General features: G+C 42.3%; 46 protein-coding genes and 1 riboswitch (2 of these 47 running past the window's edge). Of the genes, 19 read left to right on the top strand and 27 right to left on the bottom strand.

Going from position 1 to position 57,671, the window contains the following annotated elements; all coding sequences use genetic code 11:
* The 5 genes from H3302_RS15620 to H3302_RS15600 all read left to right on the top strand — a co-directional run.
* On the top strand, positions 1–119 hold the end of the coding sequence (locus tag H3302_RS15620) for an efflux RND transporter periplasmic adaptor subunit (protein ID WP_074989509.1). It extends 1,057 nt beyond the left edge of the window; the window shows 119 of its 1,176 coding nt (coding positions 1,058–1,176); its start codon lies off the left edge, out of view; its stop codon occupies positions 117–119.
* Positions 120–128: 9 nt separating this feature from the next.
* The gene (locus tag H3302_RS15615) at positions 129–3,266 is read left to right on the top strand and encodes an efflux RND transporter permease subunit (RefSeq protein WP_036973587.1); all 3,138 of its coding nucleotides are present in this window, start codon (positions 129–131) and stop codon (positions 3,264–3,266) included.
* Between the two features lie 133 nt (positions 3,267–3,399).
* Positions 3,400–3,490, top strand: a riboswitch (cyclic di-GMP riboswitch).
* Positions 3,491–3,604: 114 nt separating this feature from the next.
* Positions 3,605–4,174, top strand: a complete 570-nt coding sequence (locus H3302_RS15610) for a chitin-binding protein (protein ID WP_182395840.1) — start codon at positions 3,605–3,607, stop codon at positions 4,172–4,174.
* Positions 4,175–4,314: 140 nt separating this feature from the next.
* Entirely contained in the window at positions 4,315–6,393 is a 2,079-nt protein-coding gene (locus H3302_RS15605; protein WP_182395838.1) for a S9 family peptidase, read from the top strand.
* Between the two features lie 54 nt (positions 6,394–6,447).
* Entirely contained in the window at positions 6,448–6,849 is a 402-nt protein-coding gene (locus tag H3302_RS15600) for a hypothetical protein (protein ID WP_036973584.1), read from the top strand.
* A gap of 44 nt (positions 6,850–6,893) precedes the next feature.
* Here H3302_RS15600 and H3302_RS15595 read toward each other — a convergent pair whose 3' ends face one another.
* Positions 6,894–7,367, bottom strand: a complete 474-nt coding sequence (locus H3302_RS15595; RefSeq protein ID WP_065979471.1) for a Dps family protein — start codon at positions 7,365–7,367, stop codon at positions 6,894–6,896.
* Positions 7,368–7,736: 369 nt separating this feature from the next.
* Between H3302_RS15595 and H3302_RS15590 the strand changes: the two genes are divergently transcribed.
* Positions 7,737–7,946, top strand: coding sequence for a hypothetical protein (locus H3302_RS15590; RefSeq protein ID WP_036973582.1), 210 nt, complete (start codon positions 7,737–7,739; stop codon positions 7,944–7,946).
* 7 nt (positions 7,947–7,953) lie between these two features.
* On the opposite strand, the gene H3302_RS15585 is transcribed toward H3302_RS15590, so the two are convergent.
* Together H3302_RS15585 and H3302_RS15580 are read right to left on the bottom strand one after the other, a co-directional pair.
* Positions 7,954–8,556, bottom strand: a complete 603-nt coding sequence (locus tag H3302_RS15585; RefSeq protein ID WP_065979470.1) for an alpha/beta hydrolase — start codon at positions 8,554–8,556, stop codon at positions 7,954–7,956.
* A gap of 8 nt (positions 8,557–8,564) precedes the next feature.
* Positions 8,565–9,101 (bottom strand): YaeQ family protein, encoded by a 537-nt coding sequence (locus tag H3302_RS15580; protein ID WP_036973580.1) that lies wholly within the window; start codon positions 9,099–9,101, stop codon positions 8,565–8,567.
* Between the two features lie 91 nt (positions 9,102–9,192).
* Between H3302_RS15580 and ylqF the strand changes: the two genes are divergently transcribed.
* Entirely contained in the window at positions 9,193–10,137 is a 945-nt protein-coding gene (gene ylqF, locus H3302_RS15575; RefSeq protein WP_036973579.1) for a ribosome biogenesis GTPase YlqF, read from the top strand.
* Positions 10,138–10,594: 457 nt separating this feature from the next.
* Complete coding sequence (locus H3302_RS15570) at positions 10,595–14,044, top strand: PAS-domain containing protein (RefSeq protein WP_075594219.1); 3,450 nt, start codon at positions 10,595–10,597, stop codon at positions 14,042–14,044.
* Here H3302_RS15570 and H3302_RS15565 read toward each other — a convergent pair.
* Positions 14,041–17,010, bottom strand: a complete 2,970-nt coding sequence (locus H3302_RS15565; protein WP_182395836.1) for a DUF3857 domain-containing transglutaminase family protein — start codon at positions 17,008–17,010, stop codon at positions 14,041–14,043. The two genes, H3302_RS15570 and H3302_RS15565, sit on opposite strands and share 4 nt — an antisense overlap.
* 207 nt (positions 17,011–17,217) lie before the next feature.
* Here H3302_RS15565 and H3302_RS15560 point away from each other — a divergent pair, with 207 nt between their 5' ends.
* On the top strand, positions 17,218–17,736 hold the full coding sequence (locus H3302_RS15560; RefSeq protein WP_118844747.1) for a DUF2569 domain-containing protein: 519 nt from the start codon (positions 17,218–17,220) through the stop codon (positions 17,734–17,736).
* On the opposite strand, the gene H3302_RS15555 is transcribed toward H3302_RS15560, so the two are convergent.
* The 9 genes from H3302_RS15555 to H3302_RS15515 form a co-directional block, all read right to left on the bottom strand.
* A complete protein-coding gene (locus H3302_RS15555; RefSeq protein ID WP_180311235.1) occupies positions 17,729–19,018 on the bottom strand; it encodes a PAS domain-containing sensor histidine kinase in 1,290 nt (429 codons plus the stop codon). The two genes, H3302_RS15560 and H3302_RS15555, sit on opposite strands and share 8 nt — an antisense overlap.
* The gene (locus tag H3302_RS15550; protein WP_118844745.1) at positions 19,019–20,395 is read right to left on the bottom strand and encodes a sigma-54 dependent transcriptional regulator; all 1,377 of its coding nucleotides are present in this window, start codon (positions 20,393–20,395) and stop codon (positions 19,019–19,021) included. It lies immediately after the preceding gene.
* Between the two features lie 64 nt (positions 20,396–20,459).
* Entirely contained in the window at positions 20,460–22,910 is a 2,451-nt protein-coding gene (locus H3302_RS15545) for an ABC transporter permease (RefSeq protein ID WP_036973575.1), read from the bottom strand.
* 1 nt (position 22,911) lies between these two features.
* Positions 22,912–23,667, bottom strand: coding sequence for an ABC transporter ATP-binding protein (locus H3302_RS15540; RefSeq protein WP_036973573.1), 756 nt, complete (start codon positions 23,665–23,667; stop codon positions 22,912–22,914).
* Positions 23,664–24,941: an HlyD family secretion protein gene (locus H3302_RS15535; RefSeq protein WP_036973572.1), complete on the bottom strand. Its 1,278-nt coding sequence runs from the start codon at positions 24,939–24,941 to the stop codon at positions 23,664–23,666. The genes H3302_RS15540 and H3302_RS15535 overlap by 4 nt, the downstream gene beginning before the upstream one ends.
* A 161-nt stretch (positions 24,942–25,102) precedes the next feature.
* Positions 25,103–25,816: a serine hydrolase gene (locus tag H3302_RS15530; RefSeq protein ID WP_182395834.1), complete on the bottom strand. Its 714-nt coding sequence runs from the start codon at positions 25,814–25,816 to the stop codon at positions 25,103–25,105.
* A 47-nt stretch (positions 25,817–25,863) separates the two neighbouring features.
* Positions 25,864–26,586 carry a serine hydrolase gene (locus H3302_RS15525; RefSeq protein ID WP_182395832.1) on the bottom strand — a complete coding sequence of 241 codons (723 nt, stop codon included), beginning with the start codon at positions 26,584–26,586 and terminating at the stop codon, positions 25,864–25,866.
* A gap of 216 nt (positions 26,587–26,802) precedes the next feature.
* Complete coding sequence (locus tag H3302_RS15520; protein ID WP_036973567.1) at positions 26,803–27,465, bottom strand: response regulator transcription factor; 663 nt, start codon at positions 27,463–27,465, stop codon at positions 26,803–26,805.
* Positions 27,466–27,565: 100 nt separating this feature from the next.
* Positions 27,566–29,857, bottom strand: a complete 2,292-nt coding sequence (locus H3302_RS15515) for a TonB-dependent receptor (protein WP_036973565.1) — start codon at positions 29,855–29,857, stop codon at positions 27,566–27,568.
* A 294-nt stretch (positions 29,858–30,151) separates the two neighbouring features.
* Here H3302_RS15515 and H3302_RS15510 point away from each other — a divergent pair, with 294 nt between their 5' ends.
* From H3302_RS15510 to H3302_RS15480, 7 genes are all read left to right on the top strand, one after another.
* The gene (locus H3302_RS15510) at positions 30,152–31,453 is read left to right on the top strand and encodes a GntP family permease (RefSeq protein ID WP_182395830.1); all 1,302 of its coding nucleotides are present in this window, start codon (positions 30,152–30,154) and stop codon (positions 31,451–31,453) included.
* A gap of 9 nt (positions 31,454–31,462) precedes the next feature.
* Entirely contained in the window at positions 31,463–32,653 is a 1,191-nt protein-coding gene (locus H3302_RS15505; RefSeq protein ID WP_036973560.1) for a homoserine O-acetyltransferase, read from the top strand.
* 4 nt (positions 32,654–32,657) lie between these two features.
* Entirely contained in the window at positions 32,658–33,419 is a 762-nt protein-coding gene (locus H3302_RS15500) for a 3-hydroxybutyrate dehydrogenase (RefSeq protein WP_036973558.1), read from the top strand.
* 9 nt (positions 33,420–33,428) lie between these two features.
* Entirely contained in the window at positions 33,429–34,136 is a 708-nt protein-coding gene (locus H3302_RS15495) for a CoA transferase subunit A (protein ID WP_075594213.1), read from the top strand.
* An 11-nt stretch (positions 34,137–34,147) separates the two neighbouring features.
* Positions 34,148–34,807 carry a 3-oxoacid CoA-transferase subunit B gene (locus H3302_RS15490; protein WP_074989499.1) on the top strand — a complete coding sequence of 220 codons (660 nt, stop codon included), beginning with the start codon at positions 34,148–34,150 and terminating at the stop codon, positions 34,805–34,807.
* A 226-nt stretch (positions 34,808–35,033) separates the two neighbouring features.
* A complete protein-coding gene (gene fusA, locus H3302_RS15485; RefSeq protein ID WP_182395827.1) occupies positions 35,034–37,121 on the top strand; it encodes an elongation factor G in 2,088 nt (695 codons plus the stop codon).
* Between the two features lie 401 nt (positions 37,122–37,522).
* The gene (locus H3302_RS15480; RefSeq protein ID WP_036973553.1) at positions 37,523–37,942 is read left to right on the top strand and encodes a hypothetical protein; all 420 of its coding nucleotides are present in this window, start codon (positions 37,523–37,525) and stop codon (positions 37,940–37,942) included.
* Between the two features lie 43 nt (positions 37,943–37,985).
* On the opposite strand, the gene H3302_RS15475 is transcribed toward H3302_RS15480, so the two are convergent.
* The 12 genes from H3302_RS15475 to H3302_RS15420 all read right to left on the bottom strand — a co-directional run bounded on the left by H3302_RS15475 (position 37,986) and on the right by H3302_RS15420 (position 50,626).
* The gene (locus H3302_RS15475; RefSeq protein WP_182395825.1) at positions 37,986–40,754 is read right to left on the bottom strand and encodes an ExeM/NucH family extracellular endonuclease; all 2,769 of its coding nucleotides are present in this window, start codon (positions 40,752–40,754) and stop codon (positions 37,986–37,988) included.
* 133 nt (positions 40,755–40,887) lie between these two features.
* The gene (gene hemB, locus H3302_RS15470; RefSeq protein WP_182395823.1) at positions 40,888–41,898 is read right to left on the bottom strand and encodes a porphobilinogen synthase; all 1,011 of its coding nucleotides are present in this window, start codon (positions 41,896–41,898) and stop codon (positions 40,888–40,890) included.
* 12 nt (positions 41,899–41,910) lie between these two features.
* On the bottom strand, positions 41,911–43,767 hold the full coding sequence (locus H3302_RS15465; RefSeq protein WP_182395821.1) for a diguanylate cyclase: 1,857 nt from the start codon (positions 43,765–43,767) through the stop codon (positions 41,911–41,913).
* Position 43,768: 1 nt separating this feature from the next.
* Entirely contained in the window at positions 43,769–44,551 is a 783-nt protein-coding gene (locus H3302_RS15460; RefSeq protein ID WP_065979458.1) for a TatD family hydrolase, read from the bottom strand.
* Positions 44,551–45,078, bottom strand: a complete 528-nt coding sequence (locus tag H3302_RS15455) for a hypothetical protein (protein ID WP_182395809.1) — start codon at positions 45,076–45,078, stop codon at positions 44,551–44,553. The genes H3302_RS15460 and H3302_RS15455 overlap by 1 nt, the downstream gene beginning before the upstream one ends.
* Entirely contained in the window at positions 45,079–45,819 is a 741-nt protein-coding gene (gene tatC, locus H3302_RS15450; RefSeq protein ID WP_036973540.1) for a twin-arginine translocase subunit TatC, read from the bottom strand.
* Between the two features lie 48 nt (positions 45,820–45,867).
* Positions 45,868–46,197 carry a Sec-independent protein translocase protein TatB gene (tatB, locus tag H3302_RS15445; RefSeq protein WP_036973537.1) on the bottom strand — a complete coding sequence of 110 codons (330 nt, stop codon included), beginning with the start codon at positions 46,195–46,197 and terminating at the stop codon, positions 45,868–45,870.
* Positions 46,198–46,202: 5 nt separating this feature from the next.
* Positions 46,203–46,439 (bottom strand): twin-arginine translocase TatA/TatE family subunit, encoded by a 237-nt coding sequence (tatA, locus tag H3302_RS15440; RefSeq protein ID WP_036973536.1) that lies wholly within the window; start codon positions 46,437–46,439, stop codon positions 46,203–46,205.
* A 78-nt stretch (positions 46,440–46,517) separates the two neighbouring features.
* Complete coding sequence (gene ubiB / locus H3302_RS15435) at positions 46,518–48,119, bottom strand: ubiquinone biosynthesis regulatory protein kinase UbiB (RefSeq protein ID WP_065979457.1); 1,602 nt, start codon at positions 48,117–48,119, stop codon at positions 46,518–46,520.
* A 17-nt stretch (positions 48,120–48,136) separates the two neighbouring features.
* A complete protein-coding gene (locus tag H3302_RS15430; protein ID WP_182395807.1) occupies positions 48,137–48,742 on the bottom strand; it encodes an SCP2 domain-containing protein in 606 nt (201 codons plus the stop codon).
* 27 nt (positions 48,743–48,769) lie between these two features.
* On the bottom strand, positions 48,770–49,525 hold the full coding sequence (gene ubiE / locus H3302_RS15425) for a bifunctional demethylmenaquinone methyltransferase/2-methoxy-6-polyprenyl-1,4-benzoquinol methylase UbiE (RefSeq protein WP_036973531.1): 756 nt from the start codon (positions 49,523–49,525) through the stop codon (positions 48,770–48,772).
* A 114-nt stretch (positions 49,526–49,639) separates the two neighbouring features.
* Positions 49,640–50,626 carry a GGDEF domain-containing protein gene (locus H3302_RS15420; protein WP_182396423.1) on the bottom strand — a complete coding sequence of 329 codons (987 nt, stop codon included), beginning with the start codon at positions 50,624–50,626 and terminating at the stop codon, positions 49,640–49,642.
* A 518-nt stretch (positions 50,627–51,144) separates the two neighbouring features.
* Between H3302_RS15420 and H3302_RS15415 the strand changes: the two genes are divergently transcribed.
* Positions 51,145–52,920, top strand: a complete 1,776-nt coding sequence (locus H3302_RS15415; protein ID WP_036973529.1) for a DUF885 family protein — start codon at positions 51,145–51,147, stop codon at positions 52,918–52,920.
* A gap of 113 nt (positions 52,921–53,033) precedes the next feature.
* Positions 53,034–54,518, top strand: coding sequence for an FMN-binding glutamate synthase family protein (locus H3302_RS15410; protein WP_182395805.1), 1,485 nt, complete (start codon positions 53,034–53,036; stop codon positions 54,516–54,518).
* Positions 54,519–54,572: 54 nt separating this feature from the next.
* On the opposite strand, the gene mtnK is transcribed toward H3302_RS15410, so the two are convergent.
* Entirely contained in the window at positions 54,573–55,790 is a 1,218-nt protein-coding gene (mtnK, locus tag H3302_RS15405; RefSeq protein ID WP_182395802.1) for an S-methyl-5-thioribose kinase, read from the bottom strand.
* 133 nt (positions 55,791–55,923) lie between these two features.
* Between mtnK and mtnA the strand changes: the two genes are divergently transcribed.
* Positions 55,924–56,949, top strand: a complete 1,026-nt coding sequence (mtnA, locus tag H3302_RS15400) for an S-methyl-5-thioribose-1-phosphate isomerase (protein WP_065979452.1) — start codon at positions 55,924–55,926, stop codon at positions 56,947–56,949.
* On the opposite strand, the gene H3302_RS15395 is transcribed toward mtnA, so the two are convergent.
* Positions 56,950–57,671 carry the end of a winged helix-turn-helix domain-containing protein gene (locus H3302_RS15395; RefSeq protein ID WP_182395800.1) on the bottom strand. The gene runs 1,444 nt beyond the window's last position, so only the last 722 of its 2,166 coding nucleotides appear in the window; the start codon falls outside the window, past its right edge — the gene reads right to left on this strand; its stop codon occupies positions 56,950–56,952. It abuts the gene before it with no gap.

Raw genomic sequence — 57,671 nt, 5'->3', positions numbered from 1 at the left:
ATGATCAATTGGTGCTTACATTACCGGAATACCCGCAAGCGGGTATGGAAGTGAAAATTGCAGGCATGAAAGAAATGACGAGCGATGCAGAGAATACTGCAGCGGTTGAAAAGCTTTAAGGTGGCGCTATGACAGACGAAAACACAGAAAAACAGTCTGGCATTATTGCCTACTTTGCCAATAACTCGGTTGCTGCGAACCTCATGATGGTCTTTATCGTTATCATGGGGATTATTAGTTATTTTACGATTCAGCGTCAGATGTTCCCGAATGTGGAAATTAACTACATTGAGATACAAGCCAATTATCCGGGTGCATCACCGCAAGAAATTGAAGAAAGTATTCTGATCAAGATAGAAGAATCGTTAAAAGACATCACCGAAATCAAACGAGGTGTGTATCGTGCGTTTCGCAACAATGGACGAGCAAGTTTAGAGATTAATACCGATGCAGAACTCACAGATGTACTTGATAAAGTAAAGCTGCGTGTTGACGGTATTGCAACATTTCCTGCAGGTATGGAACCCGTTACTATTAGTCAGGTCGAGTTTCGTCAAGACGTCATTGGTATGACCTTGGTCGGTGATATTCCGCTGACTGAGTTAAAACCGGTTGCTAATCAAATTGAAGATGAGCTACTGCAATTATCGAATGTGTCCTTGGTACAAAACGATGTGCCACTTGATGAGATTGCGATTGAAATAGACCCTGATTCGTTGCGTCAATACAACCTGACATTAAGCGATGTTGCTAATGCGGTGCGTCGTTACTCGGCTAACATTTCGGCGGGTCAATTACGCACAGATGCAGGTATTATTTCTGTGCGTGTTGAAAATCAATATTACAGCGGTGACGAATTCCGCCAAATTCCCGTTAAAATTGGTGAAAATGGTGCGAAAGTCCTGTTGCAAGATATTGCTGTAATTAAAGATCAATTTATCGAAGGTGAACGCTACTTTAAATTTAATGGCGAGAATGCGGTTTATTTATCGGTAAAAGCAACGAAAGAGCAGAACATGATCCCCGTTGCAGACTCTGTTAAAGCCTTTATAGAAAAGAAAAATAAAGAGCTGCCAGTTGGTTTGCGCCTAGAACCGCTCATGGATATGACCTACTATCTTAATGCGCGTTTAGACATGATGAAAACCAACCTGATCCAAGGGGCAATTTTGGTTGCCATTATGTTGTCGATTTTCTTACGCTTTAAGTTAGCATTGTGGGTAATGATTGGTTTACCCGTGTGTTTCTTAGGGGCGATGATGATGATGCCGCTCTTTGGGATCAGTATTAATATTGTGTCGTTATTTGCCTTCATTATGGTACTGGGGATCGTGGTCGACGATGCCATCGTCATAGGGGAAAGCGCCTACACCGAAATTGAGAAAAAAGGGGGAGGCGTTGTTAATGTGGTGAATGGTGCTAAGCGAGTTGCAACACCAGCAACCTTTGGCGTATTAACGACCATCGCGGTGTTTGCACCGTTTACATTATCAAGTGGCCCCGAAAGTGCGTTTTTCTTTGGTATCGCAGTGGTGGTTATACTGTGTTTAATATTCAGCTTAATTGAATCTAAACTGATTCTACCGGCTCACATTGCGCACACGAAGTTTCCACCTATTAACCCAAATAGCTGGCGTGCCCGTTTTAATAAGCGTTTTTTCAAATTTGTAAACGGCCCATATAAAGCATTTATCGTACGTTGTGTAGAGTGGCGCTGGTTTGTGTTGTTTTCATTCATTGGCCTATTAATTTTAACCTTTGGCCTGATTTCTTCTAATCAAGTGCGCGTGGTGCCAACACCAAAGGTACCTCATGATTTCCCGCAAATTCGTTTAGAGATGAACGAAAATGCGTCGGACATTCAAACAATTGATGCGGTTCGTGAAATTGAAGCCATGGTGTTAAGAGTTGATCAGGAAACTGAGCGTGAGTTTGGCCAAAAACTGATCCGCGATATTTTGGTATTTAATCAAGGCCGAACGGAAGCACAAATTTTAGCGCCGTTGGTTGATGAAGACCTTCGTCCATATAATGCCTTTGAGCTATCACGCCGCTGGCGTGAACAAATGCCAAGCATTGCGGGGGTTAAGTCTTTGCAAATTTACGATGACGTGAATGGCGGTGGCAGTGATGGCGAGTTTGGTTATCTACTTTATGGCCCAGACATTGATACCTTAAATGATGCAGGGCGTCGCTTTATTCAGTTATTACAACAGCAAAAAGGGCTGTTTGATATTAGCTCGACTATCGACCCGGCCAGTAAAGAAGTACAGCTCAGCTTAAAACCTGTGGCGTATGACTTAGGGTTAGACTTAGCAAATATTGCTAATCAAGTCGGCGCAAGCTTCTATGGTGGTGAAGCACAACGTGTTATTCGTCGTGGTGAAGAGGTGCGTGTAATGGTGCGTTACCCTAAACTCACACGTGAAGCGTTTGCCTCTTTAAAGCATGCTGTAATCACAACCCCTGCGGGTAAAGAAGTTATGCTAGGTGACGTGGTTGAACTAACCGAAAAACCGGGCATCAGCTATATTCGCCGCGAAGGCGGTTATCGTACGGTTTATATTTACGGCAGTATTGATGAAGAAGCCATTGAGCCGGGTGCCGTTGTTAAACAAGTTGAAGACACTTTATTACCACAATTAAAAGAAGAGTACCCATCAGTGAAAACTGAGTTAGGAGGCTCAATTGAAGAGCAACAAGCGCAAGCAAACGAGCAATTAATGTTCTTCATTGGCGGTATGATACTTGTGTATATTTTGCTTGCAGTCCCACTTAAGAGCTATTCACAGCCGTTGATTGTGATGTCAGTTATTCCATTTAGCTTAACAGGCGCTATATGGGGTCATTTTTGGTTTGGCCTAGACATTAGTTTAATGTCGGGCTTTGGTTTAATTGCAGCTGCTGGGGTGGTTATTAATGACTCCTTAGTAATGACAGATTTTGTAAACCAAGCAAGACGAGAAGGCATTTCAACTCGTCAAGCCGTTATCGAGGCGGGGTGTGCACGTTTTAGGGCTATAACCCTAACCTCTATTACAACGTTTGCCGGTGTGTTGCCGATCATGTTCGAAACAAGCCTACAAGCGAAGTTTGTTATTCCGATGGCGGTCGCACTGGGTTTTGCTGTGATGTTTGCAACGTTGATTACCTTAGTGCTTGTCCCTTGCTTATACATTGTGATGAGTGACGTTGGGCACGTATTCTTACGTTTCTTTCGCTCGGTGCGTGAGTTATTTCCAAGCGCTAAGCCAGTAAGAGATTAAGTTAAGATAATGTTTAAAAGCCAACCTCCGGGTTGGCTTTTTTGTATCTGCATTTGCTAGTACTTAATAGTTATATGTATGTTTTGGTTACATTCTTTTGTTTGATTTGTTTTCCGGTCGCGATTATACTCAACTCAGTTTTTGGCAAACTAACTGAAAAGTTAGGACGCAAAGTTTCCGGTCTAAGGTTTTGTTAACAAAACTATGATAGCGGGGCCGCCGATAAGCGCATATTCTTCGGGCTTTGGATCTTTTGCCTCAAACTAAAAAATGTATTTATTTTGTTCGGTTATTGTTGGATAGTACCTATTAGTTGTTCTTAGGGTGTTACTTTGTTTATGCATTCGTCATTGGCCTCTGGAAAGTGGTTACCGATTGGTTGCTTGAACCATCATACTCAGCTTTTTGTTGGGGATACGGTGGTCGTAACCTTTTATGACATGCAAGGAGAGCTAGTCGATTTATCATTCAATTACCGGATCACCAGTACGGATGAAGGTGAGCCTCATAATTGGCCACGTTTAGTTGCCGAGCATATAAACGTGCACATTCCACTGGTTGAGGCCGGAAAAATGACCGAACAAGGTTTGGTGGTTGCATACCGTTCAAACCAAATTTATGCCCTTGAAGGTTCGGGCATAACACATGCAAAAGTGGCGTTTAACTGCATCGCGAAATGTAAAGAACGCGCGGTCGATAATCCACAGGATTATGATTATGTTTACCCACAGGCATGCAGTGATTACAGTGCTGGTGTAAAAGTGCTACAGCCTAAAACAGGCCACATTTATATGTGTAAGCCTTGGCCATTTAGTGAATTTTGTCGTGTTAAAGATTCACATAACCCGTTGTTTGAACCGGGAGTTGGCAAAAGTTGGGCCATGGCATGGCAGCAGATATCGCATTAACCGTTTTCCCCCTAAATGCTATTTTAGCATTGCTTAGCCCACTCAATTTGAGTGGGCTTTTTTATACCCATTTGTTAAGCGAATTGGCCAAGCTTCTATGGTAAACTCGGTTTAATTCGTTTTTTAATTGTGGTTTCTTTGTGTCATCAAGTTCGTATTCATTGTCATTATTAGCGCATCCGCCGGTTGCTAAAAAACAGCCTCATTCCTTAAGCACTCATCAGTTTACTCGCATCGATAATTACTATTGGATGCGCGATGATGAACGACAAAATACCGAAGTATTAACTCATTTGCATGCCGAGAATGATTATTGTGAAAAGCAGCTTGCAGGTATAAAGCCACTTCGTGAGCAGCTATTTGATGAGCTAAAAGGGCGTATTGTAAAAGACGATAATACCGTACCCGTAAAAGATGGAACGTATTGGTATCATTCAGAAGTGCGTGGCGATGATGAATATGCCCGCCACTACCGCAGTAGCTCAATTGACGCCCATGATAAGCAGTTACTATTAGACGTAAACCAATTAGCCGGTGAGTTTGAGTTTTACGAGCTGGGCGAAGTGGCCATTAGTCCAAATGAGCAGTTGCTTGCTTACTCAGAGGATACTGAAGGCCGACGTGTTTATACGGTACGATTTAAACACCTTGCCACAGGTGACATGTTTACTGATGTACTCGAAAACACCGAAGGGCAAGTCGTGTGGGCAAACGACAGTAACACCGTATTTTACGTGAAAAAAGATCTGCAAACCTTGCTTGGTTTTCAGGTTTTTCGCCATGTGTTAGGCACGCCTCAGGCCGACGATGTATTGGTGTATGAAGAGCAAGATAAAAGCTTTTTTATGGGACTTGGCAAAAGCCGTGATGAAAGCCTTATTATCATTGATCTTGCGACCACAGAAACCAGTGATACATGGGTGCTTGATGCCAACAATCCATGTGGTGCATTTAGTGCGTTAACATCACGTGAAGAAGGTCATGAGTTTGATGTAGATAAGCTAGGTGATACGTTTTATATCGTGACTAACTGGCAGGCAAAAAACTTTCGTTTAATGACGGCTACGTTAAGTACAATCGCAGATAAATCACTTTGGCAAGAACACACTCCACACCGCGACAATGTGTTACTAGAAGGTGTAGAGATATTTGATGATTATTTAATTTTAACTGAGCGAGAGCTAGGACAAACACGATTTGTTGTGGTGAATAAGCACGGTGAGCGACTCACCTTAGAGTTTGATGATCCCTGTTATTACGCTGCAATTGCAATGAACCCAGAACCCAACGTACGCTCTGCGCGTATTTATTATTCGAGTCTGACGACACCGGGATCACTGTATGATGTTGATTTAAATACAGGGCAAAAAACCTTATTAAAACAACAACAAGTGTTGGGTGAGTTTAAACCAGAAAAGTACCGTTCAGAACGTATCATGGTGACGGCAAGAGATGGCGAACAGGTACCTGTATCACTGGTTTACCGCATCGATAAGTTTAAAAAAGACGGCACAAATCCATTGCTGCAATATGGGTATGGTGCGTATGGCATTACTATCGATCCGAGCTTTTCTAGTAGTTCATTGAGCTTACTCGACCGTGGCTTCGTGTATGCGATTGCTCATATTCGCGGTGGTGAAATGCTGGGGCGTAGTTGGTACGAACAAGGCAAAAAACAGCACAAGCAAAATAGCTTTAATGACTTTATCGATATTACGCGAGCGTTAACCAAGCAAGGGTACGCTCACCCTGCAAAAGTCTGTGCGTCGGGTGGCAGTGCTGGAGGTCTATTAATGGGCGCCGTCGTTAACCAAGCACCCGAGCTTTATTTAGGCATTGGCTGTCATGTGCCATTTTTAGATGTTTTGACGACCATGTTAGATGAAAGCATTCCGCTTACGACTAACGAGTATGATGAGTGGGGAAACCCGAACGACCCCGCGTATTATGATGTGATTCAGGCCTATTCTCCGTATGACAATATTAAGGCGCAAGCGTACCCTAATATTTTAGTGACGACGGGCTTTCATGATTCACAAGTACAGTATTGGGAGCCCATGAAATGGGTGGCTAAACTTCGCGAGATGAAAACAGATGACAACATTCTTGTCTTTAAAACAGATATGGATGCAGGTCATGGTGGTGCGTCGGGTCGTTTTAAAAGCCTTGAAGAAAAGGCTCTTGAAATCGCATTTTTTATTGCTTTATTATCGAATTAAAGCTTAGATAACACCTATAAGTGCAAAACTTAAGTTGTATTTTAAGGGGTGAGCATGTTTAAAGCCCACGGTGATTGGTGTTACTTTATTGAACCGCCAGTGATTTATGTGGAAATAAGTGGCAGTTTTAATAAAGAAGCTGTTGCTTCGTTTAGTGTTGAAGTTGCTCAAGAAATAATGAAATACCCTGAGCACTCAATTCAGTATGCTGTTGTTAATTTAGCGCAATTTGAATTAGCAACGGCAGATAGTATTGAAACCGCGAAGGCGTATTTTCAAGCTATAAAAGCACGTGGTTACAAACGCGTTGACTATATCAAAGCAAATATAATTGCGCGCAATTTACTCGAGACAATATGGTCGGGTGTCGATATGGATATTAACTTCCATCACAATGCTGATAGCTTTTTTGAAGACAGGCCAGAATACAGTCACCTGAGAAAGTGGTTAAAATAAAAAAGCCCTCATAGAGGGCTTTTCAAGTGATGTAAAGTAAGGGCCTAGCCTAAGTAAGCTTTTAACATCCAAACAAGTTTTTCTTGTTCTTTAATGTAATCACTCATTAGTGATGCAGTCCCTTCGTCATCAGCATCGCCAGCTTCTGTTAAAATTTCGCGCTGCATTTGAATAAGTGTGCTGTAACCTGCTAATAGGTTTTCAACGGCTGCGGTGCCTTCAGTAATGTTCTTCGCTTCATTAATCTTACTTGCTTCGAGGTATTCTGAAAACGCATGAACAGGTGCGCCACCAAGTGTCAAAATACGCTCTGCAATTTCATCTACTTTTTCAAGAAGTAGGTTATAAATTTCTTCAAATTTAAGGTGTAATTCAAAAAAGTTACGACCTTTAATATTCCAATGAAAGCCACGTGCATTCATATATTGAATTTGGTAGCAGCTTAATAAAGTATTGAGAGATTTTACGATATCTTCACTTTTTGCGCTGTTTAAACCAATTGCATTTACCTGTGACATAGATTAGCTCCTTAAAAAAATAATCGTGAATAGGTTACTTGCTAGTGCGTGATATCAAGTATTGGCCATTTTTATTAATCTGTAAAATGGTTTAATTCGAACGGGGTGATAGGTTTTAGCTATCAATACGCATTTTGAATCAGTCGTCCACTATCAGCATAACCTCGAAGTACTCTTCTATAAACTTGGGGCAAATGACGTAAAAAACCACCATAAAAAGTGATTATTTTTTAATGAAGGTGAAAATATGATCTAAAACAAGTTTTGCTTTAGCTAATATACACGCCGATTTAGAACTTGATTTAGGTCAAAAAATCAACGTAGCAGAAGCGCATAATACCTTTACCGCATTTAGCTAGGAGAACAAAAATGGACGGTAAAACAGTAAAAGAAAACAAAGCAGAAATAGTGGTTGTTGTTATTGCATTACTTGCGTTTGTAATCGGTTTAGTTGGTCATCTTGCAGGGGCAAGCTTTGCTAATTTTGACACCTTTGGTTATATCGCTGCGCCGGTGCCGCTGATTCTGGGGATTATTGTATTAATTTCTTACAAAGTTGCCGCAAGTGCTGAGAAATAAAATACAGCTAACGTTGATTGATAAGCTTAATAATGTAATCCATGACTTGGCGTGAGTAGATCATACTGGTGTGACTTAAATGAAACACCTTGTGCTCTGCCATGCCATTGAGTTTGGTTTCATCTATAAGCACTGTGCCATCGGAGGCACTGCCTTTAGCAATGAGCGGCATTAATCCAATGGGTAAGTCGCCTGCAATACTATAAAGCTTGGCATTAAACGGCCAGTCGCCATTTTCAGACAACAAAAACTCGACACTATTTTTAAGTAACATATCGAAGCCTTTTTGCTGCATTTGCTTAGCAATATGGCTGCCTTTATGAGGCGTGCCTAAGGTAATGACTTTTTCAACATGTTTGCTTTGTAGAGAGTTTGCTTCAAGGTAGGCCCGGGCAACTAAACCGCCCATTGAATGACACACCATTGCTGTGGGTTTGCCATTAATAAAGCGGTCAATCTTGTCAAAAATAGCCGTTCTATTTGGCGACAGCGTATTGTAGGTCAAATTGAGTATATTAAGCCCTGATTTTTCAAGACGTGCGCACAGAGGGCGCATTACAAAGCCCGACATATAAAGTCCGTGTAATACTACAACCTGCCTAATTGCCATCGCATTCCTTACATGAGTTGCTGAGGTTTAATTTCGATATTTGCTGTGTCTGAGCTAACCCATACCTCACCGTCTTGAATCGTAATCGTAAGCTTAATATTACGGTCAGCCAGTGCGGCTAATGCTTGAGTCGCAGCATAATCGAGGCTAAAAATACTTAAGTTTTTAAAATCATACAACTTAGGTTGATGCTTTTGCCACCAAATAGTTTGGTTATTTTCGCCGTAAGTATACAAAATAACCTGTTTAGCTTTGTTACAGGCTTTTTTCAAACGCTTTTCATCAGGTAGACCAAGCTCAATCCATAACTCAATTTCTTCGCTGTAGTTTATGTGCCAAAGCTCAGGTTCATCATCAGCACACAAGCCTTTGGTAAACTCCAACCCTTCTCGGGCATTGAGTGCAAATGCCAGCAAGCGGATCATCAGGCGCTGCTCGGTCTCTGATGGGTGCTGTGCAAGGGTTAGATTGAAATCTTGATACAGGTGTCGGTCCATATCGCTCAGCGATATGTGTGCTTTTATAATGGTTGATTTAAGAGCCATAACTGCTTACTTGAAAAAATTTGCGTCATTATAGCGCAATTAACTGCTGAGCCAGTTAAAATACCGTGAAATTATCTTGTAGGAGTAAAACATGGCAATCCAGTGGTTCCCGGGTCACATGAACAAAGCCCGTAACGAAATTAAAGAAATCATGCCACAAATGGATGTGATCATTGAGGTGCTTGATGCCCGTATTCCTTATAGTAGTGAAAACCCGATGGTTACAGCGCTTCGCGGTGATAAACCCGTTATAAAAATCATGAATAAAGCTGACCTTGCTGATCCTAAACTCACGCAAGCGTGGAAAGACTACTTTGAACAACAAATCGGTGTTAAAGCAATTGATTTTGGGAATGATAAAGCGGGTGAAGTGCATCGTATTAATGAGCTTTGTAAAAAGTTAGTGCCGCATAAAGTGGGTGCAGATAAGCAAATAAAAGCTATGATAATGGGTATTCCAAACGTAGGTAAATCAACGTTAATCAATACCTTAGCTGGCCGAATTGTTGCAAAAACGGGTAATGAACCTGCTGTAACCAAAGCCCAGCAACGCATTAAACTTGATGATGGCATTATGTTGTACGACACGCCAGGCATGTTGTGGCCAAAAGTAGAAAACGAAAACTCAGGTTATCGTTTAGGTGCAACAGGTGCGATTCGTGATACTGCGATTGATTATGAGGAAGTGGCAAGCTACACGGCGGAGTATTTATTGCACGCATACCCTGAGCTTTTAAAAAGCCGTTATAAGATTGACGAATTACCTGAGTCTGACTGGGAATTTGTTGAAATGGCCGGTAAAAAGCGTGGCTGTATCCGTGGTGGTAATCAAATTGATACCTATAAAATGTCAGAAATTCTGATAAATGAATTACGTGATGGCATTATTGGTCGAATTACCATGGAAACCCCCGCAATGCGTGAAGAAGAAGAGCGCATGGTGGCAGAGCTTCGCGCTGCGGCAGAAGCTAAAAAAGCAGCAAAAGAAGAAGAGAAAAAACAGCGCCGAGCGCGTGCTCGTAAAAACCGCCGTTAATCACACTTTATTTGCAGACATAAAAAAAGCCCGTAAGGGCTTTTTTAGTTTCATATCTACCGTCACCGATATGAGCAATGTAGCAAGTAAAATAAGTAGGGCGATCGCCTGTTGCCAACATCAAGGGGCGCTGCGGTTAGCAACAAGCGATCTTAGCTTTATCGTGGGCCACACGTGTTTCAGGGTCGAGAAACAAATCAGTTTATTCCGATAACAATTCGCCAAAATACGTAATTAAGCGAACAGCTATTACAATCCGTAATGCTTTTTCCGTCTTGTTGATATTGATTATCAATTAGATTTAGATATCTGTCAATACTCTATTGCAAATAATTCTCATTTAATTTTTATTTTCTTCAAAGTATGGCTATTACACGCATTAGCACTAAAGTTAGGCTGTAAATTAGCGCCAATAAAAACTATGCTGGTGCCATAATAATTAAAAAAATCACATGCGATGTTTTCAATTTGGTCAATAAGCCTACTTGCGATTGTTTATTTAGCAATTTTATTTGCTGTTGCAGGCTGGGCTGATAAAAGAAAGGTGTTGCCTTTTAAAGGCTTAACTTATGGTTTGTCGTTGGGCGTGTATTGTACGTCGTGGGCTTTTTTTGGCACTACGGCGCAAGCAGCTTATAACGGCTGGTGGTTAGCACCAACGTACGCTGGCACGATTCTGCTGTTTATTTTTGGCTGGCAGATTTACTGCCGAATTGCCCATATTTGTAGACAGCAAAAAATCACTTCCATGGCTGACTTTATCGCGACTCGTTATGGTCAATCATCAAGCTTGTCGGGCTTAATATCGCTAATTTCTGTGATTGCTATTGTACCGTATATTTCGTTGCAACTCAGTGCGACCGCACAAAGTATTAATTTACTAACCGACCGAGCAGTGACACAAAGCAGTGAGGTATGGGCCGACAGCACTTTTTATATCACGCTCTTGTTGGCGTTATTTGCAATTTTATTTGGTGCAAGACGCTTAAAACCCAGTGAACATAACCCCGGTTTAATCGCCAGTATTGCCTTTGAGTCGGTGGTGAAACTTCTGGCATTTTTAGCGGTTGGTTTATACGTATGCTTCGTTTTATTCGACAGTCCCATCGCTCTTTTTGAAACGGCACAACAATTAAATATTGACCAACAAGTTGCGGCTTCAAAGAGTCCGACCTATGTGTATGTTGCACATACTCTCTTGGGTATTTTGGCTACCTTGTGCTTACCACGTCAGTTTCATATGAGCTTTATTGAAAAAAATAACGATAAAGAACTGGCTTCAGCACGTTGGCTGTTTCCTATTTACTTATTACTTATCAACTTGTTTATTTTGCCAATTGCGTATGCCGGGCTTATTTATTTTCAAGGACAAGACGTAGGCTACGATACCTTTGTATTGGCATTACCCATGGCCGCAGACGATGCCTTTGTTGCATTGTTGGCCTTTTTAGGCGGCTTTTCAGCGGCGACGAGTATGGTGATTGTGTCGGCAATTGTACTCTCGGTGATGATCACCAATGACTTTATTAACCAGTTCATTTTACGCCGCTCACAACTCACGTCGAGTAGCCGAGGCTTGGATAAAAATAACCTTTTGCATGCGCGTAAAATCGTTATCGTACTGATTTTATTATTAAGTTACTTCACGCATCGGGTTTTAGGCGAAAGCACTACCTTAGCTAATGTTGGTTTGATGTCGTTTACGTTGGTTGCCCAATTTTCACCGGCCATGATCATTGGTTTATGGTGGCGACAAGCGTCTTGCCGGGGTGCACAACTGGGTATTTTGAGCGGTTTTATTATTTGGGGTTACACGTTATTACTGCCCAATTTAGCGGGCGGATTAGGTAACGATAGCCAATGGTTGGTTGATGGCCCTTGGCACATTAGCTGGCTTGCACCGACTGATTTATTTTCGCTGGGTCTTGAAAGTATCAGTCAGGCTTTATTGTTATCGTTAGGTGCGAATTGTTTGGTGTACTTTTTGGTGCCTCTGTTTAGTCGTGCAACACTGGCTGAGCGTTTACAAAGTAATAAGTTTGTTGCTCAAGGAAATGAATCTCGTGTAAGTAACCATTTGCAGCCTTTAAGTTATCACGATTTAGGGGCTTTATTGCAGCGCTTTGCTGAAAAAGAAGCGGGGCAATCGCTGGTAAATCACTATTTTCCTGAAGATAAAAGTAAATGGAAGCGGCCCGCAAATGTTGAACTTGAGTTACTCGTAGAGCGTGAAATGTCGGCGGTCATCGGGGGCGCTTCAGCACGCCTTATCTTGGATGTTGCCAAAAATGAGCAGCGCCAACCTCTTGAGCAAGTTGCTGAATTTGTTGATGAAGCAAGCCAAGTATTGAAATTTAATCGTGACCTGTTGCAATCAACCATAGAAAATATTCAACAAGGTATCAGTGTAGTCGACAGTGAACTGCGTTTAGTTGCTTGGAATCAAGGCTACAAAAACATGTTTGCTTACCCAGATGATGCCTTGTATATCGGTCGTCCAGTTGCCGATATTATTCGCTTTAATGCTGAGCGCGGCTTGTTTAGCGGTGAAAGTATGACCAGTGAAGTTGAAAAACGCTTGGCGTATTTGCGCCAAGGCAGTGCGTATAAATATCAGCGCTCACACAATGATGGCCGCGTGTTTGAAATGCAAGGTAATCCGCTGCCAGGTGGTGGCTTTGTAACGACTTACACAGATATTACTGAATTTGTAAAACAACAAAAAGCACTCACAGAGGCCAATGTTAGCCTTGAAGAAAAAGTGGCGGCACGGACCTTAGCACTCACTCAAGCGAACCAAGAGCTATCAATGGCAAAACAAGTCGCCGAGCAAGCAACCGTCAGTAAAACGCGCTTTTTTGCAGCTGCCAGCCATGATTTATTACAGCCATTTAATGCTGCGAGCTTATTTTGTTCCTTAATGAATGAAAAAGCCCAAGACACAGAACTTAAAGAACTGGCAATGAATATTAAGAATTCGCTCGGCAGTGCTGAAGAATTGTTATCGAGTATTTTAGAGTTAACTAAACTTGATTCGGGATCATTTAAAGTGCAAATGAGTGAATTTGCCATCAGTAGTTTGGTTGAACCATTGCGCAATGATTACGAAGCGTTAGCAAGTGACAAAGGGTTAAAGTTCATTTTAGAAACATGTGATGTCCGTTTGCATACAGACAAAGCATTATTGCGTCGTGTGCTTCGCAATTTACTCAGCAATGCAATTCGTTATACCGAGCACGGCGAAGTTCGCCTGAAAATGCATCACGATGATGACCATGTATCGTTTATTGTTGAAGATACAGGGATTGGAATTGCTGCCGGTGATCAACACACCATATTCCAAGAGTTTAAGCAGTTGGGTGTTAAACCGAGTGCTGAAGGACTTGGATTAGGCCTTGCCATTACAAAACGTATTTGCGACTTATTAAAAATACCGCTCGTAATGGGCTCTGAGCTGGGCAAAGGTACACAGTTTACTTTAACCTTACCATGCAAAGTTAGCACTGCACCAAAGCAGGCACAACATGCTGAAATATCGCAAGAAACAGAGCTTGGGCAATTAAGGATTTGGCTGCTGGATAACGATAGCAATGTATTAGAGGCGTTAAAGCAGTTACTTGAAAACTGGGGATGCGAAATCTCTACGGCAACTAACTTAGCTGAGCTGGAACAATTAAAAGCTGAGCAGCCCTTGCCGCAGTTGCTGATCATTGATTATCAACTTGATGATGGTGTTACGGGTCTTGAGGTCATAGAGCAAGCAGGCTTAACAACACTGCCTGCAATTGTAAATACCGCAAACCATGACGAGGGTATACGCGAGCTGGTGCTCGATGCGGGCTATCCGTTGCTTTATAAGCCACTGAAAGCGCCCGCATTAAAGCGTATGATTAAGCGACTGACTTAATCTGCGTTTTGCTCAGTTGCTGGGGTATTGGCCTTAATTAAGCGCTCTACCTCAGCGACAAACTTCTTATCTAAGTCATCTTCATGGCTCAAAAATAACAGCATTTCATCACCATTGTGGTCAATGACCGTTAGCGTGGTGGTTAGTAGGGCGCTTTTAGCATAATCAACGTTGAGCTTTTTAATGTCACTAAAGCGGCGCTGATCTTTCTCAAGCACACCGTGCTCATTTTCCCAGTAACTAAAAATGGTGTTTTCAGTTATGCCGTTTCCATCAGTTTTAAAATCAACAAAGGCATCACTATAAAAGTATTGCACATTCTCATTTGCTGGGATGATCTCTTTTCGTTTTAAGAAGTTAACTTGATACGACCATAGCTTATCGCCGGTTACTATGGTTGAATTTGGCAACAAATATAGCTCATAAATTAAGCCATAAAATAGCCAAGGCAGCATGAATATCGAAATGATAACCTGCCTCGCTCGCCATTGAGAATGGTACTCAAGAGCTTGTTCAGGTTGCTTGAGGTTTTGAATGTAATTAACTAGAGGCAACCATAAAATAGGCGTAACTAAAAACAGCCAGGTACCATATTCCCAGTTATAGCTTACGACTTCAGAAATGATAATCGCCAGCCATAACACGAACCCAACCGCAACGGGCATGATCTTATTTTTGCCAAAGGTTTGTTCGCTGTGCTTGCAAAGCTCAAGTAACAACGGAATAAAAAACAGTGGTGCAAATATACCTCGGGCAATCGGCATTATATGGCTTTGTTGTTGCTCTTTTATCGCTTTCCAGTTGCGATAGCTCCAGTAGTTAATGAATATTCCTAAGCTCAATAAGCTGTAAATAACAAACTTACTGTTACTGACAGGGTAGAACTGCGTACCTTCAAATTCTGGACGTTTTCGAACTTCAAAACGCCAAGCCGCGATGAAAAAGATGATTGCCGCTAAGTAGCTTAAAATAAAAACGCTATACCAATTGGTTTCTTCATCTACCTGCGTGGTAGTCGCAGTGTTAGTACCATATTTGATAATGCCATATTGCGTTTCGTTAATTAGTTTTTTCCGCGCGTTGAAGTATTGCTCTATTTGGTCTGCAGGAATATGGTCTTGCTTCGCACTGTAATCAAAGTAAAGGGTAAGTATAGAGTCTTTGAAGGTAACGCGTTTTTCCAGATGGAAAAAGGGATTGTCGATACTGAGTTGTTCTTCCTCAAATTCCCAATTAGGCTCTGAGAATGCGATTTGAATTGTTGTTTCAATATCATTTGGATACCGAAACCACATGGGGGCATTACGCTCTAGCTGTTCTGGTTTATAAACGCTGTTTTGAATTTCGCTGGCATAAAAATCGTTGCGATAGCCTTTATTGTCAGGTTTCCAGAAATTATCAATTGTGTAGTATTCATTTGTAATTAGTTGACCTGTGTCATCAAGGGTATCTACGGTCATGGGTTTAGCTGTTTTTAAACCTTTGAAAGAGTCTTGATAATATTCTCTGTAATCATCTTCTGTGCTTTTAAGGCTATTTTTTGCTATTGAACTACGGCGGCTTATCGCTTCATAATCGCCGTATTCATAGCGAGTTGTAAAGTGGGTGGCATCATCTACCTTTTCGGGGATTGAGTAGCTATCAAAGACTTGAACACGCTTGACCAGAGGCTTAGTAAGCATGTCTGTAAAGCCTGTTTCACCTTCTTTAACGATTAAAGCCACGCCATAGTTTGGTTGTGCTAAATGCGCTAAGTCGCCGCGTTGATATGACGTGGTAGGATCAAGCCAATAGCGCTTCCCTTGGTGCTCTAGGGTGACAATGACGTGATCAAATAAGTTTGGGGCGACAGGTAACCTCGCTAAACGCTTTGTTTCTTCTGTATTTACCAATGCTGGATAGGCGTCAACGCCCAGTGCTTTTAACAATGAAATAAGCAGTACTGTTTTGTCTTTACAATCACCATAGCGCAGTGCAAGGGTTTCTGATGCCGGAGTTGGCCGATGCGAGTTGGTGCCCATTTCGAGCCCCAAGTAACGAACTTCGTCTTGACTGAAACGCAGTGCTGCAACTATTTGTGACTCTAAATCAGTATGCTGCAACTTGATTTGACGAGTAATAGTTTCAATAGCAGGGCTAATTTCAATGGCTGATTGGTAAAGTGGCAGTGACCAATCGATGACCTCTTGCCAGTTATTAACTTCAGAGAAATAAACTTGTTTATACGGTGAGTACCAATAAGGTACTTCACTTGCTGAGATCATTGTAGGTTCATTGTGTTGGTTTATTTGGTAGTCAAATCCTATATTTAGGGGAGTACTGATAAGAGTTGATTCGCCATTGACAAAGTTGATGTGTAAAGGGGTTGGCTTTTGCCATAGAACCCGCATAAATTGCTGCACGACAGGCACAGACCAATTAAGAGTTCTCGCTGTACTAAAGTGTTGATAAACTGGATTGCTGCCCGAAATCGTATAGCTGTAATCTAATATATCCATTACCCGCATATCATCAATAATGATATTTAGGCTTAATGTGCCATTGTATATTCGACTTGCTAGGTCGGTCTCACGTTGTAAAACCTGTCGCTGAGCACTACCCAGTTTGTCTATATATTCACCATTACGGATAATCCCTAAACTATTGAGCGAAAGTGATTGATAACTAGGGTCAAAATCAATATTGAGTTGACTAATATAATCTACTCCAGATTGATTGGCAGCTTGCATAACCGTTCGAGTAAAGCGTTGCTGTGGTGCTTGTTCAGTCACCTTAAACTGTGTATCGAGCATAAGATAGAAGGTCCCATCTTTAATATGCTCATTGGGGATATTCGGTGTTAGTAGTTCATGCTGTTTGACCCAGCTATCCGCTGGCGTAACCTGGTAATCATCAGCAACTACCAAGCAGCTTATAAAAAGTAAAAAAAGCGATGATAACGTGAGGTATAGGTGCGTCCATTTCATTATTATTTTCTAATTACGTTTAGTTTTATATGACAAATTACTGAAATAAACAGTATTAGCCAACCAAAATTAGCCTTTTTTGTCTCTTTTTTAGTTATAAAGGCATTTGGTGAAAATGAAGAGTGGATGATGTTTAAATAGTGTGAGGTGGAAATAGGATTCTTCAAAAATCGGCGTATAGTGAAAAAATAATAAAAAGGAGATGTCATGGAAGAGGTTAAACAACAAAGCGCGACTCAAACAGCCGATGTTCAAGGAGATAAGGATTTAGTCGGTATAAAAGGTTGGCTGATTCTGGTTGCTATTGGAGTGGTTATCAGCCCACTTCGGGTTTTTTATGAAAGTATCAACATATTTAAACCTATCTTTACTACTGATATGTGGCAAAGATTAACCTCACAATTTGGTGATATGTATCACCCGTTGTGGGAGCCTCTTTTAATTATTGAGATACTCTTTAATGTTACATTATTTTTTGCATCACTTTATTTGATTGTGTTGTTCTTTAAGCATAAAAAAGCATTTGTTAGCTGGTATTTAGCTATTTTACTCGGCGGCCTCGCATTTATAGTGCTTGATGCTTTTGTTGTGAGCTTACTTGTGCCGAGTGTCACCATTTTTGATAGTGAAATGAAAACTATGCTGATAAGGGGAGTTATTCAAGCCTTAATTTGGGGCCCCTATATGCTTTTATCTCAGCGTGTTAAAGCAACATTTGTTAAATAGTGCTGCAGGGCACGCTCACTTTTGCTTGCGTTCCGTGCGCTGGCTGCGACGTTAAAGTAAGCTCGCCACCTTGATTGCGTATTAGTTCGCGGGTGATTATCAGTCCTATGCCTGTGCCGTTAGCTTTGGTTGAGTAAAATGGCACAAATAGGTTGTCGGGGTTTTGAATGCCACAACCTTGGTCGCTAATTTCAATATTTAAGTTATCACCTTGTCTTGACCAAGTGAGGCTAGGAGCAGAATTGCTACCTGCTTCAAATGCATTTTTTATCAGGTTGATTAAGGCTTGTTCGAGTTGCCCTAAATCGGCACTAAAATGCAGCTTTTCGCTGCTATTTATAACGAGTTCAGGGAAGATAGCTGTTAAACGCGTATTTAATTGCTCGTTGCTTATCGGTTGTTTGTTTGCAGGTGGTAGTTTTGCAAAGGCGCTGTAACTGCTCACAAAGTCTAACAAGTGCTGGGCGCGTTTTTCGATGACTTGCAGCATATCTTGAGCAAGATCATCGTGATTGCTTATTTGTCCCTGACGCTTCATGGTTTGCAGCGATTGGCTCATTGAATAAATCGGGGTGAGGGAGTTACGAACTTCGTGATTTAATACCCGAATGAGGCGCTGCCAGACAAGCTGCTCGTTTTCGCGAAGTTGTTTCTCGATAGAAAAAAAGGTCAGTAATTCAAAGCTTCTGCCAGCCCGCCAAAAAGTTTGAGAGGCTATCTGAAAGCGCTGTGTAAAGGGGGCGCTTTTTTGCTGCTGCCATTGCCCGTCTTGAAGTGTTAACCCCAGCTCACTGGCAGTTTTACCTTCTATATTGCTATTTTGTATACTGTTTAAAAAAGCACGGTTGCTAAAATATACCAAGCTATGTGGGTCTAATATCACAATGGGTAAATCTAGCATGCTCGCAAACTCAAATACAAACTCTTCGGTTTGCATATAGTGGCGTTTGTTTTTCGCTATTTTATCGCTCAGCTTAGCAAAGTCGTTTTTGAGTGAGGCAACTCGGCCACTTTCATAAAAAGCTAAATGCCAGCTATTGCTCTCGTCGTTGGCGAGTGCGTCAAGCTGTAAACCAAAACGCTCTACGACATCGGTGATCAGACGGTAGCTTTTAATTAATGCGAATGCGCTTACGCCAATAAAAGGCAGCAGTAGACTAATGCTGGCGAACCAGTCGAGCTTTAGGCTCAATGTGAGTGCGATGCCCAGTGTGAATAGAGCAATTAACACCACAGAATAATAACGTTTTACACGCTTCTCTAACGACAGCTTTGCACCCATTTAACGATCTACTTCTTTTAGGTCAAGTTGGTGTTTATCAATGCGACGATAAATAGCTGATTTACTTAACCCTAAAAATTCGCCAGCAGCAATCACATTGCCATTAAATTGCAGCAGCGCTTTTTGAATCATCTGTTTTTCAAGCTCTTCAAGAGGCAATAAGGGCAGCGTTTTATCTGCACTGTTAATAGGTTGCTCGCAGCTAGGTTGATCTAAAATGAGATCGCTTGCTTGAATATTGATGTTGTCACTCATGATCACAGCACGTTCAATGCAGTGGCTCAGTTCACGAATATTACCCGGCCAACTGTATTGTTCTAATGCCTCGATGGCTGAGTTACTTAGCGACATATTTGAACGTTGGTATTTTTTACCATGAGTGAGTAATAAATGCTCCGCTAAGGGGGCAATATCCGCTTTTCTGTCGCGAAGCGCAGGAATATGTAGCTCAATGGTGTTGAGTCTAAACAGTAAATCACGGCGGAATTCACCTTGCTCAATCGCCGTTGCAAGTTCTGAGTTGGTTGCCGAAATAATCCGAACATCGGCTGTTCTGGTCTGGCTTGAACCTAATACCTCAAATTCTTTGCTTTCGAGCACGCGCAGCATTTTGCTTTGTAGTTCAAGGCTCAAAGTGGCTATCTCATCAAGAAATAAAGTGCCCCCTTCGGCAATTTCAAAACGCCCTAAGCGATCTTCTTTGGCGTCAGTAAACGCCCCTTTTTTATGGCCAAATAATTCGCTTTCAAAGAGTGATGGCGCAATGGCGCCTATATTTACGCTTACATAGCGTTTGTCACTGCGTATAGAATGCTGGTGGATATAATTGGCCAGTAAACTTTTGCCTGTGCCATTTTCGCCGGTAATTAAAATACTGGCATCGGTTTTTGCGGCGCGCTCTGCTTTGGCGAGTAGTTGTTGCATTACCTCAGAATGGGCTATATAGCTAGCGTGTGTGTTATTGGTAAGTGCTTTTAAGCAGGCATTATCATGGTGGCTTTGTTTTAGTTTTAACTGCTGTTGCACCACCGCTGTTAAGCGCAAATTATTCCATGGCTTTTCGACAAAATCGACCGCGCCTAATTGCATGGCTTTAACGGCGACATCAATGCTTGCCCACGCCGTCATTACGATCACGGGAATGGTTGAACCTAACGTATTTAGTTGCTTTAAAAAACGCAGTCCTTCCTCACCCGATGTGGTGTCGAGTTTGTAGTTCATGTCGAGTAAAATTAAGCTAATATGTTCTGATTTCAACACGTCAAAAGCGTGTTCAGGGCCTTCCGCTTCAAGGCATTGTAAGCCGAGTTGTTGTAATGCAACGGTTGCAGCCAGACGCACATCAGCTTGATCGTCAATGACTAAGATTTTGTCCATGATGTTTTTCTTTTTGTCCTGTTGATGTGGCTTAAGTTAGCACTTAAGCCACCGTTTTGTGCTGTTAATCGTTACGCAGTGCAGCCATAGGTTTTGCTTTAAGCAGTAAAACCAAAGGCCTAAAGCAAGCGAATAGGGCAATACATAAGGTAATGCTCCAAGCGAGTAATTGCAGCCTTACATCAAGTACCAGCCAAGACATTAGCTGCCCTTGTAATAAGTAAAAACCAGCAATCACAGCAGCCAACGCGACACTAAAACCAATTAAAACAGGGATAATCGCTTCAACACTCATCAGTTTGAATAAACGTGCTTTTTTAGCACCTAAAGCCATGCGTATACCGAATTCATAACGGCGCAGACCAAGGTTGTAGCTCAGTACCCCAAAAATACCGATTGCCGCTAATAATAGAGTAAATAGCGCTAAGGTACTACACAGAACCACAGTTAGTCGGCTCATATACAGTAAATTGTCATACTCGTGTTGTAAGTCATTAAACTGCCACATGGTTAAGTCGCTGTTCTTTTCTTTTAGTGTATTAAGTATTTGTTTATTGGTCAGCTTGACGCCTTCAGAGGCTTTAATTGTGAACATATAGCTATACGGCTGGGCCGGCCACCAAATATGACGGCCAAACGACTCGTCGTAGTATTTTGGGTGATTAAAGTCTTCGGTTACGCCGACCACTTCAAACATTTTTTCTTCCAGGCCTTGATAAGATTTACCAATAATATTGCGATAATCTTGATCGGGTAATAAGTTTTCTGCCACGCTTTGTGACACCAGTATCTCGTTGGTTTCACCGCGTATTGCTTGCTCAGTAAAAGTGCGCCCCGCAAGAATTTGCGTGTTAACTAAAGCAAAGTAATCAGGCCCCACCCACTGACTTGGGAAGAAAATTGAGCTTTTACCATTAACATCAGTCAGGGTATTGGCGTTTTGTCTTGGCGACACCGGGCTGTGACCGAGAGCCACATCTTCAATGCCTTCGCTATTCAGTAAAACTTGCTTGTATTGCAGCATGTGTTCGTAGCGCTCAGCCAATGACATTTGATTATTTGGCTGGAACAGGTTGGCAAAATAGAGGTTCTCAGTGTCACTGCCTAAAGGGCGGTTAATCGTACCGAGGGCTTTGCTTACAACCATTACCGAAAAGCTAACGAGTAGAGCGGCAACAAACATTTGTGAGCCAATTAAAATGCGTACCGTACGGCCAGATACTTGTGATACCCCGCCTTTACCACTGTTCTGCATTTGCGTGTTTAGGGTTTTGTAATTCACTAAACGCGCTGTTATCAGTGAGAAAATAGTGGCAAGTGCAATACATAAAAGCACTGCAACGATCACCAGTGTACTATCAACAGCAAGGCTATTAACCAAGGGTAAACGCCCTTCGGCCAATACTTTAAATAAGCGAATGCCCCAGACTGCTAAAAACAGTGCAATACTGACCGACAAAGTCATTAGAATCAGTGACTGTAAGAATATGCTATTAAACAAGGTTTTTCGTTTAGCACCGAGCACTGCTTGCAAAGCGAGGGTTTTATGTTGCGCCAGCGCACGCGAGAAAAATAAAGTACTGACGTTCAGCACCGCAATGATTAATAAGCCCACGGCTCCTGCAAGCATCATTAAGCTTAAGTCATCATTTTTGCCTAATTCAACGTCGCGATAGGCGGTTACTTCGGGTTTTACATCGGTAATGCCGCCATTGTTGAGCCATTCTGATTTTATGGTGTCAATTTGTTGTTTTAAGTCGACTTTAACTTGCTCAATTGTTACGCCGGGTTTTAAAACGGCAATTAGCTTTAAGTTTTTAAAGGTGTTTGTCCACGGGCTTTGCCAGTCTTCATTGTGAAAAAAACGACGGTCGGCGCTTGATGGAAACCACACTTCAACATCACTTGCTTTAAACATATAAGGTGGGCTAAATGAATCATCAACAACCCCCACGATACGGTGAACATAATCGGTTTTACCGGCCATTACTGAGAGTGTCTTACCAATAATATTCGGATCGCTGCTGTAATGCTTGCGCCAAAAGTTGGCTGAAATCACTACGCGATCGTCGGGTGTTTCTAGTGTTTCGCCAAGGTCAAAACCTTGCCCTAGTATGAATGGGGTGTGCAACAAGTCAAAATAATTGCCGCCCACATAAAGTACCGGTTCTTTTGGTTGGCCATCGAGGTTGGCAAAGATTTCCTCGCCAGCATTGATCATCATACTTTGCTCGAAGCTTTGATTATGCTTGAGCCAATGCACCATCGACTGATAGCTTTGAAAGCCGGTGGCGTCGTAGTCATCATAAGTAAGGGATTGTTCAACGACCACCATGCGATTTTCATCGTAGACATCTAGTGGCTTTAAAAAGTAGCTGTTTACTAAACTGAGTACCACAAACAAGGTGGCGAGGGTGAGTGCCAATGTTGCGATAACCGCCGTTACAAAGCCGGGAGCATTCATTAGAGATGCCCACGCTAAACTCAATTGAGTGCGTATTTTGGTTAGTTTCATGTTAGATCACCTCTGCACTTTCTTCATTGTGTTCAGTGGCTGCTAAGTGATCTGAGGCTTGACGCGCCTCTGAGTAGGAAATAATTTCGCCATCGAGTAGTTTTAGCTGGGTTTTGGCACGTCCTGCGTAACGTAAGTCGTGGGTAACCATGCAAATCGTGGTGCCTTTTTTATTTAGCTCATCGAGCAAGTCCATAACCGCATCACCATTTTTTGAGTCTAAGTTACCCGTTGGCTCATCCACTAATAGAATGCTGGGTTTACCAGCCAGCGCACGGGCGATAGCAATGCGCTGCTGTTGACCACCCGATAATTGATTGGGTTTATGCTGAGCACGGTGGCCCATTTCTACTTCATCGAGTGCTTGCTTTACTGCCGCTTCAATGTCGTTTTGGCTCATTGCGGGCTCTCTATAGGTGAGAGGTAGTGCAACGTTATCGAATACAGATAGTTCATCAATTAAATTAAACGACTGAAAAATAAAGCCAATATGTAGATTTCTCAACTCTGCTTGTTTATCCATATCGAGGGTTTTAGTGTCGACATCTTTAATGAAATAGTCGCCACCTGTAGGGCTATCAAGCAAGCCCAGTAGTGAAAGCAGCGTTGATTTACCACAGCCAGAGGGGCCGCTAATGCAAATATAGTCACCTTGATTAATGTTCAGACTGATGTTTTTTAATGCATAGGTTTCAACATTTTGGCCGCGATAGACTTTGGCGATATTGTTTAATGAGATAAGCGTATTGGTTTTCATAAACTGTCCTGTTCGATTTTTATTGTTGCCAAATGCTGCCATTTAGAAAGATCTGAAATGATCAGCTGTTCGCCCTCAGTGGCGCCGCTCAAAAGTTGAATTTGGTTGTCACTGAGTGTACCAAATTCGATATTAATTGGCGCTGCTAACTGAGTACTTGGATTGAGTTTAAAAAGAGTGGCATGGCTGTGCGCCGTTGCTCTTTGCGGTACATTAATGGTTAATGCATCGGGGATGATATTACTCACTACATAGCCTTCGATGCTTAAGTCGGGTCGAGCATTGGCAGGCAGCGTCCCTTCTAAATCAAGTTCTATGATCACGCGACCGTCGGTCACGATAGGGTCAATTCGGGTCACTTTAGCGCTTACTTCTCCCTGACCCGCTTGGCTAAAGGTGTTTACTTTAGCTGTCATATTAAGTGCCACTTTTTCTGCATCGGCTTGCTGTACACTGAGCTCAGCTTTGAGTGCTTTATTTGAACCCACAACAGCAAGGCGGGTGCCCGGCATGAGGTTTTGTCCAAGTTCTACATTGAGCTCTTGCAGCATGCCATCGATACCAGCTTTGATTTGCAGTTCATCAAATGCGTGTTGTTCTACCTGATAATTCAGCTCAAATTGGCTTAATAACTCTTGCTGAATTTTATCGCGCTGTAGGTGCATTTCTTTTAGTTGCATAAGGCGTTGCTTTTCGATGTTAACGCGTTCGGTTAGTTGTGCGACACTGAGTAAACTGCGTTTGTAATCTAAGCTTGAAACAATACCTTGCTCAACTAATTTGCTTTCGGCATCGGCTCTAAGCTCTGCACTTTGTAATTCACTTTTTAAAATCGCGAGGTTAGCTTGGCGTTCAAGTAGTTCACTTTGCTGGTTAATTTGTTGCTCATTGACACTGGCTTTTTGGCGGGCGAGTTCTAATCGTGCAACCGATAAACGTTGTGCTTGTTGCGGGTTTATTAAGCTGAGTATAACCGTGTCTTTAGTCACTAAGGTGCCAGGGTAAACATGGATAGCCTCGACCATGGCAGTATCGGTATTGGTTAAATAGCGTTGGAATTTGGGTTTTAAACGACCAAAACCGCGTATCTTCACTATAAAATCGGCTTTTTTAACGGTGGCGATTTGCAGTTGCTTGGCCAAGAGCGTCGTGGGGGCGAGCCATGATTTGACCAACCACATTACAAGCAACGTGCTTATAATTAAGACGCCAATGATCAACTTTTTACGCTGACTTGGCTTATTGCTAGGTTTTAAGGTGCTATCTAAATCCATTGGCTATGTTTCATTGTGTTTTTAATTAATAAATACAATAGCGAGGAACATGCCAATATTTAAGTTTATGAATTATATGGATTTTTATGTTTTTGTGAATGCGGAAATTCCCACTTCCGGGATTAATAAATCAAAAGTGGGACAGCGTATAAAAACGGCGTTTATTGATTTAATTTTGCAAGCTTAGCCAGTTGCTTTTTCGCATGCGCGTTATCAGGTTGTAGCGTAAGCACATGATTATAGTTGGCGATTGCGTGTTTGTGGTAACCCAAATACCAGTAAGCTTCTGCCAAGCTATCAAAGGTATTGTAGCTATTTGGGAAAAGGTGTGTGTTGAGTTTAAAAATGGCTAATGCTTCATTGAGCTTATCTTGATTGATAAGTGAATAGCCCCACTGGTTAATATTTTTTTCATCAAATTGGATGTGCTCTTTTTGGCTCAATATGTGTGCTGCTTCAATTGCATTTTCATAGCCTTGAACTTCAAGTACTTGCCATAGTTTTTTAAGATTTTTGCTTAAACCAAAGCCATTCTCACGTTTCATTTCAGGGATATAAAAACCGGCAATTTCATCAACAAACTGCGAGGGAAGTGCGCCAATTAAGTTGGTTAAAATGACGATTGACATATTATCTTCAGGGTAAACAAACACACCTGCTCTATCGCCACCTACAGCAGCTATCGCAGGGTGTTCTTCTCTCGCCATTACAGGCCAGCCGAGGCTATAGCCATTTAAACGTTGGTTAAACCCTTGCGTATTGCCATTTAATAAACGAGTAGGGGTCCACATTTTGCGCACACTATCAGCCCCCATTAATTGATTTGTTTGTAATGCAATTAGCCAATGTGCCAGCTCAGTTGCTGTAGAAGCCATGCCCGCGGCTGTTTGCAATAGAGGAGAAAAAATCGCTTCTCTAGAGTTTAAAGGTCATTGCCTTGGTTTTCGTATCGTCTCGCTGAGTGTTTTACGACGTTATTGAGGTTGTTAAAGCCTGCTTCAATTGTTCTGTTCATTTCGGCCTGTTGTAACTGGTTTTTTTGAATAAATTCCTGAAAAGGCATGCCTGAGAGTTTGTTAATAAGCTGACCGACAATAACGTAATTTGTTTGGTTATATTTAAAACGAGTACCTGTATTAAATTCTAATGGCATAGTTTGTACTCGTTGCCACGCGTGATCAGGGCCTTGATCGGAGATTAAATTACCAATGCCATCTTTTAAAATCTCAGGTAAACCAGACGTGTGGCTCATTAGTTGCCTTGTTGTGATTGGGGGCCACTGTTTAGGGAGGTCTGGTAGGTAAGTGGAAATAGGCGCATCAAGGGTTAGTTTCTTTTGCTCAACCAGTTGCATTAGGGCTACGCCGACAAACGCTTTGGTGACTGAGTTAATAGCAAATAAAGTAGTTGAATCAACGGCAATATTATCTTCAATATTTGCAGTGCCATAGTTGGCAGTTTTGGTTATTTTATTATTTTGCACGACAGCTAGCTGCAACCCTGGGATATTTCTTTTTTGCATTAACTCAACGATCCATTGGTCGAGTTCGTCTGCATGCACAGAAAAAGCACTGAATGTGATGGTAAGAAAGGTGATGGTTTGTAGTATGAGTTTTTGTCTAAGCTTTTTGCTTGTTGAGTACACGTGATTATCCTTAGCGTTCATTTTTATCGGTATATGCTTTTTACGAACACATAAGCGAGGAGTGTGCCAAGGTTTAAGTTATTAAAATATATAGTTTTTTGTTTTTAATGCGGAAGGTAAATTCCCACTAATGGGAATTTTAAATAAAAACGGGAGTCGCGTTTATTGCTGTGGTTTATTAATGTGGGTTTAGTACAGTACTCGTTGTCTTCTATTTTAGTTGTCTTCTATTTTACCAACCTGCGAAAGCTGATTAAATAAAATACCTGCCTGAGTACGGTTATACACATTGAGTTTGCGTAAAATGGCTGATACATGCTGTTTAATGGTGGTTTCTTGAATCGACATTTCAAAAGCAATTTGTTTATTGAGTAAACCATCGGCAATCATCGCCAGCACGCGGTATTGTTGTGGGGTGAGTTTTTCAAGGTTACGAGCAAACTCACTCTGCTCATCATTGATTACCACATCGGTTAAATCAACTTCAGGAGGTAACCACGTATCGCCATTTAGCACATGACTAATTGCTTCGCTGATCACATCAAGAGACGATGACTTAGGAATATAGCCAGCTGCACCTAGGCTCATTGCTTGTTTAATAATGGCGGGTGTTTCATTGGCTGAGACCATAATGACTAAAATATCGGGGTAGTGATTACGCAATTGCGACAGGGCTTGCAGACCATTTGCACCAGGAATGGTGAGATCTAAAAAAATCAGCTCAATTTCTGGGTGAGCGGCTAATAATGTAAATAAGCCATCAATATCACTGGTTTCTTTTATGTGTTCTTCAGGCACAGATGTTGCGGCCGCTTGACGAAGTGCACTTCTAAATAACGGATGATCATCGGCGATTATGGTGTTCACAGCTAAAGACATTCCCTCGATTCTCCAATGCGTTATGTTATAAGTGATTTTACAGTTGGAAACAAGGTTTGCCTGAGGGGAAGTATCAGGCAAACCTTTCTCACACAAGGATTTAGAAACGGTAACCTACGGTGAAAGCGACAGTGCGAGGGTCGCCGTAGTAACCGATTAGCGTATTATCACCCCCTAAACCTGGGGTGTATTTGCTAGTATCGGTAGGGTCGCTCGGATCAGGTGCTACGAATTGGTAACCCCCAATCATGTACTCTTCGTCGGTTAAGTTTTTACCGTAAAGACCCGCCGTCCAATGACCATCAGTGCTGTACCATGTCACACCCATGTTGAAGATACCGTAAGCATCTTGCGTTAATAGGCTGTCTTCTTCGAACAGTGCATAATCACCACGGTAGTAGTAATTACCATTGACGACAAAGTCACCCATTTCAGTGTACATACGGTATGTTGCACCTAAATTAAAGGTTAAATCAGGCGTATTTGAAACGCTAAAGCGGTCTGACTTGTCAAATGCTTCACCTGTTTCAGGATTGTAATCAATAACATTGTCGAAGCTACTGTCGATATAACCGACTGAGGCATCAAAGCTGAGTGATTCTGTTGCTACGTAATTAAGTTCAAGCTCAATACCGTCTGATTTAGATTCACCAATGTTACCTAAACGTTGGTTTAAATCAGCTGCACTGTCGCCCGGTAGTACAGAAATATATTGGCGGTCTTTATGATCAAGGGTAAATACGGTGACGTTTGCACGTAAGTTATTGTTCCATTCGCTCTTCATACCCATTTCGAAAGAATCAACAATTTCTGGTCGTGCAGCTGGCTCTGCGGTTGTTGCACGCGGGTTGAATGTGCCTGATTTAAAGCCTTGCGCATAACTTGCGAAGAACATAATGTCGTTTGAGTATTGGTACTCAACACCTGCACGAGGTGTAAAGCGTGACCACTCTTCTTCATCATCAAGTACGGTAGGGACTAGCTGGCCTTCTGGGCGCACATAACCTGGGATCCAGTCTGATTCAGGATAAACAATGTCAAATACAAGGCCGTTGTTAACAATGGCCTCTTTGCTGTCTTTGGTGTAGCGCGCACCTAATGTCATTGACCATTTTTCACTCAAATCAATCGAGCCTTGTATATAGGCTGCTTTACTATTTGAATTACTACAGCCGCTTACTTCACGCGTTAATCCCGCAGCGCCTAAGCTTTGACCTAACACACCTAAAATAGCCTCAAATTGACCACATGACTCACCATCGTAATAGTAAAGGCCTGACACCAACTTGTAGTTATCACCTTGATGGTTTAGTTGAATTTCGTGTGTCGTTTGTTCGTCATCGTAAATAGCCGGTACGTCAAAAATAGGCAGTGAGGTGTTATCAAAGTCAATATTGGTTGGTGAATAACTTTCACGGCTCGAACCGATGTATTTAACACTGGTGCGGTCGCTCATATCCCAACGTGCAGTTAAGCTGTAACCCTCAAGTTCAACTTTGTTCCATGTTGGTAAGCTGGTGTATGAGTCGTATACACTGTCGGGGACTGGCGCATCCGTGAGTAAGCTTGGTAGTAAACGGTAGCCGCCTTTGGCGTTCGATTTATCTTCTGTTTTATCCCACGCTAAGCGGAAGAATAAGTCATCTGTTGGTGTGTATTCTAATGTAACACGAGCTGCAGTGACATCTTTGTTGTAGTTTTCGCGGTCTTGGTTATCAAGTGCTGAGGTTAAAAACTCACCAAAGCCATCACGGTTTAATGTAGCAAACCCAAAGCCCACATACAGTTTTTCGTCAACAATAGGCAGTTGACCTGTGATTTTAAGGTCCTTTTGGTTGTAGCTACCCACTGTGCCCTGCACATTTAACATGGCATCGCCGCTCATTTCTTTGGTGACATACTTAATTGCGCCACCAATGGTATTTTTACCATACAGCGTCCCTTGTGGACCACGAAGTACTTCGATTTGTTGTACGTCTAGTAGGTCGAGTACCGCACCTTGTGGACGCGCTAAATAGACGTCGTCAATATAGATACCGACACCAGGCTCATAGCCCCACAGTGGATCTTGCTGACCTACGCCACGAATAAATGCAGTAATGGTTGAGTTAGTACCACGGCTTGCTTGTAGTGTGGTGTTAGGTGAAAACTGTTGAACTTCGGTCATCACTGATATGCCATTTTCAGCCAGCTCTTCAGCACCAATTGAGGTCACTGCAACAGGTACTTCTTGTAGGTTTTCAACGGTTTTACGCGCTGTTACCTGAATGCGTTCAAGTTCACCTTTCTTGGCTGCAGGTTCTGCTTGATCAGCTGCTTGCGCATTCACACCTGCTAAAGCAAGGGAGACTGCCAGAGTAAGTGGCGCGACTTTTGGGTTAAGCTTTATCATGTTGTATTCCTTGTTATTGTTGTCATTTGTCTTGTGGCCACTCACGATGATGTTGCCTAAGACTCATAATATTTGCCCGTGTCACCTGTCAGTTAATGTAGAAGATAGTTGCGAAAAATGAATTAGTACCATAGTGCTATACCCGCTATAGGCCTTTATTTATCAAGCTTTTAAGCTATTTTTAAAGCAGATAGTACCTTAGTGTTATGTCTTTTTTTGGCGCTTAAGGTAAGACTGAATGCATTATTCCGATGTCACCTCATCTGTTTAATAACAATAATTATAGGAATGTCTATGCTGAGCATGATAGGACTGTTAGGCGGTTTAATACTGCTGATCATTTTAACGTTGCGTGGGGTAAATTTATTTATTGCCGCGCCAATCTGTGCGCTACTTGTCGCACTCAGTAGTGGCATGGCTATTTTTCCTGTGTCGGCTGACTCAAACTTTATCAATTCCTATATGGACGGCTTTGCTAGTTTCTTAAGTGCGTGGTTCTTTATGTTCTTGCTGGGATCTTTATTCGGTAAGTTTATGGAAGACACGGGTGCGGCAGACAGTGTGGCAAGTTATATTGTGGGTAAACTAGGCATGAAGCACGCGGTGCTTGCTGTGGTGATTGCGTGTGCTGTATTAACGTATGGTGGCGTTAGCGTGTTTATCGTAGCGTTTTCTGTCTACCCAATGGCACTTAGTTTGTTTAAAGATGCCAATTTACCGCGCCGTTTTATTCCAGCGACCCTCGCATTTGGCTCAGTGACCTTTACCATGACCTCGGCTGGTTCACCTGAAATCCAAAACTGGATCCCCGTGAAGCACTTAGGTACCTCGCCTTATGCTGCATGGGAAGTGAGTTTAGTGGTGGCTATTTTCATGGCTATAGCAGGCTATTTTTGGTTAAACAAAATGATCAAAAAAGCGGTGGCTAATGGCGAAACTTTTGAAGCGCGTGATGACGACCCGGTAATAATTGAACGTCGTCGCCCGCACCCAATTACGGGTGTGATCCCTTTGATTGTGGTACTGCTTTTATCATTTACTTTACACGATGTGTTACAGCAAACAGCATTGATCGTTGCGTTGCTGGGAGGGGTGTTAAGTATTGTGATTATTAACTTTAAGCATTTTCACGATATGGGGAATGCCATTAATGTGGGCACAACCGGGGCATTGGTCGCTATTGGTAATACCGCAGCAGTTGTTGGTTTTGGTGCGGTGGCTAAGGTGTCACCTGCGTTTACTGCTGCTGTGGATGTAATGACGCATATGCCTGGCAATGAACTTGTAGGGGCTGCGGTTGCCGTGAGTGTCATTGCGGGTTTAACTGGTTCGGCTTCTGGCGGGCAAGCCATTGCATTACCCCTTGTCGCACCTGGGTATTTAGATATGGGTGTGAACCCAGAGCAACTACACCGTGTGGTGGCAATTAGCTCGGGCGCACTCGACACCTTGCCGCATAATGGCTATGTGGTAACGACCATACGCGCTATCTGTAAAGAAACGCATCAACGCGCTTATTGGTCAATGGCAGCGCTAACAGCGGTTATTCCGCTCATAGGTGTGGCATTGGCACTTGGACTCTTTATTTTATTTTAAGGAACAGCAATGAAAACTAAATTAATAATGTTGCTATGGTTGGTTGTATTTAGTTGCACAGCGTTTGCTGCTGATAACACACCACCTCAGACAATGCTGGTAGAAAAACAGCATTTTACGACAAAGGACTTTACCACTGTCTCTGGCGTGACTTTACCTAAAGTCGATATTGGTTGGGAAAGTTACGGTAAATTAAATGCCAACAAAGATAATGTGATTTTAATTACCCATTATTTTTCGGGTACCTCACATGCTGCGGGTAAATATAAAGCAGATGATGCATTACCAGGGTATTGGGATGCGATCATCGGCCCAGGTAAGGCGATTGATACTAATAAATATTTTGTGATCAGTTCAGACACCTTAGTGAATGCGAATTGGCACGATTCTAATGTGATCACCACAGGTCCAGCATCGATTAACCCAAAAACGGGTAAACCCTATGGTTTGGATTTTCCTGTTGTGACGATCACTGACTTTGTTAATGTGCAAAAGCGTTTATTAGACAGCCTAGGCATTAATAAATTACATGCAGTAATGGGCGCATCTATGGGCTCGTTTCAAGCGCTTGAATGGGCAACACGTTACCCCGATAAAGTAGAGCGTTTAATTCATGTCATTGGTGCGGCAACGATGGACGCATGGACTGTCGCAGCACTTGAAAAATGGGCTTTACCAATTCGCCTTGATAAAAATTGGCAACAAGGTAATTACTATGGCAAAGAGCGCCCGTTAGAGGGGCTTGCTGCAACCATGCTCAATATCACTCAAGATGCAATGCACCCGATTATTTACAATGCCAGTTTCCCAGATTTTAACGTTCTAGATGACGGGGCGTTAAAAGACATTCGCACTTTGCCTAAATTAAACCAAGTGCTTGCACAGCGTGCAATGGCGCGTGCGCAAACTCAAGATGCGAACCATGTATTGTATTTGGTCCGGGCATCACAATTATTTACGGCGGGTATGCAAAGTGATTTAACCAGTGCACTTAAAAACGTATCTGCAAAAACCTTACTGCTTCCTGCAAGTAACGACTTATTGCTACGCCCTGAAAACATGCGCGCTGTGTATGAAACCATGAAAGCGCAAGGTAAAGATGTCACGCTTTCTGAAATCGAAGGCGGTTGGGGGCACCTTGATGGCCTGTTCTCAATTGCGCCTAAGGCGCAGCTTATCAGTGAGTTTTTAGAGGAGTAACCCGATGAGCAAAACAGTTTTAATTACCGGTGCTGCCAGTGGTATTGGGCTGTATATTGCCCAGCAACTTGCGATGCAAGGGCATACCATTATTGTCACTGATTTAAATCAACATGCGGCGCAGCAAGCAGCAGCAGGAATTGTAGAGCAAGGCGGCAGCGCTGAAGGCTATGCACTGAATGTGGCAGACAGCACTGCGATAGAGCAATTTTTCACTGAGCTAAATCAGCCGATTGATGTTCTTATTAATAATGCGGGTATCCAGCATGTTGCCAAGCTTGAAGACTTTCCGGCAGATAAATGGCAGTTTTTACAACAGGTAATGCTTGTTGGTCCGGCAATGATGACCAAAGCGGTATTGCCGCGTATGCGTAAGCAAGATTTTGGTCGCATCATTAACATTGGCTCAATTCATGCCATGGTCGCCTCTAAGTATAAGTCGGCTTATATCGCCGCAAAACATGGCTTAATTGGCTTTGCAAAAACCATGGCACTCGAAACTGGCGATGCCAACATCACGATTAATACGGTGTGTCCGGCGTATGTGAAAACCCCGCTGGTGGAGCAGCAAATAGCGTCTCAAGCGAAAGAACATGGCATTTCTGAGCAGCAAGTGATCGACACCATTATGCTTGCTCCTATGCCGAAAAAGGCATTTATCGGCTTAGATGAAATACTGCATACCGTGAGCTTTTTAATGGCGGATGCAGCAAGAAACATTACTGCGCAAGCAATCGCCATTGATGGCGGTTGGACAGCACAATAGGAGGAGCCCATGGCTGGTTTTGATAAAGTAGTAACAACGTATAGTGATGCTATGGCAGGCCTTGAAGATGGCATGACTGTCATCGCTGGCGGCTTTGGCTTATGTGGCATTCCCGAAGGTCTAATTGCTGAAATTAAACGTCAAGGCACGCGTGATTTAACCGTGGTGTCGAATAACTGCGGCGTAGATGGTTTTGGCTTAGGTGTGTTGCTCGAAGACAAGCAGATCCGCAAAATGGTGGCGTCGTATGTCGGCGAAAACGCGTTATTTGAGCAGCAATTATTAAACGGTGAGCTTGAGGTTGAGCTCACACCGCAAGGCACCTTAGCTGAAAAAATGCGTGCTGGTGGTGCGGGTATTCCTGCATTTTATACCGCGACGGGTGTGGGTACACCGGTCGCTGAGGGTAAAGAAACCCGCAATATTAATGGTCGCGATTATTTATTAGAGCCAAGTATTACGGGTGACTTTGCGATAGTAAAAGCGTGGAAAGCAGACCGTTACGGCAATTGTATTTATCGACATACGGCAATGAATTTTAACCCGATGGCGGCAACCGCGGGCAAAATTACGGTTCTTGAAGTTGAAGAAATCGTTGAGCCAGGGGAGCTTGAGCCAAGTCAAATTCACACACCGGGTATCTATATTGACCGCGTGATTAAAGGTGAATTTGAAAAACGCATCGAGAAAGTAACCACTAAGCAAGAGAGCCAATAAGGAGCACGCAGATGGCATTATCACGAGAACAAATCGCTAAACGCGTGGCGATGGAATTACAAGACGGTTACTACGTTAATTTAGGCATTGGAATTCCAACCTTAGTCGCGAATTATGTCCCTGATGGCATCGAAGTGATGCTGCAATCAGAAAATGGCTTGCTCGGTATGGGGCCCTACCCAAGCGCAGATCAAGTCGATGCCGATATGATCAACGCTGGTAAAGAAACGGTCACCGCAGCAACGGGGGCGGCTATTTTTAACTCTGCAGAAAGCTTTGCCATGATCCGTGGCGGGCATGTCGATTTAACCGTACTGGGTGCCTTTGAAGTTGACCAAAACGGTAACATTGCCAGTTGGATGATCCCGAAAAAGTTAGTTAAAGGCATGGGAGGCGCAATGGATTTAGTGGCAGGAGCGAAAAACATTATTTGCACCATGACGCACGCCAATAAACACGGTGAATCAAAGCTACTAACAGAGTGTAGTTTACCGCTCACTGGTGTTGGTTGTATTAATAAAGTGATCACCGATTTAGCGTTATTAGAAATTAAAGACGGTGCATTTCATTTATTAGAGCGTGCCCCAGGTGTTTCGGTTGATGAGATTATTGCAAAGACACAAGGCAAACTTATTGTCTCGGGTGAGATTCCTGAGATGGCATTTGATTAGGCGTTTTTTCGCATTATTTCGAATCTCTTTTTATTTTTGGAGACATAAAATGACTCCTTGGCACCTTAACATCACTTTAACGGCACTTTAAAAAGTGCCGCTTATCCTTTGCATATAAAAATTTTATAAAATTGATTGCATTTTAAGCGACTTCTATGGTGATGTTCGCTTTAAGTAATGCTATACTCCCGCCGAATAATTTTTCGACTTTATTAAGAGTAAAATAATGGCAGATTTATCGAAGTACAGAAATATTGGTATTTTCGCCCACGTTGACGCGGGTAAAACTACCACCACTGAGCGTATCCTTAAGCTTACGGGTAAAATTCATAAGACTGGTGAGGTACACGACGGTGAGTCTACTACTGACTTCATGGAACAAGAAGCTGAGCGCGGTATTACAATCCAATCAGCAGCTGTAACTTGTGAGTGGAAAGGCCACCGCTTAAACGTTATCGATACTCCGGGACACGTTGACTTCACAGTAGAAGTATACCGTTCACTTAAAGTACTAGACGGTGGTATCGGTGTATTCTGTGGTTCTGGTGGTGTTGAGCCACAGTCAGAAACTAACTGGCGTTATGCGAACGAATCAGAAGTTGCACGTGTAATCTTCGTAAACAAACTAGACCGTATGGGTGCTGACTTCTACCGCGTAGTTGGTCAAGTAGAAAAAGTACTTGGTGCTAACCCACTAGTTATGACTTTACCAATCGGTATCGAAGACCAATTCTGTGGTGTTGTAGACGTACTTGAGAAAAAAGCATACGTTTGGGACGAGACAGGTCTTCCTGAAAACTACGAAGTACAAGACGTTCCAGCTGACATGGTAGACAAAGTTGAAGAATACCATGAGATGCTAATCGAGTCTGCTGTTGAGCAAGACGACGAGCTAATGGAAGCGTACATGGAAGGTGAAATGCCTTCATTAGAAGAAATCAAGCGTTGTATCCGTAAAGGTACTCGTGATCTTGCGTTCTTCCCAACGTTCTGTGGTTCTGCATTCAAAAACAAAGGTATGCAATTAGTACTAGACGCGGTTGTAGATTACCTACCTGCGCCTACAGAAGTTGATCCACAGCCTCTAACTGATCCAGAAACAGGTGAAGCGACAGGTGAAGTAGCAACAGTTTCTGCTGATGAGCCACTTAAAGCGCTAGCGTTCAAAATCATGGACGACCGTTTCGGTGCACTTACATTCGTTCGTATCTACTCAGGTCGTATGAAAAAAGGTGACACAGTACTTAACTCAGCAACAGGTAAAACTGAGCGTATCGGCCGTATGGTTGAGATGCAAGCTAACGACCGTAACGAGATCTCTGAAGCGCAAGCGGGTGACATCATCGCTGTTGTTGGTATGAAGAACGTTCAAACTGGTCACACGCTTTGTGATCCTAAGCACGAATGTACACTTGAAGCGATGATCTTCCCTGATCCAGTTATCTCAATCGCTGTTGCGCCTAAAGACAAAGGCGGTAACGAGAAGATGGGTATCGCGATCGGTAAGATGGTTGCAGAAGATCCTTCATTCCAAGTTGAAACTGACGAAGATTCAGGCGAAACCATCCTTAAAGGTATGGGTGAGCTTCACTTAGATATCAAAGTAGATATCCTTAAGCGTACTTACGGCGTAGACCTAGTTGTTGGTCAACCTCAGGTTGCTTACCGTGAAACTATCACGAAAGAAATCGAAGATAGCTACACGCACAAGAAACAATCTGGTGGTTCTGGTCAATTCGGTAAAATTGATTACCGCATCAAGCCAGGTGAGCCTAACTCAGGTTTCACATTCACGTCTTCAGTTGTTGGTGGTAACGTTCCTAAGGAATTCTGGCCTGCAGTTGAGAAAGGCTTTAAGTCTATGATGGATGAAGGTGTTCTAGCTGGCTTCCCAGTATTAGACGTTGAAGTAGAACTTTTCGACGGTGCTTTCCACGCAGTTGACTCATCAGCAATCGCGTTCGAAATCGCTGCTAAAGGCGCTTTCCGTCAGTCTATCCCTAAAGCGGGTGCACAACTTCTTGAGCCAATCATGAAAGTTGACGTGTTCACACCAGAAGACAACGTAGGTGACGTAATCGGTGACCTTAACCGTCGTCGTGGTATGATCAAAGACCAAGAAGCAGGCGCAATGGGCGTTCGCATCAAGGGTGAAGTACCACTTTCTGAAATGTTCGGTTACATCGGTCACTTACGTACTATTACGTCTGGTCGTGGTCAGTTCTCTATGGAGTTCTCACACTACGCACCATGTCCACAAAACGTAGCTGAAACTGTAATCGCTGCAGAAAAAGAGAAAAAAGCTGCTAAGTAATTAGCCTTTTAATTTCTTCAAAAAACCCGCACTTGTTGCGGGTTTTTTATTGCCCGCCAAGCTCGATTACAAATAACACATCTAAATTAATCTTCTATTCAGTGCTTCTTTATTAATGTTCCCAATATGATCACGACTTTTAGTATTGGTTTTATTTTCATAATTACCAAATAAGTACTAAGTGGTTTGATGTGCATGATTTTTGTACAAATTTATTTTTAATCTAAAAAGCTATGCTTTTTAGTAAGTTGTGAATTAATCATTTTGTTCTAGTCTAAAAGTCTTATTCTGTACCTTGTGTACCTTTTTTGAACGGTGTAGAATTGCCTTGCGAATGATTAGTTAATCATTTTGTATTAAAAGTCCTGCTTATTTTTATTAAAAATTAAAGATATATTCTCATGAAAACGATTAAGTTAAGTCCAAATTGGACCGTACAGGGAAGCAAGTTAGTGCTGGCTAGTCTTGTTGCATTTAGTGTTAACATTATTGGTACGTCATTACTGATGTTTATTTTGCCAGTTTTACTGTTTATCACGGTATTAAACTTTTTGCAGATCCGTTTTTTACACTGCTACAAAGCAGGTATTTGCTATTCTCGTGGTTTTGGTAAGCGTTATATAAATGCTGAAGAGATTAAAGCCATTGAGTTTAAGAAAGTGGCCTTTCTTACGGTGTTTAAGATTAGCCTTGAGAATGGTGAAAAATACCATTTTAGTAATTGGCAAATTAATGAAGAGCAGCAATTAGCAATTACGAAGTTGTATAAAGTAAACAAAGGCTCTAGTACATTTAAGGCACATGTAGAGTGTAAGGCTTAAATCGCAGGATGAATAAAGGCCGCAATTGCGGCCTTTTTAATGTTTATGCTTTAAAGCGGCGGCGTACAGCCACGAAAGGTAAAGCAAGTAAACTCAGCCAGCCAAATGAGCCAGAATCGTCTTTATCTTCATCTTCATCGTTAGCTTTATCGTCAGCTTCATCATTTTTCACATTGATGTAAAGTAGTTGCGCTTCCGATAAGTTACCTGCGCTATCTTCAGCGCGGATCATAAGTGTTAGTTTATTTTCGAACTCATAATCAAGTTCTTTCGTAAGGCTGATTTGACCGAGTGCGTCGATTGATATCGCATCTGCGTTTTCACCAGAAACAATGAATTTTACAACAGGCGTATACTCAGCATCAGCATCGCTGAATTCAAGTTGGCCAATGACAGTACCAATCGCGCTATTTTCAAGTACTTCAAAAGCTTGCTCTGGGCTTATTACTGGGGCTTGTGGCTCAGGAATAGGCTCTGGTGCTGGCTCTGATTTAATATCAATGATGACTGGGTCATGATCCGATGCTCGATAAGCATTGTCTGCATAGAGGCTTGCTTGTTGAGTTGATGACTTGTATTCAAGATTATAGTCTAAGCTAATTGGCTCATCGGCATTGATATGCCAATCTGTCGCTGCAACTACTTTACCAAGCAGTGATTCAGATACTAATGCATGATCAAGGCTACCAATACGACCAGAGAAGCTATAAGAATAACCTAATGTGTTACCATCTAACTCTGTAACAGCACTCTTAAGGCCTTTGTCTGCAAATGCACGGATAGGGTCTTCCATGGCATAAGCGTTCATATCGCCAACCAAAATGACATCGTCATCTGCGACACCCGTAGGATGAGTGGCTAACCAATCTGCATAGGCATTGGCACCCGCAACTCGAATTTCATTCCAACATGCTTGGCCATCGCCTAAATCTGCATTATTGCCTTCGGCACTGCCACAGCCACCTTTTGATTTTAAATGCGCAACAGCAACAGTGAAAACCTCTTCTGTTTCTAGCGATTTAAAACTTTGTGCAATTGGCGGACGATTACTGTAATCAAATGGTGCAACCGTAGTATGCGCGGCTGTGCCAACCTCGGTTACTTTATTTGCACGATAGATAATTGCCGTTGTAATCGCGTCAGTGCCTACTTGTGGGACGTTAAAGTCAACAAAAGCATAACTGTTGTTTACGTCTTCATCATTGAGTGCTGCGACTAGGCTGGCGATAGCGCTATTTTCACCAAAGCCATCGTTTTCGATTTCCATTAAGCCAATCACATCTGCCTGAATTGCAGTGATTGCACTGACGATTTTCGCTTGTTGACGAATAAACTCTTCTTCACTGTCTGCACCGCGGCTAGTAGGGAAACCTGCACCTTGGCCATCACCATTGAAGTAGTTCAGTACATTGAAACTAGCAACACGTAAATCTGCACCTTCGGCCAGCTCAGGAGCGTCTGCACGTGGATTTGTTGCTGTAAAACTAGGTTGCACAGTCGGGTGAATACGGTAACGGTCAAAGCTGTAACCCATTACACCGGTGATAGAATTTACTGTATCGCCTAAACGCAGAGTATTATAAGCATCGAGGCCCGTGCCAGGATAAGCAATTGGATCACGGTTTTGTTTGGTTGAACCATCATCAATTAAGATTTGCTTCTTCAGGTTTTCAGCTTCAATTGCATTCGCAGCATCACCTGGGAGCGCAACTTGCGTGCCTTGGTATAAACGCTCAGTACCTAAGTCAACTTCGCCGTAGCGGCCAAGGCCATAGTTGTTATTAACGACAAGTGGTTGAGAGAGGGTAACGAGCATACCTTCGTAAGCTTCAAGGTCTGCAACGTCAGCAACTGGCAAGATGATAGCCGTAGCGTCGGTAGTTAAACCTGTCGCACAAATTTCTACTTGGCTAACATCACCCAGTTGTGTTGCGCTGTAGTATTCAGCCACGCTGCCTTTAACACGTACGTGGTCACCAACAGTCACATCAGTATCAGCGAAATAAACGAATACGCCTTCAGAGGTAAGTGGGTTTGCATCGATATCAGCCGCAAGTGAGCCGATGAAGAAACCTTTAAGTTGATCATCACCTTGGAAGTCAGCAGTGACTACGCCTTCAACTTCTACTTCAGTGTTAATAAGTGGGCTATCACCCCCTTCACCTTGAATGGCACTGATTAAGGTTTTTTCTGCGCCACACACAAGTGGTGTTACTGGTTCTGGCTCAGGTGTTGGTTCACTGCTGTCACCATATAGGCCTAAGTTGCTGAAATCGTCTTGATCGAATTGTTCCCACTCTTCGCTTGGGTTAAAGGCTGCCGTTGCATCGGTACGGCCAGTGGTTACAGTCGTTTTACGACGGAGTGTTTTATTGACTGTTGTTACTCCCCCCTCAGACCACGCTGAACCTGGATCAACACCGAGTTGACCAAAGCTATCAACAATTGCTCCGTCTTTGCTTAATACCAACGCATCATCACCATTAAAGTAGGTAATGGTTGAATCTGTATCTGCTTTTGCTATTAATTCTGCACTAGCGCCTGCATTAGCAATCACATATGTGCCATTTGCAGCAAGGGTACCGCTTAAGGTGAGGCTGTTATTAGGAGAGGCTAAGTCACCATTTCCATTTGAATACAATGAGATAGTGTAACCATCGAGTGATAACTCAGTGCTTGACGTGTTGTAAAGCTCAACAGCTTTGTTGTTGGCGCTTCCTTCAACGTATTCTGAGATGATTAAGTTGGCTGAGGCAGGCGCGCTCAGGCTTGCAATGACAAGCGCGAGCGGCGTTAATTTAGTATTTATCATTATATTTTCCCGTGTATTTATGATTAGAGTCCCAAATTGGGACACAATACTTTAAGGAAAATCTATGACAAATTGAATACAAAATGTTAATAAAAGTGAAATAATCACTGTTTTTTAGACTATTTACTTTAGGTTAGTTATTTTTTAACCACGTTGCTGCTTGTTTAGCAAAATAAGTGAGGATGCCATCGGCACCTGCACGTTTAAAGGCCAGTAAAGATTCCATGATTATTGCCTCTTCTGCAAGCCAACCATTATCAATGGCTGCTTTATGCATGGCATATTCACCGCTCACTTGATACGCAAATGTTGGTACGCCAAACTCGTCTTTCACGCGACGTACAACATCTAAATATGGCATGCCAGGTTTAACCATCACCATATCTGCACCTTCTTGTAGGTCTAACGCTACTTCACGCAAGGCTTCATCTGAATTTGCTGGATCCATTTGATAGGTTTTTTTGTCGGCACCTTTTAAATTACCTGCTGAGCCTACCGCATCACGGAATGGTCCATAATAGCTTGAAGCGTATTTAGCAGAATACGCCATGATGCGAGTATGGATATGGCCTTGCGCTTCTAATGCTTCTCGAATTGCACCGATGCGACCATCCATCATGTCAGATGGGGCGACGACATCAGCACCGGCTTCGGCATGTGAAAGTGCTTGTTTTACGAGTATTTCAGTTGTCACATCGTTAATCACATAGCCTTCGTCATCAATAATGCCGTCTTGGCCATGCACAGTGAATGGATCGAGTGCAACATCAGTGATTACACCCAGCTCTGGAAATGCTTCTTTTAGTGTACGCACAGTGCGTTGTGCAAGTGCATCAGGGTTGTAAGCTTCTTCAGCGAGCAGTGATTTTTTATCACTCGGTGTAACAGGAAAAATCGCGACAGCGGGTACACCTAATTCAACAAGCTCTTTGGCTTCTTCTAGCAATAAATCGATAGAAAGGCGCTCAATCCCCGGCATTGATTCAATGGCTTCACGGCGGTTTTTACCTTCTAACACAAAAACAGGGAAAATAAGATCATTCACGGTTAGTTGGTTTTCAGCCATAAGGCGTCGAGAGAAACTATCACGGCGCATACGGCGCATACGTGTATATGGGAAAAGATCGAGTCCTGATTGGGCCATGCTTTTATACTCCTAGTCTGGTAGAGGATAACTTACTACGCGATTACGGCCTGTTTGCTTTGCGTGATAAAGGGCTTTGTCGGCATAGTCTGTGAATAAACTTGGTTTATTAACGTCTTCTGCAACGGCGCTGAAAACACCGGCACTGAGTGTAAATTTAATCGTTGTTCCGGCAACTATTATATCAGTGTTAGCAGCGGCTTTGCGTATTTGTTCAGCAATTATTAGGGCACCTTCAAGGGGGGTGTTAGGCAAGAGTACAACAAACTCTTCCCCACCATACCGGGCGACTTCATCGAGAGGGCGCTTTAAGTGTTCTTTAATAATATTTGCAGTCGTTTGAATGGTTTGGTCACCGGTTAAGTGGCCAAAATTGTCATTAATTGCTTTAAAATGGTCAATATCGAGCATAATGACGCTAAGCGGGGTTTGTTCCCGGCGAGAGCGGCGAATATCCATTATTAATTTTTTATCGAAATAACGGCGATTTTTCGTTTTAGTTAATGCATCTTCCATATTGAGCTGCTCAAGCTCACGATTTTTGTCTTCAAGCTCACGTAGGGTAACTTGCAGCTCAAATGTTCGCTCTTCAATGTTAGCCTCTAAATCTTGCCGAGCTTGTTCTTGAAGGGCTAAGCGCTCCCGCATTAAGGTATCTTGCGCTTTACTCTCTGCTAATGCGTTTTGTTGTGACACGACTTCGGCATCACGTTGCATCAAGAATAATTTAATAACGGCATAACATAAGCTCAGACTACAAATTAAGAAGCAAACAAACGTAAGAGAAAGCATACCAATATTTAAATTAAATGGGTTAAAGACACCTAAACCACTGTAAATAATCGCAGAGAAAAATGCAGATAAACCAATAAGGAAGGCAATGCTTGGTTGCTTGTACGCCTGGTTAAATTGCTTCATGGCAATGATGAAAAACACCAGTAGTAATACAGGCAAGCTGATTAAACACAGTGAGAGTGCAAAATGTTTAGGGAGAAACCACATTAATACTGTCATCAGTATCATGGCCCAGGCTAACCAATATTGGGTGCGACTCAGGGTTTTATTATCAGTGCTAAAAATACACCGTTGTATAGGAACAAATAGCGCACCACTTATAAAAAATAGACTCGGGATTGCCAACTGCTGGAATGTTAAACCACTCGGTTGTAAGTAGCGATACCCAAAACCATATATATAAGCAAGTGTTAACCATAATGAGGTTAGTAAAATACCTGTGTAGGCAAAGTAACGGCGTCTTGAAAAACCGTACAGGACGAGGTTAGTGATCGCCAAAGAAAGAATAAAACCAACTAATAATCCATAGAGTAAGTTAAATTTACTTTTATATTTAAGGTATTCAGACGGCTCCCATAGACTAAGTGGGACACGTAATCCGCCCTCATTCTCAACTCTTAAAAATACTTCCGTATGACTTGCTTTAGGCAAAATGAGTGGAACAAGTAAGGACTCATTCTTTATTTGCCGATTTGCAAGCGGCAGTGCGTCGCCAATTTTGGTCTTTGACAGAATGTGCCTACCTTGCACATGAAAAACACTGACTTCATCAAGAAGCGGGTTATCGACTGAGAGAATCAGAGTGAGATCATTCAAGGAGGTATTTTTTATCGATACCTTTAGCCACAAGGGTGTCAGGTTTAAGCCCAAGTTAAGAGTGTCAGCTTGATTTTTTTGCCAGTCGATATCTTTACTGATAAATGCTTGTTGCTGAGTGATAGGCTCGAGCGTGTACTCAACATTTATGATTTGTTGAGACTTAAAGTGCGAGCTAACGGCGATAGGGTTAGCCTTTAAATAAGGACTGAATAAAACAACGAAGAGTACGCCACATAGTGACCATAGGCGCTTCATTTTAACCCTTTGTGGTAAATAATGTCTGAAAGTTTAGTGTAGTTTGTTTTGCCACTTCAGTAAATTCACAGCCTTTTAAGTCAGCAATTTGCTGGCATACATAGGTAAGATACTGTGGCTCGTTCCGGCGAGACTTAGGTTTAGGCTTAATGGTTCTTGGCAATAAAAAAGGGGCATCTGTTTCAATAAGCAAACGTTCTAATGGGATGTCGGGCACAAGCGCCTGTAGTTGTTCACCACGGCGTTCATCACACACCCAGCCTGTAACGCCAATATAAAGCCCAAGCGCCAGGTAATTTTGTAATGCTGATGCATCACCTGTAAAGCAATGTAATACGCCACGTACGTTGTAATCGGCTAGAATCTGAAACATATCTTCGCTGGCATCTCGCTCATGAAGATAAACAGGCATGTTAAGTGTTTCAGCAAGTGCCAGCTGTCTTCTTAAAACGCTTCGTTGTACATCACGTGGAGAAAAATCGCGATTGTAATCGAGCCCACATTCACCAATAGCAACCACCTGTGCATGGTTAACAAGTGCGCTTAGCTCACTCTCAAGTGCCTCAGTGGCTGTTTTCGCATCGTGGGGATGAACTCCGGCGGTACACAGCAGATTAAATTGCTTTGCAAGCTGTAATGAGTCATGGCTGCTTTGTAAATCACAGCCAATCAATAGCATTTGCGTTACACCCGCAGCCTCAGCTCGCTGTATGACAGCGGCGTGACGATCATCAAATTGATGATTGCTTAAGTTGACGCCAGCATCAACAAGCCGTGTGCTCATTAGTTTGTGCGCTTAACACGAATTGAGCGGTTTTGACCTTCAACTTTCAATAAAAATGAATTAAAAATACCGCGCTCAATCACGACTGTGTCATTGGCTTTTAGACGTAAACTATCTGAGCCAATTTGACGCCATTGTTGACCATTTTTCAGTTCGATGATGAGCTCGCCATACGCTGCTTTTTCAACGCTTTTAACGACGGCACTAATCTCATCATCATTGTCTTTTGTTGCTTCTTTGTGCTCTAGACCAAAATCTTCATTTTTTGTCTTAACAACCTGGTTTGATGAAGCAACTACCGCAGGTGCCGCAACTGCGGCGGCGCCTGTTACAGGCTTTTCAATTTGTTTGTTTGCTGCAGGTTTAGTCAGTGATTTACCTGCCATAATGTTGTCGTAACAAAGCAAGCGATTAAAGTCGTTTTCAACAAAAGTACAGGCTTGCAATGCTTGAATATTAATTTCGTTAGCGTGCGTTGTGCCTGCAACTGTAAGTAGTGCAATAAAGGGAATTAGTTGTTTTTTCATTTATTCCTCTGATTCCTGTTGGGGTTTGGCGGTATAAAATGCAGCCAAAATTAAGCCTAACTCAAATAACAACAGCATGGGTAATGCTAATAATGTTTGTGACAATACATCGGGTGGGGTTAAGAACATGGCTACCACGAACACACCGACCACGATATATGGGCGTTTCTCTTTTAAGCTTTTAGTGGTTGTCGCACCGCTCCAGCATAACAGCATAATGGCAACCGGTATTTCAAAAGCAATGCCAAATGCATAGAAAAGCTTAATAACAAAGCTTAGATAGCTGCCTATGTCAGGGGCTAAGGTCATCATCTCGGGACCTGCTGCAGTGAAAAAAGCCAGTATCATTGGCAGCACGACGAAATAACAAAAGCTAACCCCACCATAAAATAAAAACACACTTGAAATCAAAATGGGTACTAACATTTTTTTCTCATTTTGATACAAGCCGGGTGCGATAAACCCCCAAACTTGGTGCAATATCATGGGTATGGCAATTAAAAAAGCTAAAAACAGAGTAAGTTTAATTGGAACTATAACAACAGAAGTAACATCTGTAGCAATCATGCTTGTGTTACTGGGTAAGTTTGATACTAAGGGTGCAGATATAAAATCATAAATATCGTACATAAAAAATATCAAGACGATAAATACCAGCAAAGTGCTTAGGAGTGCTTTCATGAGTCGATTTCGTAACTCAATTAAATGGCCCACAAAGCCTGAATGAGCTTGCTCAGTCATAGTGTTATAAATACTCTCTAAAATGGACAACTAAAAGAAAAATTAATTTCATTTTTTTTCACTGTTTTCAACTTTCGTTTCTTCTTGGTTGTCTTTTTTGTAGCTGTGGGTGACAGACTGTGCTGCTTTTTGCAGTTCGTTCACAGAGTCTTGCAGTTCAGGTGATAACTCTTTTAAGTTTTGCTGCTCTGCTTTTTTTAAGTTTTCATGAAGTTCATGGATACGGAGTTCTTCGTTTACTTCAGCTTTCACTGAGTTGGCAACTGACTTAAGCGTTTTCATCCAGCGACTAACGGTGCGTATTGCGACAGGCAAGCGCTCAGGGCCTAAGACAATTAGGCCTACAATCAGTACGACAACAAGTTCCCACATCCCCATATTGATTAAACCTTATGGTCGTCTTTGCTTTTTTCTGCGGTCTCTTTGCTTTGCGTATTAGACGCTTGCTCGATCTGCTCGTTGTTGCTGCTGGTTTTATCGTCTTCAGACACGGCTTTTTTAAAGCCTTTTACTGCACTGCCCAAGTCGCCACCAATGCCACGTAATTTTTTAGTGCCAAATAACAATACAATAATTGCTAAGATAATGACTAATTGCCAAATACTGATACCACTAAGCATGGGTTACTCCATATTTTATCAAATTGATTGAATGTACTTGTTTTGATTATACTCACCAAAACATAAATAGCACTTAGTTTATGCGCTGCGCCAAGCTGCAATAAAACCAACCACAGCAAGTCCTGTTGTGATGCCTGCTGCAATTAGGTCATCCTGTAAATAACACAGTCCCGACACAATAAAGCAACTGCCCGCAAAAATGCTCAGGAGCAGAGGTTTTGACGACGACTCCTGCGGCAATTGTACAGGTTGTTGATGACGCTTTAAGTTTTGATAGATTAAATCGGGTAATTCAGGCATTTTTTCAGCCCAGAATGGTAAGTTCGCGTACATTTTTTTCATCACTGCAAGCGGACCCACTTGTTCTTTAACCCACTCTTCTAAAAATGGCTTAGCGGTTTTCCACAGATCAAGCTGCGGATAAAGTTGCCTGCCAAGGCCTTCAACATATAACAGTGTCTTCTGTAATAACACCAATTGCGGTTGAACCTGCATATTAAAGCGACGTGCGGTATTAAATAAATTAACCAGTACGTGACCAAATGAAATTTCAGCCAGTGGTTTATTGAAAATGGGCTCACATACTGTGCGAATCGCAAACTCGAATTCTTCAATACTGGTATCTGCGGGGACCCACCCCGAATCAACATGCAGCTGCGCTACTTGGCGGTAATCACGATTAAAAAAGGCAATAAAGTTTTCTGCAAGGTAACGTTTATCTTCTCTATTTAAGGTGCCGACAATGCCGCAATCAATGCCAATATATTGAGGGTTATGGGGCGTCTCGCGAGAAACAAAAATATTGCCCGGATGCATATCTGCATGGAAAAAGCTGTCGCGGAAGACTTGTGTAAAGAAGACCTCGACACCGCGTTCAGCGAGTAATTGCATATTGGTGTTTTGTGCAAGGAGCGCTTCGGTATCAGAGACAGGGATACCATAAATACGCTCCATAACTAAGACATTACTGCGGCTATAATCGCTGTAAACAAAGGGAATATAGAGAGAATCTGAGCCCTCGAAGTTGCGACGTAATTGAATGGCATTCGCGCCTTCGCGCATTAAGTCGAGCTCATCTAGTAAGGTTTTCTTGTACTCATTTACCACCTCAATAGGGCGCAAACGTTTGGCTTCTTTTAAAAGTTTTGCAACGAGCTTAGCGACCTTTTGCATCAGCATTAAGTCGGCGTCTATCTGCTCTTTAATATTAGGGCGAATAACTTTAATAACGACATTTTGCTCTTCACCATGCTCATCTAGCAAGGTTGCCGTATGCACTTGTGCAATGGATGCTGACGCGAGAGGGGTTTGCGAAAAGTCATTAAAAAGCTCACTAATGTCATTTATACCAAGCGCTTTTTCAATCAGTTGCTGAGCAAGCTCTCCTTCGAAGGGCTCAACTTGGTCTTGTAACAAAGCCAGTTCAAGCGCAATATCATGCGGTAATAAATCGCGGCGTGTAGAGAGCATTTGCCCAAACTTAATCCACACAGGCCCTAACTCTTGTAAGGCTAAGCGTAAACGCATCCCCGCAGGTTTATCTTTATGTTGATTGCGTAACCAAAATAAACTGCCTCGCGCTAATGTGGCAAACCAAGGTATTTTTTTACGTGGGATCAGTTCGTCTAAGCCGAAGCTCAGTAATGTTTTTGTGATGTAATACAGACGAGCAGTTGACACACAATATCCTTAGCGCACTAGCATAACTTTAATAAGGCGTTTATTCGCATCTCGAGTTGAGACACTTGGTTCTTTAATTGGCGATTCTGTTGCTTAAACTCAGCCAGTTCAAGTGGGTGAATTGTCACTGCAAGCTCGTCTTGACATAAGGTGGTCAGTGTATTTTCGAGTTTATTTTTTACGTTCACACCGTGACGTTTCATTGCTTGCAAAGACAGCCATAGCTGCTGTGCTGGTGCGTCGCCAATATAACGTGAAAAATGCTCTGGCCAATCAATATTAAGTGCAGCAAAGGCATTACTAAAGCCTTGAGCTATGTGTAAATCGCCTTGTAAATCTAATTTATCTTTGCGGATTAACTGGGTTAGCATTGCTGGATTTTTCAGCGTGAGCAGAGTGTCAATATCAGCACTGATCATGCAGTCGAAGTGATGTTCTTCAGTGCTATATAAGTGTATTTGCTCATTACTGTATACGCATAAAATGCGCTGTTGCCAATCACGGATCTCAATCAGTAATTGCTTGTCTGAAATAGCCGCTAGGTTGTCCTTTAGAGACGAGTCTAGCTGCAAAACATGATTAATGATTCGTTCTACCAGTGATAACAGAGCATTTGCTAACATCGCGTTACCTACTTAATCTGTTTAATTTTAGTATTTAAAACCACGGTGTAAGGCGACAATACCGCCGGTGAGGTTTTGATAGCTAGTGTGTTCGAAGCCCGCATCTTCCATCATGCTTTTCAGCGTTTCTTGGTCTGGGTGCATACGAATCGATTCAGCTAGGTACTGGTAAGATTCGCTATCATTTGCAACTAGTTGCCCCATTTTTGGCAAAATATTGAATGAATAAAAATCGTACGCTTTGCTGAGCGCTTCATGTTCTGGTTTAGAAAATTCAAGAACGAGTAAACGACCACCTGGTTTAAGGATGCGGTACATTGAGCGCAGCGCTTTGTCTTTGTCAGTTACGTTACGAAGACCAAATGCGATGGTGATTAAATCAAAGCTGTTATCAGGGAATGGCAGCGCTTCAGCATTCATTTGTACGTATTCAATATTGCCTACTCGGCCTAGGTTACGTAACTTTTCACGGCCGACTTTTAGCATTGAAGAGTTGATATCACCCAAGATTACTTGACCTGTTTCACCGACGAGTTGGCTAAACTTCGACGTTAAATCGCCAGTACCGCCTGCAAGGTCTAATACGTAATGGCCTTTGCGAACACCAGAGCTGGCAATTGTTTGACGCTTCCATAAACGATGAATACCGAACGACATAAGATCATTCATAACGTCATATTTTGCAGCGACTGAGTGGAATACATCTGCAACCATAGATGCTTTGTCGTTTTCAGCAACAGTTTTATAGCCAAAATGCGTGGTCTTTTGTTGATTCTCGTTCATGATTTGTCTCTATCGTGGCAATAAAGACTAGTGTACTTGATTGTAGCTGTGGGGTGCAATTTGATTATAACTAAATCATCAGATTAGCATTGGCTTTTATGATTTAGCGCAGGTTTATTGGCCGGCAATAAAACTGCTTTGACCTAGTGACTTTGCTTTCGCAGCAGCAAGTGAAGCTTTGCGGACTAAGCTGTTGAAGTCGTCTTCATCTTGATGTTTAGCAATCCCTAAAGCAAGATGAATAGCGGGTAGTTTTGTGCCATTCTTTGAACTAATAAAGCGCAGCTTTTCAACACCATTACGCACTTTTTCAGCAATTAAATTAGCCGTCTCAGGCTCAATATCAGCCAGTAAAATAGTAAATTCATCTTTGCCAGTACGCCCTGGTAAACCACTTTCAAGGACATATTTTTGCACTTGTTTGGCGACCTTATTCAAGATCACCTCGCCAATGACATCACCGTAATTATTGATGAAGTGCTCAAGGTTTTCTATTTGAATCGCAATGGCGCACACCGCTTTTCTTTGACCAAGCCACAATTGTGTTTGTTGATTTAAATAATGACGTTTATACAAACCAGTTTGCTCATCGGTGATGTGCTGTTTACGAAGTTGGGTGAGTTGTTTTTGGGTCTTATCTTGTAGTGCTTTGGCTGTTGCGATTTCTTGTTTAAATTGGCGATGTTGAGCCAGTAAATGTTCTGATTGTTTACTGAGCATTTTTAGCGCATGACGTGTTTGTTCTAAGTTGTTTTCGTCAATGGCGTGTACACAATCACTAATTTGTTCAGTAAAGCGAACAATATTTTGTTCATTATTGTTTGCATTGCGCGTTAGTGTGCCCAGAACAGAATCAACATTACGAACAATCGCTGTTTTCATTTTATGGCCTTGTTCCATAAAATCAAAATACAGTTGCTCTATAAAGATACTGTCGATCGGCTTTTTTTGCGCGATGGCGCGATCCAGTGCGGCATTAAGTTTTAGATTAGACTGGCTGACATATGTATATACAACCTGGTAATTAAGTGGTGACGGCGGTAATGCATGATGTTCTAAAAAGATACATACCTTTGTCATTTTTTCTTGAGCAATAGCCATGGAATCATGGAACATCATTTTTTCAATACCACTAAATACGCATAACAACCAATTAATCATCTCTTCCGTAAGGTTTAATTGCATCCAAGCACCTTATATAAACCCGCATAACACGTAATCACGAGAGATAAAACTTGGCGCTAATTGTGTTAAAAGCGTCTGTTTTACGGCTGTATCAAAGCAGAAAAGTTGCTGAGTTGAACTCATTAACGAAACGTTTGCCGTACCTCAAAATGGATCACTTAATTAAGCGAATGGGTATTACAGTAATCTGTAATCTGTCTATTTAAAAGCAAAATCGCTAATTTTGGAACTTAAATTTGTTTCGTTTGGGTCTAATAGCTGATTTTCTCAGCAACTTTAACAAGTGTAATTAAAAATTGCTTAAAGCCTGCTCATTCATGCATTTATAGTGATGTTAATTTGAGCGTATTAAACCGCTGCTTGGTCGCATTTGTTTGGGTTTTAGTGTGAGCTACGCTACTTTATCTCTATTGTTTAAAACGAATAAGAATCCTATGAAACAAACACTATCGCGAACGTTAAACCGTTCTTTAATAGCCATTGCTTTAGCGTGTACTTTAAGTGCGTGCCAGGTAACCACTGTTGATGCAGATCAGCAGTTTAATCAGGTTGCAGAAAATGTGGTCAATTACCGTGAAAGTATCAGCCCTTATGGTAAAGAAAACGGCGTTAATGGTTATTTATTAGCAAATTTATCTGCTGAGTTTTTAGAACAAAAATACCAAAAAAATACCGAACTCCTTGCAGAGCTAGATGCCATCGACCGCGATAAATTGTCGGAAGAAAATCGTATAAATTTAACGATTTTACGTGGCCAAGTACAAAATAGTGTTGATGAATATGTGTTTAATACCCACTACATGCCGTTAACGTCTGAATATGGCTTTCATTCGAGCCTCTCATTTATGATCTCAAGCTCCGATTACACGAAAGCGAAAGATTACGACGTTTATCTTGCCAAACTGCAGCAAATTCCCCGCTTTTTTCAGCAAAACATTGGCTGGATGCGTAAGGGCCTTGAGGTTGGATTAACGCAACCGCAAGCCGTTTTAGAGGGTTATCAAGATTCGATTACAGCATATATAGTTGATGATGCGACACAATCTGAGTTTTATAAACCCTTTTTAAAAAATACTGCAGGGCTCAGTGAGAGCGAATTTTTACAGCGTCAACAACAGGCACAAAAGATTATAAAAGAACAGGTGATTCCTGCATACCAAGGCTACCTGACTTTTTTTAATAACGAATACCAACCGGGTGCTCGTAAAGAGATTGGTATTTCGAGTACGCCTAACGGCAAAGCATTTTATGAAAACCGAGCGAAGTACTACACAACAACAGATATGACGCCAAAAGAAATCCATGAATTGGGTTTGCAAGAGGTCGCGCGTATCCGTGCAGAAATGGATAAAATCATTAAAGAGGTTGGTTTTGAAGGCAGCTTTGCCGACTTTGTGCATTTTTTGCGTACAGATCCGCAGTTTTATGCCAAAACGCCTGAAGAATTATTAAAAGAAGCGTCTTACATTGCTAAAAAAATGGACGCACAGCTTCCTAAACTATTCCATACGTTACCAAGAATGCCTTACGGTGTTGCACCAGTGCCAGCCAGCATTGCGCCTAAATACACCACGGGGCGTTATTCGGGATCACGCCGTGACGACCAAGCAGGCTATTACTGGGTCAATACTTATGCGCTTGATAAACGTCCTTTGTATGTACTTGAAGCGTTAACCTTGCACGAAGCTGTGCCAGGACATCACTTACAAATTTCATTAAATTCAGAGCTGGAATCGCTACCAAGCTATCGTCGTAATGCGTATTTGTCGGCATTTGGTGAAGGTTGGGGGCTATATTCTGAATTTTTAGGTATTGAAGCCGGTTTTTACCAAGACCCATACAGTGATTTTGGTCGATTAACTTACGAAATGTGGCGTGCTGCACGTTTAGTCGTTGATACGGGGATGCATATGTATGGCTGGAGTCGTGAACGTGCGATGACGTTCATGAGCGAAAATACGGCGCTTTCACTGCATAATGTAAAAACAGAAACCGACCGCTACATCTCATGGCCAGCACAAGCGCTGTCTTACAAAATCGGTGAATTAACGATAAAACGCTTGCGCCATGAAGCTGAACAAGCACTGGGTCAAGATTTTGATGTGCGTGAATTCCATCACCAAATATTACGTCATGGTTCTGTGCCGATGTCGGTGCTTGAAGAGCAAATTCAACTTTATATTAAGGCTGAATTAGCAAAGCGAGCCTAAGCAATTGAGCTGATTAAAAAAGGCGTGTTTAAAACACGCCTTTTTGTTTGTTGCGCGTGTTTTAAACTGCTTATATGATTTGCAAGGACGTCATCATCACACAGGAGTCTTGAATGAGTGATTTTATAATTTTTAGTATCGATGTATTTGCCAGCTTGTTTATCTTTGCGTTAGGGATAGGGCTGTTGGTAATCATCTGTTTTTACATTAGTGATGTGACGCAGTCGAAACAGGCTATTCGTCGTAATTACCCTGTGATAGGGCGTTTTCGTTACTTTTTTGAACGCCAAGGTGAGTTTTTTCGCCAGTATTTTTTTGCGATGGACAGAGAGGAGCTTCCGTTTAACCGTGCCGATCGAAGTTGGGTCTACCGAGCAGCAAAAAATGTTGACCGTACCACGGCATTTGGTTCCACTCAAAGCTTAGAAGCCACAGGCACTGTGATGTTCATGAACTGTGCATTTCCGACGCTCGATGAAGAGGCACTCGAACCTAGTCATGTCACCTTGGGACCCTATTGTGAAAAACCTTATTCTACCAATGCATTATTTAATATTTCGGGCATGAGCTTTGGAGCACTTTCAAAACCGGCTGTTCGCGCTTTATCTCGAGGCGCAAAACTAGCTGGATGCTGGATGAATACAGGTGAAGGGGGGTTGAGTCCTTATCATCTGGAAGGAGGAGCCGATATTGTATTTCAGATTGGTACGGCAAAATATGGTGTCAGAGATGAGCAGGGCAAACTGAGCCTCGAAAAACTCAAAGTGATTGCTGGTCATGAGCAAGTAAAAATGTTCGAAATTAAAATGAGCCAAGGCGCAAAACCGGGCAAAGGTGGCATGTTGCCGGGCCGAAAAGTCACCGCAGAAATCGCTAAAATCCGTGGCATACCAGAAGGACATGACTCGATTAGCCCTAATGGGCACCCAGAAATAAAAAAACCTGCTGATTTACTCGATATGATTGAAACTGTTAGAGCTACGACAGGAAAACCCACAGGATTTAAAGCAGTAATCGGTGAGTATACGTGGCTTGAAACCTTATTCAGTGAAATTAACAATCGCGGTATTGAGTCTGCACCAGACTTTATTACCATTGATAGTGCTGATGGTGGCACTGGGGCTGCCCCGCAGCCATTGATGGATTCTGTTGGTTTACCTCTAAAAGAAAGCTTACCTTTGGTCGTTGATTTGTTGAAAAAACATGGTTTAAGAGAGCGGGTGAAAGTGATTGCATCGGGTAAATTAATCGTCCCGTCGAAAGTGGCTTGGGCATTGGCTTTGGGGGCTGATTTTATTGTGTCAGCGCGCGGGCATATGTTTTCATTAGGCTGTATTCAAGCATTACAATGCAATAAAGATACTTGCCCGACCGGTATTACAACGCACAATGAGCGATTACAACGCGGCTTAGATGTGACAGACAAAGCGCAGCGAGTTGCAAATTACAATAAGTTTATTCACTACGGTGCAGGCTTAATTGCTCATTCATGTGGCGTGTCGAGCGCCCGAGAGCTTGCGCGCCACCATGTGCGTGTTGTACAAGAAAATGGGTTGTCAGAACCGCTTGATAAAATGTATGAGCATTACAATAAATAATGATGAGATTGAATAAGGCGCGATAAGCGCCTTATTCATTGGGTAGTTGAATAACTAGTTTAATAAGCTGATCAATAAGGTAAAAAATTCATCTTTATTATCGCAACTTGTTGCGTTAAGCATCAATTGCTCGCCTAACACTAAGGTTTGTTGCTGCACAGCTAAGCGTGCTTGCTCGTTTTCAATGCCGTCAATGTCAGCAACGTGGGCAAGGCCAATCGTACGGCGAATAAGTTCTGCACCGCAATAACCAATGGCATCATGCAACACGCTTTTTAAGTAATCTTCTGTAAAGGCGCGGTTAGCAAAGCTTACATCGGTTGTCTCATTACTTGCTAAGTTCAACCACTGCTCTTCAAACTGGCTATAACAGTCTTGTAAGCATGTTAATAAATGCGTTTGATATTGGCGACGCTTTGCTAATTCAGTTATACGGCCATTTTGCGCGCAGTAGTTAAGTAATAAATTACCCATAAATGAACCGATATCGAAACCAACTGGGCCAAAAAAGCCAAACTCTGGGTCGATCATCTTGGTTGTGTTGTTATCAACAAAAATACTGCCGCTGTGCATATCGCCGTGTAACAAGGTTTGCGGACACGATAAGAACCTAGCTTTTAATTTCGCTGCGGCAAGTTTTAGCGCGTTGTTATTACGAATGTGTTGCACTGACGAATTGAGTTCAGCCGGGAAGTGATTGCGCTCGTGCTCGATATAAGGGTCAGTGAAAAAGAGATCCTCAGTGATCTTACATAAATCTGGGTTGATAAATTGGCTCACTTTGGCTTTTTTATCGTCGGCAGAAAGATAAAAGTCGGAGTTATAAAAACCGGTGCGACTGAGATATTGGGCAACATGACTGGCTAATTTAGGGAACTGCTCGGCATTTATTTGTGCACCACGTAAAATTTGTAAGTGACCTAAGTCTTCCAGCACGGTTAATGCAAGCTCAGCATTGTGGTGCAAAATGGCTACGGTGTGCTCTGGGCATAATGAACCATGATTTATCAAGACGTCAGCCTCGATACGCGCACGGTCTAACGATAACGGCCATGACTCACCCACGCAGCGAGCATAGGGTAAAGCTTGCTTTAAAATTACACTGTTGTTGTGTTGATCAGTGACCCGGAAAACTAAGTTTAGATTTCCGTCGCCGAACTCGTACGCTGACAGCTCAGCGTTAGGAGTAAACACTGAACTGAGTTCACTTTCGGTAAGTTTTTTAATGTAATCAACAGCATGCTCTGCAGTGAAGGCAGTGTAATTAGCCATGGCTCTATCTCAAAATATTATTAACTTTGGGCATTCTATACCTGTAAGCGTTTAGATGTCCATACATCCAGCTTGTTAGTTGTGTAAACTGATGTAAAATACCCTTTCATCAAATTAGTAATCTGGATGCACTATGCAAGATCTCATCGCGAGTAGTATTAAATATCAGCAAAATACCTTAACTGTGCTTGATCAGTACTTATTGCCTCATCAACAGCATTGGCATGTATGCAATGATGTTGAAACGATGAAAGAACTGATTTTGACTTTAAAAATTCGTGGTGCCCCTTTAATTGGCTTAGGTGCCAGCGTACTCGTTGCTCATTTAGCAGAGCAAGGTATGAGTAAAGCAGAGCTTGCTTCAGCGATTGATGAATTAGAAGCAACGCGTCCGACCGCTGTGAATTTAATGCACTGTATGGCACAGCTGCGTGAGGCATTAATGCAACCTGCATATGTTGAGGCTGTTGTAGACACGGCTGAGCAGTTATTTTTTGAAGACATTGCGCTGTGTGACAGCATGGCACAGCGTGGTGCTGAGCTTGTTGCTAAAGGCGATAATATTCTTACTCATTGTAATACTGGAGCATTAGCTACGGCGGGAGTAGGCACAGCGTTAGGTGTGATTTATAAAGCTCAGCAACGCCATGGAGATCTGCATGTCTGGGTTGATGAAACACGCCCATTATTGCAAGGGGGCCGATTAACTGCATTTGAGCTTGAGCGCTGGCAAATACCTTACACGTTAATTTGCGACAATATGGCAGCAAGCTTAATGGCTGCGGGTAAGGTCGATAAAATTTTTGTAGGTGCCGATCGTATTGCTGCAAACGGCGACTTTGCTAATAAAGTGGGTACGTATAATTTGGCAGTATTGGCTCACTTTCATAATATTCCGTTTTACGTGGTTGCGCCGCTAACAACACTTGATACGCAAACAGCCTGTGGTGATGATATTGAGATTGAACAGCGAAGCCCCGCTGAAGTACGTGGTGTGAGCGGTAGTTTTGGTGAAGCACAGTGGGCACCGACGAATGCATCAGTGTATAACCCTGCTTTTGATGTCACGCCTGCAAAGTTGGTTACAGGCTGGGTATTAGATACCGGTGTTTACGAGTATGCTGATATCGAGCAAGGTGTATTAACGCAATTAAAATAACTAGTTGCTGGGTCTTTTCTCAGTGTAAAGCTCAATACTGTTTTGATTATTAGCGGTTACGAATGAAATCGCTAATTTTTCATTTTGTGCGTTGAGGTGCAAAATATAGTTAGACGGTTTCATTTTAATCAGTGTATTCACTTCCGTTAGTTCCTCTAAAGCGGCACTGTAAATGTCAGCAGAGGTGGCGACAAACAGTGTTTGCTCATTACTCGCCATCGTTACTATTGACGGTTTTATTGCAGTCAACTTATCTGGCATAGGTAATTCATGGTAGCGATTAGTTTGGCTATCAAGTTCTAAAAACTGTGTGTGTTTGGCATGCACAATCAATTGATGATCATTACGCCAAGCGATAGCAAGTGGCGTATCAATCGTGCTGATGACTGTTTCTGTATTGTCAGTATTCAATAGCATTAACTGATTTTGTAAGGTGGTTGCATCGGCGTAGATTACCGCAATGCGGTTTTTACGTATTTTAGCGAGCACAATTCGGCCTGGTATTTGCCATTGCTTAATTGTCTTAAAGTCTGTGGCATCTAATAGTGAGAGTTGATGCGTGTGTTTATTGAAACTCAATAAACGCGTGCTGTTTTCATTGGCAGAAACAATGATATTGTCAGTGCCAACCCTATCAGAAATAGGGATATATTGGTTATTGGTTTTAAGCCAATGTTCACGCTTATCGTAATAGGTATCGGCAAAATAAACATCACCATTTG

The sequence above is a fragment of the Pseudoalteromonas sp. MT33b genome, from assembly GCF_014117385.1.
Classification (GTDB): domain Bacteria; phylum Pseudomonadota; class Gammaproteobacteria; order Enterobacterales; family Alteromonadaceae; genus Pseudoalteromonas; species Pseudoalteromonas lipolytica.
The sequence above is the reverse complement of the archived record's forward strand: the minus strand, read 5'-3'. Positions and strand labels throughout refer to the sequence as shown.

Excerpts from the sequence above, each read along its gene's own strand:
- H3302_RS15615 (WP_036973587.1), top strand. The coding sequence starts at position 129 with ATGACAGACGAAAACACAGAAAAACAGTCTGGCATTATTGCCTACTTT.
- H3302_RS15610 (WP_182395840.1), top strand. The coding sequence starts at position 3,605 with ATGCATTCGTCATTGGCCTCTGGAAAGTGGTTACCGATTGGTTGCTTG.
- H3302_RS15600 (WP_036973584.1), top strand. The coding sequence starts at position 6,448 with ATGTTTAAAGCCCACGGTGATTGGTGTTACTTTATTGAACCGCCAGTG.
- H3302_RS15595 (WP_065979471.1), bottom strand. The coding sequence starts at position 7,367 with ATGTCACAGGTAAATGCAATTGGTTTAAACAGCGCAAAAAGTGAAGAT.
- H3302_RS15590 (WP_036973582.1), top strand. The coding sequence starts at position 7,737 with ATGGACGGTAAAACAGTAAAAGAAAACAAAGCAGAAATAGTGGTTGTT.
- H3302_RS15585 (WP_065979470.1), bottom strand. The coding sequence starts at position 8,556 with ATGGCAATTAGGCAGGTTGTAGTATTACACGGACTTTATATGTCGGGC.
- H3302_RS15580 (WP_036973580.1), bottom strand. The coding sequence starts at position 9,101 with ATGGCTCTTAAATCAACCATTATAAAAGCACACATATCGCTGAGCGAT.
- ylqF (WP_036973579.1), top strand. The coding sequence starts at position 9,193 with ATGGCAATCCAGTGGTTCCCGGGTCACATGAACAAAGCCCGTAACGAA.
- H3302_RS15570 (WP_075594219.1), top strand. The coding sequence starts at position 10,595 with ATGTTTTCAATTTGGTCAATAAGCCTACTTGCGATTGTTTATTTAGCA.
- H3302_RS15565 (WP_182395836.1), bottom strand. The coding sequence starts at position 17,010 with ATGAAATGGACGCACCTATACCTCACGTTATCATCGCTTTTTTTACTT.
- H3302_RS15560 (WP_118844747.1), top strand. The coding sequence starts at position 17,218 with ATGGAAGAGGTTAAACAACAAAGCGCGACTCAAACAGCCGATGTTCAA.
- H3302_RS15555 (WP_180311235.1), bottom strand. The coding sequence starts at position 19,018 with ATGGGTGCAAAGCTGTCGTTAGAGAAGCGTGTAAAACGTTATTATTCT.
- H3302_RS15550 (WP_118844745.1), bottom strand. The coding sequence starts at position 20,395 with ATGGACAAAATCTTAGTCATTGACGATCAAGCTGATGTGCGTCTGGCT.
- H3302_RS15545 (WP_036973575.1), bottom strand. The coding sequence starts at position 22,910 with ATGAAACTAACCAAAATACGCACTCAATTGAGTTTAGCGTGGGCATCT.
- H3302_RS15540 (WP_036973573.1), bottom strand. The coding sequence starts at position 23,667 with ATGAAAACCAATACGCTTATCTCATTAAACAATATCGCCAAAGTCTAT.
- H3302_RS15535 (WP_036973572.1), bottom strand. The coding sequence starts at position 24,941 with ATGGATTTAGATAGCACCTTAAAACCTAGCAATAAGCCAAGTCAGCGT.
- H3302_RS15530 (WP_182395834.1), bottom strand. The coding sequence starts at position 25,816 with ATGGCTTCTACAGCAACTGAGCTGGCACATTGGCTAATTGCATTACAA.
- H3302_RS15520 (WP_036973567.1), bottom strand. The coding sequence starts at position 27,465 with ATGTCTTTAGCTGTGAACACCATAATCGCCGATGATCATCCGTTATTT.
- H3302_RS15515 (WP_036973565.1), bottom strand. The coding sequence starts at position 29,857 with ATGATAAAGCTTAACCCAAAAGTCGCGCCACTTACTCTGGCAGTCTCC.
- H3302_RS15510 (WP_182395830.1), top strand. The coding sequence starts at position 30,152 with ATGCTGAGCATGATAGGACTGTTAGGCGGTTTAATACTGCTGATCATT.
- H3302_RS15505 (WP_036973560.1), top strand. The coding sequence starts at position 31,463 with ATGAAAACTAAATTAATAATGTTGCTATGGTTGGTTGTATTTAGTTGC.
- H3302_RS15500 (WP_036973558.1), top strand. The coding sequence starts at position 32,658 with ATGAGCAAAACAGTTTTAATTACCGGTGCTGCCAGTGGTATTGGGCTG.
- H3302_RS15495 (WP_075594213.1), top strand. The coding sequence starts at position 33,429 with ATGGCTGGTTTTGATAAAGTAGTAACAACGTATAGTGATGCTATGGCA.
- H3302_RS15490 (WP_074989499.1), top strand. The coding sequence starts at position 34,148 with ATGGCATTATCACGAGAACAAATCGCTAAACGCGTGGCGATGGAATTA.
- fusA (WP_182395827.1), top strand. The coding sequence starts at position 35,034 with ATGGCAGATTTATCGAAGTACAGAAATATTGGTATTTTCGCCCACGTT.
- H3302_RS15480 (WP_036973553.1), top strand. The coding sequence starts at position 37,523 with ATGAAAACGATTAAGTTAAGTCCAAATTGGACCGTACAGGGAAGCAAG.
- H3302_RS15475 (WP_182395825.1), bottom strand. The coding sequence starts at position 40,754 with ATGATAAATACTAAATTAACGCCGCTCGCGCTTGTCATTGCAAGCCTG.
- hemB (WP_182395823.1), bottom strand. The coding sequence starts at position 41,898 with ATGGCCCAATCAGGACTCGATCTTTTCCCATATACACGTATGCGCCGT.
- H3302_RS15465 (WP_182395821.1), bottom strand. The coding sequence starts at position 43,767 with ATGAAGCGCCTATGGTCACTATGTGGCGTACTCTTCGTTGTTTTATTC.
- H3302_RS15460 (WP_065979458.1), bottom strand. The coding sequence starts at position 44,551 with ATGAGCACACGGCTTGTTGATGCTGGCGTCAACTTAAGCAATCATCAA.
- H3302_RS15455 (WP_182395809.1), bottom strand. The coding sequence starts at position 45,078 with ATGAAAAAACAACTAATTCCCTTTATTGCACTACTTACAGTTGCAGGC.
- tatC (WP_036973540.1), bottom strand. The coding sequence starts at position 45,819 with ATGACTGAGCAAGCTCATTCAGGCTTTGTGGGCCATTTAATTGAGTTA.
- tatB (WP_036973537.1), bottom strand. The coding sequence starts at position 46,197 with ATGGGGATGTGGGAACTTGTTGTCGTACTGATTGTAGGCCTAATTGTC.
- tatA (WP_036973536.1), bottom strand. The coding sequence starts at position 46,439 with ATGCTTAGTGGTATCAGTATTTGGCAATTAGTCATTATCTTAGCAATT.
- H3302_RS15430 (WP_182395807.1), bottom strand. The coding sequence starts at position 48,742 with ATGTTAGCAAATGCTCTGTTATCACTGGTAGAACGAATCATTAATCAT.
- ubiE (WP_036973531.1), bottom strand. The coding sequence starts at position 49,525 with ATGAACGAGAATCAACAAAAGACCACGCATTTTGGCTATAAAACTGTT.
- H3302_RS15420 (WP_182396423.1), bottom strand. The coding sequence starts at position 50,626 with ATGGCTATTGCTCAAGAAAAAATGACAAAGGTATGTATCTTTTTAGAA.
- H3302_RS15415 (WP_036973529.1), top strand. The coding sequence starts at position 51,145 with ATGAAACAAACACTATCGCGAACGTTAAACCGTTCTTTAATAGCCATT.
- H3302_RS15410 (WP_182395805.1), top strand. The coding sequence starts at position 53,034 with ATGAGTGATTTTATAATTTTTAGTATCGATGTATTTGCCAGCTTGTTT.
- mtnK (WP_182395802.1), bottom strand. The coding sequence starts at position 55,790 with ATGGCTAATTACACTGCCTTCACTGCAGAGCATGCTGTTGATTACATT.
- mtnA (WP_065979452.1), top strand. The coding sequence starts at position 55,924 with ATGCAAGATCTCATCGCGAGTAGTATTAAATATCAGCAAAATACCTTA.